At 65.1% G+C, this 57,671-nt stretch carries 44 protein-coding genes and 1 pseudogene (2 of these 45 only partly in view); 25 read left to right on the top strand and 20 right to left on the bottom strand.

Annotated elements, in window-relative coordinates; genetic code table 11:
* Positions 1 to 918 carry the 3' portion of an oxalyl-CoA decarboxylase gene (oxc, locus tag CI41S_RS19230; protein WP_139861075.1) on the top strand. Its footprint begins 813 nt before the window's first position, so 918 of the gene's 1,731 nt are visible here — the last part of the coding sequence; its start codon lies beyond the left edge, outside the window; its stop codon occupies positions 916 to 918.
* A 67-nt stretch (positions 919 to 985) separates the two neighbouring features.
* Positions 986 to 2,263: a formyl-CoA transferase gene (gene frc / locus CI41S_RS19225; RefSeq protein ID WP_139482430.1), complete on the top strand. Its 1,278-nt coding sequence runs from the start codon at positions 986 to 988 to the stop codon at positions 2,261 to 2,263.
* 115 nt (positions 2,264 to 2,378) lie between these two features.
* On the opposite strand, the gene CI41S_RS19220 is transcribed toward frc, so the two are convergent.
* Positions 2,379 to 3,581 (bottom strand): GNAT family N-acetyltransferase, encoded by a 1,203-nt coding sequence (locus CI41S_RS19220; protein WP_347339257.1) that lies wholly within the window; start codon positions 3,579 to 3,581, stop codon positions 2,379 to 2,381.
* Positions 3,582 to 3,727: 146 nt separating this feature from the next.
* Here CI41S_RS19220 and CI41S_RS19215 point away from each other — a divergent pair, with 146 nt between their 5' ends.
* Positions 3,728 to 4,540, top strand: coding sequence for an aminoglycoside phosphotransferase family protein (locus tag CI41S_RS19215; RefSeq protein WP_139861074.1), 813 nt, complete (start codon positions 3,728 to 3,730; stop codon positions 4,538 to 4,540).
* 55 nt (positions 4,541 to 4,595) lie between these two features.
* Here the strand turns inward: CI41S_RS19215 and CI41S_RS19210 are convergent, their stop codons facing one another.
* A complete protein-coding gene (locus tag CI41S_RS19210) occupies positions 4,596 to 6,797 on the bottom strand; it encodes an Ig-like domain-containing protein (protein ID WP_139861073.1) in 2,202 nt (733 codons plus the stop codon).
* Positions 6,798 to 7,271: 474 nt separating this feature from the next.
* On the opposite strand from CI41S_RS19210, the gene CI41S_RS45370 reads away from it, so the two are divergent.
* The 10 genes and pseudogenes from CI41S_RS45370 to CI41S_RS19165 all read left to right on the top strand — a co-directional run bounded on the left by CI41S_RS45370 (position 7,272) and on the right by CI41S_RS19165 (position 15,795).
* On the top strand, positions 7,272 to 7,550 hold the full coding sequence (locus CI41S_RS45370; protein ID WP_430650032.1) for an autotransporter outer membrane beta-barrel domain-containing protein: 279 nt from the start codon (positions 7,272 to 7,274) through the stop codon (positions 7,548 to 7,550).
* Positions 7,541 to 7,603, top strand: a pseudogene (locus CI41S_RS45365) (hypothetical protein); the annotation flags it as partial. The gene CI41S_RS45370 and the pseudogene CI41S_RS45365, both read left to right, overlap by 10 nt.
* Before the next feature lie 382 nt (positions 7,604 to 7,985).
* Positions 7,986 to 8,123: a hypothetical protein gene (locus CI41S_RS43575; RefSeq protein WP_172628105.1), complete on the top strand. Its 138-nt coding sequence runs from the start codon at positions 7,986 to 7,988 to the stop codon at positions 8,121 to 8,123.
* A 333-nt stretch (positions 8,124 to 8,456) separates the two neighbouring features.
* Complete coding sequence (oxlT, locus tag CI41S_RS19195) at positions 8,457 to 9,758, top strand: oxalate/formate MFS antiporter (protein WP_139861072.1); 1,302 nt, start codon at positions 8,457 to 8,459, stop codon at positions 9,756 to 9,758.
* Between the two features lie 243 nt (positions 9,759 to 10,001).
* Entirely contained in the window at positions 10,002 to 11,324 is a 1,323-nt protein-coding gene (gene oxlT, locus CI41S_RS19190) for an oxalate/formate MFS antiporter (RefSeq protein ID WP_139861071.1), read from the top strand.
* Positions 11,325 to 11,588: 264 nt separating this feature from the next.
* Positions 11,589 to 12,020, top strand: a complete 432-nt coding sequence (locus tag CI41S_RS19185) for a CBS domain-containing protein (protein WP_139861070.1) — start codon at positions 11,589 to 11,591, stop codon at positions 12,018 to 12,020.
* Positions 12,021 to 12,260: 240 nt separating this feature from the next.
* Positions 12,261 to 13,256: an NAD(P)H-dependent flavin oxidoreductase gene (locus CI41S_RS19180; protein ID WP_139861069.1), complete on the top strand. Its 996-nt coding sequence runs from the start codon at positions 12,261 to 12,263 to the stop codon at positions 13,254 to 13,256.
* A 339-nt stretch (positions 13,257 to 13,595) separates the two neighbouring features.
* Complete coding sequence (locus tag CI41S_RS19175; RefSeq protein ID WP_139861068.1) at positions 13,596 to 14,564, top strand: zinc-binding dehydrogenase; 969 nt, start codon at positions 13,596 to 13,598, stop codon at positions 14,562 to 14,564.
* A gap of 71 nt (positions 14,565 to 14,635) precedes the next feature.
* Positions 14,636 to 14,902 carry a DUF6719 family protein gene (locus CI41S_RS19170; protein ID WP_139861067.1) on the top strand — a complete coding sequence of 89 codons (267 nt, stop codon included), beginning with the start codon at positions 14,636 to 14,638 and terminating at the stop codon, positions 14,900 to 14,902.
* Positions 14,903 to 14,943: 41 nt separating this feature from the next.
* On the top strand, positions 14,944 to 15,795 hold the full coding sequence (locus CI41S_RS19165) for a c-type cytochrome (protein ID WP_244626596.1): 852 nt from the start codon (positions 14,944 to 14,946) through the stop codon (positions 15,793 to 15,795).
* A 91-nt stretch (positions 15,796 to 15,886) separates the two neighbouring features.
* Here CI41S_RS19165 and CI41S_RS19160 read toward each other — a convergent pair whose 3' ends face one another.
* From CI41S_RS19160 to CI41S_RS19150, 3 genes are all read right to left on the bottom strand, one after another.
* Entirely contained in the window at positions 15,887 to 16,885 is a 999-nt protein-coding gene (locus CI41S_RS19160) for an aldo/keto reductase (RefSeq protein ID WP_139861066.1), read from the bottom strand.
* Positions 16,886 to 16,948: 63 nt separating this feature from the next.
* On the bottom strand, positions 16,949 to 17,743 hold the full coding sequence (locus tag CI41S_RS19155; RefSeq protein WP_139861065.1) for an adenylate/guanylate cyclase domain-containing protein: 795 nt from the start codon (positions 17,741 to 17,743) through the stop codon (positions 16,949 to 16,951).
* Positions 17,744 to 17,890: 147 nt separating this feature from the next.
* Entirely contained in the window at positions 17,891 to 19,495 is a 1,605-nt protein-coding gene (locus tag CI41S_RS19150; protein WP_139861064.1) for an MASE4 domain-containing protein, read from the bottom strand.
* Between the two features lie 1,150 nt (positions 19,496 to 20,645).
* On the opposite strand from CI41S_RS19150, the gene CI41S_RS19145 reads away from it, so the two are divergent.
* Both CI41S_RS19145 and CI41S_RS19140 read left to right on the top strand, forming a co-directional pair.
* Positions 20,646 to 22,034: a cation diffusion facilitator family transporter gene (locus CI41S_RS19145; RefSeq protein WP_139861063.1), complete on the top strand. Its 1,389-nt coding sequence runs from the start codon at positions 20,646 to 20,648 to the stop codon at positions 22,032 to 22,034.
* 252 nt (positions 22,035 to 22,286) lie between these two features.
* A complete protein-coding gene (locus CI41S_RS19140; RefSeq protein WP_139861062.1) occupies positions 22,287 to 24,605 on the top strand; it encodes a PAS domain-containing sensor histidine kinase in 2,319 nt (772 codons plus the stop codon).
* A 6-nt stretch (positions 24,606 to 24,611) separates the two neighbouring features.
* Here the strand turns inward: CI41S_RS19140 and mdoH are convergent, their stop codons facing one another.
* The 3 genes from mdoH to CI41S_RS19125 form a co-directional block, all read right to left on the bottom strand.
* Positions 24,612 to 26,732, bottom strand: coding sequence for a glucans biosynthesis glucosyltransferase MdoH (mdoH, locus tag CI41S_RS19135; protein WP_139861061.1), 2,121 nt, complete (start codon positions 26,730 to 26,732; stop codon positions 24,612 to 24,614).
* Entirely contained in the window at positions 26,720 to 28,186 is a 1,467-nt protein-coding gene (locus CI41S_RS19130; RefSeq protein ID WP_139861101.1) for a glucan biosynthesis protein G, read from the bottom strand. Before CI41S_RS19130 ends, mdoH begins: the two co-directional genes overlap by 13 nt.
* A 258-nt stretch (positions 28,187 to 28,444) precedes the next feature.
* The gene (locus CI41S_RS19125) at positions 28,445 to 29,341 is read right to left on the bottom strand and encodes a LysR family transcriptional regulator (protein WP_139482415.1); all 897 of its coding nucleotides are present in this window, start codon (positions 29,339 to 29,341) and stop codon (positions 28,445 to 28,447) included.
* A gap of 246 nt (positions 29,342 to 29,587) precedes the next feature.
* On the opposite strand from CI41S_RS19125, the gene CI41S_RS19120 reads away from it, so the two are divergent.
* The 9 genes from CI41S_RS19120 (at position 29,588) to CI41S_RS44485 (ending at position 39,517) form a co-directional block, all read left to right on the top strand.
* Positions 29,588 to 30,064 carry a formate dehydrogenase subunit gamma gene (locus tag CI41S_RS19120; protein ID WP_139861060.1) on the top strand — a complete coding sequence of 159 codons (477 nt, stop codon included), beginning with the start codon at positions 29,588 to 29,590 and terminating at the stop codon, positions 30,062 to 30,064.
* Positions 30,061 to 31,617 (top strand): formate dehydrogenase beta subunit, encoded by a 1,557-nt coding sequence (locus tag CI41S_RS19115; RefSeq protein WP_139861059.1) that lies wholly within the window; start codon positions 30,061 to 30,063, stop codon positions 31,615 to 31,617. Before CI41S_RS19120 ends, CI41S_RS19115 begins: the two co-directional genes overlap by 4 nt.
* Before the next feature lie 11 nt (positions 31,618 to 31,628).
* On the top strand, positions 31,629 to 34,505 hold the full coding sequence (gene fdhF / locus CI41S_RS19110) for a formate dehydrogenase subunit alpha (RefSeq protein ID WP_139861058.1): 2,877 nt from the start codon (positions 31,629 to 31,631) through the stop codon (positions 34,503 to 34,505).
* 2 nt (positions 34,506 to 34,507) lie between these two features.
* Entirely contained in the window at positions 34,508 to 35,344 is an 837-nt protein-coding gene (fdhD, locus tag CI41S_RS19105) for a formate dehydrogenase accessory sulfurtransferase FdhD (RefSeq protein ID WP_139861057.1), read from the top strand.
* The gene (locus CI41S_RS19100; RefSeq protein ID WP_139482410.1) at positions 35,328 to 35,549 is read left to right on the top strand and encodes a formate dehydrogenase subunit delta; all 222 of its coding nucleotides are present in this window, start codon (positions 35,328 to 35,330) and stop codon (positions 35,547 to 35,549) included. The genes fdhD and CI41S_RS19100 overlap by 17 nt, the downstream gene beginning before the upstream one ends.
* A gap of 461 nt (positions 35,550 to 36,010) precedes the next feature.
* Positions 36,011 to 37,552: a glycoside hydrolase family 26 protein gene (locus CI41S_RS19095; protein ID WP_139861056.1), complete on the top strand. Its 1,542-nt coding sequence runs from the start codon at positions 36,011 to 36,013 to the stop codon at positions 37,550 to 37,552.
* Positions 37,553 to 37,656: 104 nt separating this feature from the next.
* Positions 37,657 to 38,523 (top strand): FkbM family methyltransferase, encoded by an 867-nt coding sequence (locus CI41S_RS19090; RefSeq protein ID WP_172628104.1) that lies wholly within the window; start codon positions 37,657 to 37,659, stop codon positions 38,521 to 38,523.
* Between the two features lie 305 nt (positions 38,524 to 38,828).
* Positions 38,829 to 39,089: a hypothetical protein gene (locus CI41S_RS19085; RefSeq protein WP_139861054.1), complete on the top strand. Its 261-nt coding sequence runs from the start codon at positions 38,829 to 38,831 to the stop codon at positions 39,087 to 39,089.
* Between the two features lie 281 nt (positions 39,090 to 39,370).
* A complete protein-coding gene (locus tag CI41S_RS44485; protein ID WP_244626595.1) occupies positions 39,371 to 39,517 on the top strand; it encodes a hypothetical protein in 147 nt (48 codons plus the stop codon).
* A gap of 175 nt (positions 39,518 to 39,692) precedes the next feature.
* Here the strand turns inward: CI41S_RS44485 and CI41S_RS19075 are convergent, their stop codons facing one another.
* The 11 genes from CI41S_RS19075 to CI41S_RS19025 all read right to left on the bottom strand — a co-directional run bounded on the left by CI41S_RS19075 (position 39,693) and on the right by CI41S_RS19025 (position 55,251).
* A complete protein-coding gene (locus CI41S_RS19075) occupies positions 39,693 to 42,650 on the bottom strand; it encodes a bifunctional [glutamine synthetase] adenylyltransferase/[glutamine synthetase]-adenylyl-L-tyrosine phosphorylase (protein WP_139861052.1) in 2,958 nt (985 codons plus the stop codon).
* Positions 42,647 to 44,098 carry a sensor histidine kinase gene (locus CI41S_RS19070; protein WP_139861051.1) on the bottom strand — a complete coding sequence of 484 codons (1,452 nt, stop codon included), beginning with the start codon at positions 44,096 to 44,098 and terminating at the stop codon, positions 42,647 to 42,649. Before CI41S_RS19070 ends, CI41S_RS19075 begins: the two co-directional genes overlap by 4 nt.
* A 3-nt stretch (positions 44,099 to 44,101) precedes the next feature.
* Complete coding sequence (locus tag CI41S_RS19065) at positions 44,102 to 44,782, bottom strand: response regulator transcription factor (RefSeq protein ID WP_029878846.1); 681 nt, start codon at positions 44,780 to 44,782, stop codon at positions 44,102 to 44,104.
* Positions 44,783 to 45,102: 320 nt separating this feature from the next.
* Complete coding sequence (locus tag CI41S_RS19060; protein WP_139861050.1) at positions 45,103 to 46,692, bottom strand: Do family serine endopeptidase; 1,590 nt, start codon at positions 46,690 to 46,692, stop codon at positions 45,103 to 45,105.
* 168 nt (positions 46,693 to 46,860) lie between these two features.
* Positions 46,861 to 47,370 (bottom strand): cytochrome c-type biogenesis protein, encoded by a 510-nt coding sequence (locus CI41S_RS19055; RefSeq protein WP_139482403.1) that lies wholly within the window; start codon positions 47,368 to 47,370, stop codon positions 46,861 to 46,863.
* Complete coding sequence (locus CI41S_RS19050) at positions 47,367 to 49,349, bottom strand: heme lyase CcmF/NrfE family subunit (protein ID WP_139861049.1); 1,983 nt, start codon at positions 49,347 to 49,349, stop codon at positions 47,367 to 47,369. Before CI41S_RS19050 ends, CI41S_RS19055 begins: the two co-directional genes overlap by 4 nt.
* Entirely contained in the window at positions 49,346 to 49,840 is a 495-nt protein-coding gene (ccmE, locus tag CI41S_RS19045) for a cytochrome c maturation protein CcmE (RefSeq protein ID WP_139861048.1), read from the bottom strand. The genes CI41S_RS19050 and ccmE overlap by 4 nt, the downstream gene beginning before the upstream one ends.
* 59 nt (positions 49,841 to 49,899) lie before the next feature.
* Positions 49,900 to 51,006, bottom strand: a complete 1,107-nt coding sequence (gene ccmI, locus CI41S_RS19040; protein ID WP_139861047.1) for a c-type cytochrome biogenesis protein CcmI — start codon at positions 51,004 to 51,006, stop codon at positions 49,900 to 49,902.
* 145 nt (positions 51,007 to 51,151) lie between these two features.
* Complete coding sequence (locus tag CI41S_RS19035) at positions 51,152 to 52,549, bottom strand: hypothetical protein (RefSeq protein ID WP_139861046.1); 1,398 nt, start codon at positions 52,547 to 52,549, stop codon at positions 51,152 to 51,154.
* A 320-nt stretch (positions 52,550 to 52,869) separates the two neighbouring features.
* Positions 52,870 to 54,255 carry an ISNCY family transposase gene (locus CI41S_RS19030; RefSeq protein WP_139861045.1) on the bottom strand — a complete coding sequence of 462 codons (1,386 nt, stop codon included), beginning with the start codon at positions 54,253 to 54,255 and terminating at the stop codon, positions 52,870 to 52,872.
* 780 nt (positions 54,256 to 55,035) lie between these two features.
* Positions 55,036 to 55,251, bottom strand: coding sequence for a hypothetical protein (locus tag CI41S_RS19025; RefSeq protein ID WP_139861044.1), 216 nt, complete (start codon positions 55,249 to 55,251; stop codon positions 55,036 to 55,038).
* A 488-nt stretch (positions 55,252 to 55,739) separates the two neighbouring features.
* Here CI41S_RS19025 and CI41S_RS19020 point away from each other — a divergent pair, with 488 nt between their 5' ends.
* Positions 55,740 to 56,903, top strand: coding sequence for a DUF2652 domain-containing protein (locus CI41S_RS19020; RefSeq protein ID WP_139861043.1), 1,164 nt, complete (start codon positions 55,740 to 55,742; stop codon positions 56,901 to 56,903).
* A gap of 335 nt (positions 56,904 to 57,238) precedes the next feature.
* Here CI41S_RS19020 and rlmB read toward each other — a convergent pair whose 3' ends face one another.
* Positions 57,239 to 57,671, bottom strand: the 3' portion of a protein-coding gene (gene rlmB, locus CI41S_RS19015; protein ID WP_139861042.1) for a 23S rRNA (guanosine(2251)-2'-O)-methyltransferase RlmB. 395 nt of this gene lie beyond the right edge of the window; only the last 433 of its 828 coding nucleotides appear in the window; its start codon lies beyond the right edge, outside the window; the stop codon is at positions 57,239 to 57,241.

The raw sequence follows: 57,671 nt of genomic DNA, 5'->3' as shown, positions 1-57,671 counted from the left end.
GCGGCGCGCTCGACCGTGCTGAAGGACGCCGACGTCGTGATGCTGATCGGCGCCCGCCTCAACTGGCTGCTGTCGCACGGCAAGGGCAAGACCTGGGGCGATGCTCCGAAGAAGTTCATCCAGGTCGACATCGAGCCGAAGGAAATGGATTCCAACGTCGAGATCGTGGCCCCCGTGGTCGGCGATATCGGCTCCTGCGTCACCGCCCTGCTCGACGCCATGGGCGCGAACTGGACCGCAGCGCCGAGCGACTGGCTCGCAACCGTCAGCAAGAAGCGTGACGACAACGTCGCCAAGATGGCTCCGAAGCTGATGAGCAACGCCTCGCCGATGGATTATCACGGTGCGCTCGGCGCGCTGCGCGCCATCGTCGCGGAGCGTCCCGAGACCATCTTCGTCAACGAAGGCGCCAACACGCTCGACCTCGCCCGCGGCGTCGTCGACATGCACAAGCCGCGCAAGCGGCTCGACGTCGGCACCTGGGGCGTGATGGGCATCGGCATGGGCTATTCGATCGCCGCCGCGATCGAGACCGGCCACCCGGTGCTCGCGGTCGAAGGCGACAGCGCCTTCGGTTTCTCAGGCATGGAGGTCGAGACCATCTGCCGCTACAAGCTGCCGGTCTGCGTCGTGATCTTCAACAATGACGGCATCTATCGCGGCACCGACGTCAACAATGTCAGCGAGGATCCGGCGACCACGGTGTTCGTCAAGGGCTCGCGCTACGACAAGATGATGGAGGCGTTCGGCGGCGTCGGCATCAACGCCACCTCGCCCGACGAGCTCAAGCGCGCGGTCAACGCCGCGCTGGATTCCGGCAAGCCGACCCTGATCAACGCCGTGATCGATCCGGCGGCGGGCTCGGAGAGCGGCCGCATCGGCAACCTCAATCCGCAGAGCGTTCTTAAGAAGAAGTAAGTCCCCCTTAAACCCAAACACTCCCTGCGGGTGCAGGGGCAGACAGACAGAGTACGGAGCAAACGATATGACCAAGGCGCTCAAGGGCGTTCGCATTCTCGATTTCACCCACGTCCAGTCGGGGCCGACGTGCACGCAATTGCTGGCCTGGTTCGGCGCCGACGTGATCAAGGTCGAGCGTCCCGGCGTCGGCGACATCACGCGCGGCCAGCTGCAGGACATCCCGAACGTGGACAGCCTGTATTTCACCATGCTGAACCACAACAAGCGCTCGATCACGCTCGACACCAAGAACCCGAAGGGCAAGGAGGTGCTGACCGCGCTGATCAAGAACTGCGACGTGCTGGTCGAGAATTTCGGCCCCGGCGTACTCGACCGCATGGGCTTCCCCTGGGAGAAGATCCACAGCCTCAACCCGAAGATGATCGTCGCCTCGATCAAGGGTTTCGGCCCCGGCCCGTATGAGGATTGCAAGGTTTACGAGAACGTCGCTCAGTGTACCGGCGGCGCCGCCTCCACCACCGGCTTCCGCGACGGTCTGCCGCTCGTCACCGGCGCCCAGATCGGCGACACTGGCACCGGCCTGCATCTCGCGATCGGTATCTTGGCCGCGCTCCACCAGCGCACCAGTACCGGCAAGGGCCAGAAGGTCACCGCCGCGATGCAGGACGGCGTGCTCAACCTCGCCCGCGTCAAGCTGCGCGACCAGCAGCGCCTCGCCCACGGTCCGCTCAAGGAATACAGCCAGTTCGGCGAAGGCATCCCGTTCGGCGACGCCGTGCCGCGCGCCGGCAACGATTCCGGCGGCGGCCAGCCCGGCCGCATCCTGAAGTGCAAGGGCTGGGAGACCGACCCGAACGCCTACATCTACTTCATCACCCAGGCGCAGGTTTGGGAGAAGATCTGCGACGTGATCGGCGAGCCGACCTGGAAGACCGATCCGAACTACGCCAAGCCGCCGGCCCGCCTGCCGCGCCTCAACGAGATCTTTGCCCGCATCGAACAGTGGACGATGACGAAGACCAAGTTCGAGGCGATGGAGATCCTCAACAAGGACGACATCCCCTGCGGCCCGATCCTGTCGATGAAGGAGATCGCCGAGGACCAGTCGCTGCGCGCCACCGGCACCGTGGTCGAGGTCGATCACCCGACCCGCGGCAAGTACATCTCGGTCGGCAACCCGATCAAGCTGTCGGACTCGCCGAGCGAGGTCACCCGCTCGCCGCTGCTCGGCGAGCACACCGACGAGATCCTGCGCCAGGTGCTCGGCTTCTCCGACCACCAGGTCGCCGAGATCCACGACTCCGGCGCGCTCGACCCGCCGCGGAAGCAGGCCGCCGAGTAACAGCCGAACTCAGACAAGACGCAAATGGCCGCGGGAAACCGCGGCCATTTTGTTTTGGAGGACAAGGCGCTTCAGATCATGTTTGCGGCGAACCGCCCCTCGCCGCGCACACCCGCTACCAGAGATCGCGATAATTCGCGAACCGTCGCAGCGTCTTGTCGTAGCGGGCCGGAACGATCCAGGGCAGCAGCAGCCTGAAGATCGCGTTCGGCAGCGGCGAGCGCAGCCGCACATAGAGGTCGAGCGGATCGAGATCGTGCCGCATCCGGAATTTCGGCTCATAGCTGAGGCCGGTGCTGCGCAGCCACTTGTAGCCGTTGGCGATCGCCCAGTTCATCATGTCGCGAATGGTGTAGTAGTAGAGATGCAGGTCGAGCGCGACGGCATAGTCCAGCCCGACATATTCCCAGAACAGGCTGTCGCCTTCGACCATGCAGAGGCTGAAGGCGACCACCTTGCCGCCGCGGCGCCAGATGAAGAACTGGATCTTGTCCTTCATGTCGCTGCCAAGCCGGCGGAAATAATCGGCGGACAGCTTCTCGAAGCGGAATTTCGAACGGTCGAACACCTGCAAATAGAGCGGATAGATGTCGTCGACGGCGTCCTTCGCGTCAGCGGTGACGGTAAGCGAAAGGCGTTCGCCGTCGGTTGCCTTGAACTTCTTGCGCAGCTGCCACCTCGCCGATCGCGGCAGCGCATTCTGCATGTAGGCGTCGAAATCGTCGTGCTCGATGTTGAGTGCCGTCATCGGCATGCTCGGCGCGCGGGCAAAGCCGCGCCGCACGAAGCAATCCAGCACCGGGCGGTAGCGCGCCGGGAATTCCTTGAGGACGATCAGCTGCGCGCGGCACGACCTTGCGAGATCGACGATCTCGCGGCAAAGAATTTTCGCCATCTCGCCTGACGGCACCGCGTCCGATCCGGCGAGGTGTCCCTCGCCGGCGAAGCATCCAACCATCAGGGTGCGGGTCTTGAAGAACCGCGGCGCGACGCGCCGGATGCGCGCAAGCCACGGCTGCCAAGTCTCGCCAAGTCCCTCGAGAATGTCCTGGTCGAGCAGGAAAAACGGCTGCACGGCCTGGATGCAGCCGGCGCGGTCGACGATCGCGAAGTACCGGTACTCGACGCCGTCGCCGAGCGTATCCTCGAGAATTTCGTAGTAGCGGCGATCCTTGCGCAGGTCGGCGAAGCTGGCCGCCCAGGCGGGGCAACCGGCGATGTCGCCGCGCGTCATGATCTTCACGCAAAACCGCGCAGGAGCGGCGGCCGCGTCGGCTGCACTTGGAGTGTCAGTCAGGCTGACGACGTCTGAAGTCACGCATTGCCCCCACTGCGATGCTTAACTTTCCAAGTCCGGCTCGAATGTAGTTGATTTGGCCGGGGGACTCTGTGCCATCCTCGCAACAAGGGAACTTTTTAGGCGGCGTGCGCCGACGTTAGCTGTTCGGGGCGGGAGGACGGACGATGCGGGGGTCCCTGGGGGAGAAGCTCGGCGAAGGCGCCTTTGCGGACATCCACGCCTGGGCGCCCGCTCAGGTCGTCAAACTGCTCAAGACCGGGGTATCGAAGCAGTCGTGCCGATGGGAGGCGCGGATGACCCGCGCCGCCTTCGCCGCCGGCTGTGCGGCACCGGAGGTGCTTGGCGAGGTGACTGTGGAGGGGCGTTTCGGCATCGTGCTCACCCGCCTCGACGGCCCCACTTTGCTGCAGCAAACCCGCAGCGGCGCGATCAGCCTCGGGCAAGCGGGCGCGATCCTCGCCTCGCTCTGCCGGGCCGTGCACGACACGCCCCCGCCGCCGGACATCCTGTCGCTGCGCGACCTGATGGACGGCATGTTGCGGCTCTCCGACGACGCCGTTCCACAACGCATCGCCGCGGGCATTCTTGCCCTGATCGACCGGCTGCGGCCGGGCGACGGACTGTGCCATTCCGACGTCCACCCCGGCAACGTGATCATGACGGCGGATGGTCCGAGGCTCATCGACTGGGGCAGCGTGGTCCGCGCACCCGCCGCCTTCGAGCTTGCCAGATGCCACGTGTCGCTGTCCGAGGTCGCGCCTGAAGTCGTCGACAATCCGGCGCGGCCGCGCGCCGTCAATGCCGCCGCGCAGTCCGAGTACGCGCGGCTGACCGGCATGTCCGAAGCGGCGCTGGCGGCGGCGATCGAGCCCTATCTGCCGATTGCCCGCGCCTTTGTCCTGTTCAGCGACGCAATGCCCGCCCTGCGCGACAAACTGATCCCGCGGATCGAGGCGGCGCTCGATCCGCAGGATTGAATCTCGATGCGCGCGGCTGTCGCCCCGGTCGGGTGACAGCCGCACTAGGCAACGGCTACGCGGAGAACAGATAGTCCTGCGAGTTGAAGTCCAGTCCGAACGTGTTGGTATAGATCGGAATTTCCCCGACGGGGAAATCGCCGCCGAGGCTGACCAGCGTTCCCACCGGGTCCGGGAATTTCAGCAGATCGAGCGACGCGCCGACATTGAATCCAATTCCCGTGTTGTTGGTCAGTTGAGCGTTCGGCGTCAGCAGCAAGTCCATGCCGATCAATCCGTCATGATTGGTGTCATGGCTCGAGGCGTTGTGGATGACGTCCAGCGGCGTGCCGAACGTCACCGGAATGATGGTGTTGTCTTCCAGCTTCAGCGAGGCGTCGAGACCGAGCGAGGTGAGATCGAAGTGCTGGGTCATGTTGACGCCGCCGTCGACCGTCAGGCTGAGCAGGTCGACGAACCCGAGGTCGAGCGGGTTCGGGCTGATGCCAAGCGCAGCCAGCGCCAGCGCGACCATGTCGACATTGAGGTTGACGATGTCGGCGCTGGCCCCGTCCGAGTGCAGGCTGTTCGGCCCGTTCTGGGACCCGACCGTATCCACCTGCGGCCACTGCAGCGTGAGCGTCGCCACCGGGTTGAGCGGCGGGATATCGATGGTGTCGCTGAAGGTCGCGCTGTCGATGCCGAAGATGTTGAAGCCGAGATCCAGCGGCCCGACGGTCGCACTGCCCCCGATCAGGCCGAGCACATCGACATGCGCCGACAACAATGCATGGAAGATGAAGTCGAGGCTGTACGAGCCGCCGGGACCGGTCGTGTTGAACGTCCCGCCCGCCGCCAGGGCGTCGTTGGGCGTAATCAGCAGCGAGTCGGTCGTTCTGTTGTAGGCGGTGTCGATCGTGATGTCGTAGGGCAGCGTTGCGTCGATATCGCCCAGCGTGGCGTGCAGGGTCGACTGGAAGCCGACTCTCAGCTCGTAATGACCGCCGGCCGAGCCCAGCGGATCGAGGTCGATGCCCGGATCGCCGGAGACGTCGATGCCGAGGAAGCGGCTGTCGTCGATGCCGCCCGGAAGGCTGGGGTCCCAGATGCTCTGGTTGATCGCGTTGAATGTCTCCTGCGTCGCATTATGCGCGACATCCAGCTGAATATGCTGCGACGCCGAGACCGAGGCCGTGTCGGGATCGCCGTTGCCGTTCTCGTCGGCCGTCGCCGTCACCGCGAAATCGAAATTGCTCGAGTGATCGGTCGGCAGGAACAGCTGAACGTCCTCGGAGGCCGAATCGCGCACGCCGTCGACCAGCGCGTGGGTGATGGCTCCGGCGTTGATGGTCACGCCGGCCGGCAAGGTGCCGAAGACGAGACTGCTGAGCAACTCGGAGCCGTCGATGTCGGCGGTCGTGGCGGTGACATGAAGCCGGATCTCGTTGACGGGGTCGCCGTCCTGCGGCGCCAGCACCTCGAAGCTGATCTGCGGCTGGTCGGCGACCGGAATGATGTGCATGTTGACGGTGGCGTGGTCCTCGCCGCCGTTCGCGTCGGTGACGCAGTAGACGAATGAATCGTCGATACTGTTGGGATCGGTATTGAGCCCGGCGAAATCGTGGTTCGGCGTGTAGAACAGGCTCTTGCCGTCGGCGGCGATCGTCACCGTGCCGTGGGCGCCGGGATCCTGATGGATTTCGGTGATCTTCAGCGAGCTCGTGCCGTCCGCATCGGTATCATTGCCGAGCACGAACAGCTGGATCGCCGTGTCCTCATGCGTGGTGCGGTTGTCGTCATGCGCGTCGGGCGCGGCAGGCGCAAACGCAGTGATCTTGTCGCCGACGCTGGTCAGCCGCGCGCCGAATTGCAGATGCGCAATGTCGTCGAGCGTAATGTCCTGCGTCGCATCGAGCGTGAAGTGCACCGGGCCGGTGATGAGATCATGCCCCTTGCCGGGCGTGCCGAAAGCAATACCGACGTCGAACGGCGACGCGGCGCCGTTCATGTTGACGCCGCCTCCGAGGTTGCTCACGCCGTTTGCTTTGATCTGCTCGTCCGTAACGACGCCGTCGTGGTCGATGATCTGCATTCCGGGAAGATCGAGCTCGTTAAAGTGAAAAAACAAACCGCGAAGGTCGGCCGTCTTGCTCGGCGAGCCCAGCACTTCAACGGAGAAGTCGATATTGCCTGCATTTTCGGTCGCCGTGATGTCGACGACGATGCCTTGCTTTGCAAATAGCTTGAAGTGAATGCTGCGTGGACAGAACTCGGCCATGGAAAATCCTCCGATGTTGGCGGTTGGGGGCACGCGATTTCGAAGAGGACTGAGAGGCGTGGATTCGAAAAAATAACTTCAAATTGCTTATATTTACGACACAACCTAGCCTAGTCGACGCATCCGGCGCCTGCAATCGTTTCCCGATATTCCTGGAATTGGGACAGCCCTGCTATCCGATGCCGCAGATCTGCGCGCGCACCGAGAACTGTCTGTTCGACGCGCAGCGTTGCGCGCGCCGCGGCGTCTGCATCAGGCGGTCGCGCGTCGATGAGAGGCGCGGTTGCATCTCGATCCGTCCCGCACACGAGCGACGGCGCGGGTGATGCCGGGCGCGGTCATCGAGCCCCCTCGCCGCATCAGTTCCATCAGCCGACAATTTGATTCGATTTTGCGGTTGCCGACGGCGGTTGTGCGACCGACCTGCGCAGCGGTGCGGCGGCGAGCTTCAGCACGTTCGACACCAGCCGCTCGATCATCTTCCCGGGCTTCTTCGACACCGCCCGCGCCCGCTACGATGCCACCACCGCGCAGGTGTTCGGCGAGATCGGCTATGGGCTGTCGCTCGGCCGCGTCGCGCTCGAGCCGTTCGCCGGCCTCGCCTGGGCGCGTCTCGACACCGGCCGCTTTGGCGAAACCGCGGCAGCGGCGCCGCGGCGCTGGTCGGCATCAGCAACAACCAGGATGTCGGCTACTCCACGCTCGGCGGCCGCATCGCCACCAGCTTTGCCGTGTTCAACGACATGCAGCTGACGCCGCTGGCCTCGGTCGCCTGGCAATACGCCTTCGGCGATGTCACGCCGACGGCGGCGCTCGCGTTCCAGAGCATCGGAACCGGCTTCACGGTGGCCGGCGTTCCGCTCGCCCCGCAGCACGGCGCTGGTCGAAGGCGGGCTCGACCTGGGCTTGACGCCGCAGGCCAGCGTGGGGATCGCCTATGTCGGGCAGCTCGGCGACCGGGTCTAGGACCACTCGGTGAAGGCCAGTTTCAACTGGAAGTTCTGAGAAACGGGCTCCGGCCACGCCCCACGATTGGCTTCCGGACCATTAACCACGCCTTTTGCTGCGCTGCAAACGATGCCATGCTGCTATGCAAACAAGTTCGTTGTATCTGGTATCTGGTATACGTAGATTGTCCCCAGATGACGCGCCGGCCCGTTGCCGGCCACCAGGAAAAGGGGACACCCCATGTCAAAGACCTCCGCTATCGCGCTCGCGCCGTCCGCCTCGGTGCTCAGCCGCCTGCTCGCCACGATCGACCGCCTGCTGATGAAGAGCGCGGAAATCTCCAACCGCAATGGCGACCTGCCGCGCTTCGGCCTGTAAGCGCTCGGGTGATTCCGGCTGCCTAAAGCGCGATCACGCTTTGGCTTTTCGCCGGAGCATGATGTTTTCGGAAGACCGGCTCGCCGTTTTCCGGACTAGGCTCCAGCGCCGGACCCGCCGTTTCGTCGCGAAACCCGACCGACATTGAACCTTCGACCAATGGCCCCGTTTTTCGGGGCCATTTTCGTGTCCGTTGAACTAATCTTGTTGTGCGCGCCGCTGCGGCATAAGCGCACGCCAGCCATGCGACAGCTTGATCCTTGGCATATCAAATACCAAGATGGCCGGTGCGCGCGAGAAGCAGAATGACGACAAACGCGCATGGGAGGATCTATGTCGGACATGGTTCAGGCAACTGCGGCCCCCACAGCCGCGCGGGTCAGCGACACCTATCGCTGGACGCAACTTGTGATCGGCGTCGCCGCGATGGTGATGATCGCAAACTACCAATACGGGTGGACATTCTTCGTCCCCGACATCCAGAAGAAATTTGGATGGGATCGTGCATCGATCCAGTGGGCCTTCACGCTCTTCGTCTTGTTCGAGACCTGGCTGGTGCCGGTCGAGGGCTGGTTCGTCGACAAATACGGTCCGCGCATCGTGGTGCTGATCGGCGGCATCCTTTGCGCGCTCGGCTGGGTGATCAACGCCCAGGCCACCACGCTCAACGGCTACTATCTCGGCATGATCATCGCGGGCATCGGCGCCGGTGGCGTCTACGGCACCTGCGTCGGCAACGCGCTGAAATGGTTCCCTGACAAGCGCGGCCTTGCCGCCGGCATCACCGCCGCAGGTTTCGGCGCCGGCTCCGCGCTCACGGTGGCGCCGATCCAGGCGATGATCAAGGACTCCGGCTTCCAGACCACCTTCCTCTATTTCGGTCTCGGCCAGGGCATCATCATCGTACTGCTCGCCTTCTTCCTGCTCTCGCCGAAGCCCGGCCAGGTGCCGCAGGTGGTGGCGAACGCCAATCTGCTGCAGACCCGCCGCAACTATCAGCCGACGGAAGTGCTGCGCCAGCCGATCTTCTGGCTGATGTACTTCATGTTCGTGATCGTCGGCGCCGGTGGCCTGATGGTGACGGCAAACCTGAAGCCGATCGCGGCCGACTGGAAGATCGACAACGTGCCGGTCACGCTGATGGCGGTGACGATGACCGCGGTGACCTTCGCGGCGACCATCGACCGCGTCCTCAACGGCCTGACGCGTCCGTTCTTCGGCTGGATCTCCGACATGATCGGTCGCGAGAACACGATGTTCATCGCCTTCGGCATGGAAGGCCTCGGCATCTACGCGCTCTATCTGTTCGGTCACGATCCGGTCTGGTTCGTGCTGCTGTCGGGCTTCGTGTTCTTCGCCTGGGGTGAGATCTACTCACTGTTCCCCTCGACTTGCACCGACACATTCGGCGCCAAGTTCGCGACCACCAATGCGGGTCTGCTCTACACCGCAAAGGGCACCGCGGCGCTGCTGGTGCCGCTCGCCAACTACATGCAGCAGACGTCGGGCCATTGGGACACGGTGTTCCTCATCGCCGCCGGCGCCAACATCCTGGCATCGCTGCTCGCGATCCTGTTGCTCAAGCCGTGGCGCAAGGTCGTGGTCTCCAAATCGACTGCGCAAGTCGCCGCATAAGCAAAACCCGACTGCTGACGAGGAAACGCCCGGCGAAATGCCGGGCGTTTTCGTTTCTGGGGGCGCTTCCGCGTCCGCCGAAGGCCCATGCGCGGGCGCGTCATTATTGCTGCGCCGCAACAGAAGATCGAGCTTGCAATCTGGAATATGGTATACCAACATCCGCCGACCGCTTGCGACGATACGCCACAACAATTGCGACACTGGGTCACAACTGAGACCCGCGCGTTCGGGGAGGACTTGATGGTTTCCAGCACTACCGCCGCCACGCCGGCGCAACCTTCGTCCAGCGGCTTCCGCTGGCTCCAGCTCGCCATGGGCATCGTCTGCATGGCGATGATTGCCAACCTGCAATATGGCTGGACACTGTTCGTCGACCCGATCGACGGCGCCCACCATTGGGGTCGCGCGGCGATCCAGTTCGCCTTCACGATCTTCGTGGTGACCGAGACCTGGCTGGTGCCGGTCGAGGCCTGGTTCGTCGACAAATACGGTCCGCGGATCGTCATCATGTTCGGCGGCGTCATGATCGCGCTGGCCTGGGTGCTGAACTCCTACGCCGACTCGCTGACCCTGCTCTACACCGCCGCGGTGTTCGGCGGCATCGGTGCCGGCGCGGTGTACGGCACCTGCGTCGGTAATGCGCTGAAATGGTTTCCCGACCGCCGCGGTCTCGCCGCGGGTGCGACCGCTGCGGGCTTCGGCGCCGGCGCGGCGCTGACCATCGTGCCGATCGCCAGCATGATCGCCTCGAGTGGCTACCAGGCCGCGTTCTTCGATTTCGGCATCGGCCAGGGCCTGATCGTGTTCGTGCTCGCCTTCTTCATCCGCAAGCCCGACGTCTCGATCCCGCCGCGGAAGAAGCAGCTCAATCTGCCGCAGACCAGGATCGACTTCACCCCGCCGCAGGTGCTGCGCTCGCCGATCTTCTGGGTGATGTATCTGGTGTTCGTGATGGTCGCCGCCGGCGGCTTGATGACCGCGGCGCAGATCGCCCCGATCGCGCACGACTACAAGATCGCCAACACGCCGGTGACGCTCGCCGGCTTCCAGATGGCGGCGCTGACCTTTGCGATCTCGCTCGACCGCATCTTCGACGGTTTTGGCCGGCCGTTCTTCGGCTGGGTGTCGGATACGATCGGCCGCGAGCACACCATGTTCATCGCGTTCGGCACCGCGGCGCTGATGCTGCTGACGCTGTCGACCTGGGGCCACAACCCGCTGGTGTTCGTGCTGGCGACCGCGGTCTATTTCGGCGTGTTCGGCGAGATCTACTCGCTGTTCCCGGCGACCTGCGGCGACACCTTCGGCTCCAAGTTCGCGACCACCAATAACGGCATGCTTTACACCGCGAAGGGCACCGCCTCGCTGCTGGTGCCGGCCGCCAGCATCATCGCCACCACCTATGGCTGGCAGGCGGTGTTCGTGGTCGCGGTCGCGCTCAACGCCACCGCTGCGCTGATGGCGCTGTTCGTAATCAAGCCGCTGCGGCGCGCCTTCATCCTCGGCAGCGAGGCCGCCGCCGAGGCTGCGACGGTAACCAAGACCAGCGCCGAGACCGCTTAATCCCTGGTCCCGATACTCTCCTCCGGGACGAACTCGAGGCGCACTTCGGTGCGCCTCTTTTCTTTGAGCCAAACAGGGATGCCAGATACCAGACCGGCGGCAGGCTCCCCCAACCCACCCTTTCACTTTCACACGAGATCAGCCGAAATGTCAGTAACGCTGCCTATTTCAGCTGTTTCTTGGTGGTAGATTCCGCCAGCCGCGCCATTGACAATTGGTATTTTGTATACCAGACTCCAACCATCATAAACAAGGGAGGTTGCCATGCAAGTCGGAGATATCCTGCGCAAGAAGACCGCTCGCGTCGCGACGGTTCGCATGAACGAGACCGTGGCGATCGCCGCCCAGCTGATGCGCGCCAGCAATATCAGCGCGCTCGTGGTCAAGGATGTCGTCCGCACCGAAGGCAACACCGCTGTCGGCATGTTCACCGAGCGCGACGTGGTGCGCGCGATCGCCGAGCACGGCGCGGCCGGCGCCAATATGCGGGTCTCGCAATTCGTCTCGGTGCAGCAGCTCGTCTCCTGCACCTCGACCGACACGCTCGAGCACATCCGGCATCTGATGACCAAGCACCACATCCGTCATGTACCCGTGATCGATAATTACAGCCTGATCGGCGTCGTCAGCATGCGCGATATCGCGGCGGCGTTCGACGAGGAAGCCACTGCGGCGAAGCAGGCCGTGCCGGCCTGAGCGCAGCGTTCCGCCTATGCTAGAGGCGCCGCGTGCGAAATCACCGGCGCTTGAGCTGATGAACCGAAACGTCAGCCCACCCCTCGCCTCGCCATCGTGAGCCCTCCATTTCCGCATGGGCGCGCCGCCCGCGCGGGATAGACTTTTGCCGGATCGGACTGCATCCTTCCGCTCGAAAACTCAAAAACCGCGCGCGGCTTGTCCGCAGCACGGAAAATTCGAGCGGAAACCGAGGGCAGGATGATCAAGACACGCTTCACCGAAATGTTCGGCGTCGACCACCCGATCGTGCAGGGCGGCATGCAATGGGTCGGGCGCGCCGAGCTGGTCGCAGCCGTCGCCAATGCCGGCGCGCTCGGCATGATCACGGCGCTGACCCAGCCGACGCCGGACGATCTGCGCAAGGAGATCGCGCGCTGCCGCGAGCTGACCGACAAGCCGTTCGGCGTCAACCTCACCATCCTGCCGGCGATCAAGCCGCCGCCCTACGCCGAGTATCGCCAGGCCATCATCGAGAGCGGCATCAGGATCGTCGAGACCGCCGGCAACAAGCCGCAGGAGCATGTCGACGAGTTCAGGAAGCACGGCATCAAGGTGCTGCACAAATGCACCAGCGTGCGCCACGCGCTGTCCGCCGAGCGCATGGGCGTCGACGCGATCTCGATCGACGGCTTCGAATGCGCCGGCCATCCCGGCGAGGACGACACGCCCGGCCTGATCCTGATTCCCGCCGCCGCCGACAAGGTCAAGATCCCGATGATTGCCTCCGGCGGTTTCGGCGACGCCCGCGGCCTGGTCGCCGCGCTGGCGCTCGGCGCCGACGGCATCAACATGGGCACGCGCTTCATGTGCACCAAGGAAAGCCCGATCCATCAGCTGGTGAAGGAGCGCATCGTCGCCAATGACGAGCGCGAGACCGAATTGATCTTCCGCACCATGCGCAACACCTCGCGCGTCGCCAAGAATGCGATCTCGACCAAGGTGGTGCAGATGGAGAAGGAAGGCGCCAAGTTCGAGGACGTCCGCGAGCTCGTCGCCGGCGCCCGCGGCAAGATGGTCTACGCGTCAGGCGATGCCGACGAGGGCATCTGGTCGGCCGGCCAGGTGCAGGGCCTGATCCACGACATCCCGTCCTGCGCCGAGCTGATCTCTCGCATCGTGCACGAGGCCGAGGCGATCATCGCCGCGCGGCTCGGCGGCATGATGTCCGGCGCCAAGCGCCAGGCCGCGGAGTAAGACGAAGCGTTACCCGTCACCCTGAGAGAATATGAAGCTTTGCCCTCATCTACCGTTGTCATCGCCCGGCTTGACCGGGCGATCCAGTACGCCGCGGCCTCTCGCTTCTATCACCGGCGTCTCTGGAATACTGGATCACCCGGTCAAGCCGGGTGATGACACCGAGCAAGCTGAGCAAACCATCCCCGTCATCCTGAGGTGCGAGCTCTTGCGAGCCTCGAAGGATCGACGGCCACCGGCCGGGCCGTTCATCCTTCGAGGGCCGCTGAAGAAGCGGCCACCTCAGGATGACGGGACTAAAATTAATTCGCGTTAGACGACACAAACGAGAACACGCCCATGAAAGCCTATGTGTACGGCGCCAACGGCCCCGAAATATCAGACGTCGCAAAGCCCACGCCGAAGGGCACGCAGGTGCTGGTCAAGGTTCATGCCTGCGGGCTGAACCGCGCCGATCTCGGCATGACCAAGGGCCACGTCCATGGCGCCGCCGGCGGCGTCGGCACGGTGCTCGGCATGGAGTGGGCCGGCGAGGTCGCCGAGCTCGGGCCCGACGCCAAGGGCGTCAAGGTCGGCGACCGGATCATGGGCTCGGGCGGCGCGGCGTTTGCCGAATACACGCTGGCCGATCACGGCCGCCTGTTCCGCGCGCCCTCGAACATGAATTTCGACGAGGCCGCCACCCTGCCCGTCGCGCTGGCGACGATGCACAATGCGGTCGTCACCAACGGCGCGCTGCAGGCGGGCCAGAGCGTGCTGATCCAGGGCGCGAGCTCCGGCGTCGGGCTGATGGCGATGCAGATCGCAAAGCTGAAGGGCGCAAAGCTCGTGATCGGCTCGTCGACCGATGCGATGCGCCGCGGCCGGCTGAAGGAATTCGGCGCCGACCTCGCGGTGGACTCGAAGGATCCCGGCTGGGTCGATCAGGTGCTGCAGGCGACCGGCGGCGAAGGCGTCGACCTGATCGTCGACCAGGTGTCGGGCCCGGTCGCCAACCAGAATCTGGAGGCCACCAGGGTCAAGGGCCGCATCGTCAATGTCGGCCGGCTCGGCGGCACCCATGGCGACTTCAACTTCGACCTGCACGCGGCGCGCCGCATCCAGTATATCGGCGTCACCTTCCGCACCCGCTCGATCGAGGAGATCCGTGAGATCTTTGACGAGGTGCGCAAGGACATCTGGCCGGCGGTGGAGGCGCGCAAGCTGCAGCTGCCGATCGACAAGGTCTACAAATTCGCCGACATCGGCGCGGCATTCGCCCACATGGAGGCGAACCAGCACCTCGGCAAGATCGTGGTGACGCTGTAGCGGATTTGGCGGTGGCAAGCCGCCGCGCCGGTGCAGTATGGGCGCGAAAAACTCCGCCCGGTAGGTGGACCATGGCAAGGCGCGCGGCTGCAATCCTCGTTCTCGGTGCTTCACTCCTCGCCGGCGGCGCCTGCTGGGCGCAAACCGCCGGCTTCCCGAACAGCGCGCCAATCGTCCTCGAGGAGCCTCCCGAAGGCCAGATGGCGCCTGGAATGGTCCTGCTGGTTGACGACGGCAGCTGCGGCAAAGGCAAGGTCAAGCAGGTGACCGGCGGCGAGATCGCCGGCTTCAACGCCAGACCGCGGACCAGAAAGTGCGTCGCGAGGCCCGCGCGGTGATTGCACTCACCTGGCGGCCTCTGGTTCAATCAACGGCCCTGATGCTGGCGCCGTTGCTGGGGCTGCTGTGCAGCGCTATGGCGGCCTCCGCCGCCGGCCTGCAATCCGAGCTGGTCGCGCGCGGCGACTATCTGGTCAACGGCATCCTGATCTGCGGCAACTGCCATACGCGCCGAGGGCCGTCCGGAGAAATCCTGGCGCCGCAAGAGGTCCGCGACACGGCGCTTTCCGGCGGACAGACCTGGGACGAGGCGGCCTTCAAGGTCACCGCGCCGAACATCACCCAGGACAAGGACACCGGCATCGGCGATTACACCGACGCCGAGCTCAGGCAGGTGCTGCGCAAGGGCATCAAGCGCAACGGCGCGCGGGTTGCCGTGATGCCGAGCGGCTTCTACGAGATCATGACCGAGCACGACCTCGATGCTGTGATCGCCTATCTGCGCACGCTGAAACCGGTCAGCCATGCGGTGCCGGCGCCGATCTACAAGAGGGCGCAGCAGCACGAGATTCCGCCGGGCGGCGAGACGCCGTACAGCGACGCGATGCTGAACGACAAGATCGCGCGAGGCTTCTATCTCGCGACCGTCGGGCTGTGCATGGAGTGCCACACGCCGTGGCAGTCGCAAGCGTTTGCCGACCGGCTTGGCGCCGGCGGCAACGAATTTCACGGCCCGTGGGGCGTCTCGGTGTCGCGAAACATCACGGCGAGCAACAGCAAGGGCATCGGGGACTGGACCGATGACGAGATCAAACGCGCCATCACGCAAGGGATCGCCAGGAACGGCAGCAAGCTGAAGCCGCCGATGAGCTTTCAATACTATGCCAACGTGTCGGCCGCCGATCTCGACGCCATCGTCGCCTACTTGCGGACCGTGCCGCCGCGCGATTAGCGGCGGACGCTTCACCTCTCCCCGTCGGGGAGAGGTGAACTTTCAATGCCGCTCCGGCCAAAATCTGATCTCATCATGCAGCCCGCAGCCATCACCGCGCTTCGCCCGCAAATCCCTGGCGCAATTCCGACAGCCGGTCGAGCGCGGCCTGCGGCAGCGGCCCCTTCCCGGCCGCGGCCAGCGCGTCGTCGAACTGCTGCGGCGTTGCCATGCCGACCAGGATGGTGCCGACCGCCGGATGCGACAGCGCGAACCGCGTCGCGGCTTCGGTGAGGCTCGTCGCAAAGCCTTCCTTGACCAGCGGCATCAGGCGCCTTGCCCGCGCGATATCGGCATCGTAGCTCATCGCCGAACCGATCGGGTCGGGCGCCGGCCCCGCAATCGGATGCCGCTCGGCCGAGGCAGACAATGCGCCGCCGGCCAGCACGCGGATGCCCACGACACCGACGCCGGCAGCCTTCGTGTGATCGAACAATCGCCCGTAATCCTGCGCCGGATAGTTTTGCGGCAATTCGACGGCGGCGGATGGATTGAGCATGTTGTAGACCACCTGCGCGCCATCGAAGATACCGGCATCGATCACCTCTCGCAGCGCCGCCGTCTCGCCGATCGCGGTCATCCCGAGGAAGCCGAGCTTGCCCTGCCGGCGCAGCCGCTCGAATGCCGGCACCACCTCGTCCAGCACCTGCCTGACGCCCAGCGCCCCTGCGCCGCCATCAGCGGTGACCGGATTGTGCAGATAGAAGATGTCCACCCGGTCACGCCGCAAGCGCGAGAGGCTGCCTTCGAGCGATTGCGTGACAGTGTCCGCGACGCTGCCGACGCCATCGGACGGTAAGCGCACCTTGGTGCCAACGACAACGTTGGCCGGCTTCAGCGTGTGCAGGACGCGGCCGAGGTTCTTTTCGGATTCGCCATTGCCGTACTGCACTGCGGTGTCGAAGTAGTTGACGCCGGCGCCAATCGCGCGTGCGACGGTGCGCTCCTGATCGGCGGCATCGCCGCGCACCATCAATCCGCCCACCGCGCCGCAGCCGAACCCGAGCACCGAAAGCAGCAGTCCGCTTCGTCCAAAAACTCGCATCTGCATTGCCGTTCCTCCGAGGGAGTGCGGAGCCTGTGAGGTCGAGCGGTTGTGCGACCCTGACGCACCTCAATGCTCGACCCGGTACAGGCGCCATCGCTCGGGCACGCCCTTGAGCTGGTGAATGCCGCGATCCTTGAAGCGGATCTCGGATTGCGCCATCAGATCCTTGACCGCACTCGAGACCAAAATTTCGCCGGCGCGCGCTTTCGCGGCGACGCGTGCGCCGATGTGGAACGCGAGACCGAACACCTCCGCCCCGCTCACCCGGTATTCGCCGGCGTGCAGCCCCACCCTGATCTCGAGCCCCAAGGTGCACACCGCCTCGCGGATCGCGGTTGCGCAACTGACCCCGGCCGCCGGCGCGCGGAACGTCGCCAGCAGCCCGTCCCCCGTCGTCACGACTTCCTTGCCGCGCAAGGTCTTCAGCTCCCTGCGGACCGCCGCGTAACAGTGATTCATCACCTGGGCCCAGCGCGAGTCGCCGAGCCGCGCGGCTTTTTCGGTGGACCGGACGATATCGACAAACAGGATGGTGGCGAGCGCTTGCTTGAGCTCGGCGTCACGATCCGCGGTGCGGCGCCGGTTCGCGATATTTCCAGCCAGCGGTTCATAGCGGTGGCTGCGCCGCCGCGCGATTGCGGATTTTACATAGTCCTGGGCACGCTCCACCGTGCCGCAACGAATTGTCTTGTCCCTCGGTGGGAGCGCCCAATAGACCTTTCGCCCGGCTCCGGCGCCATGGACCTCCACCGCACCCCACTTCAGGAAAACCGTCGAGCCAACCCGTCGAACGCACCATGCCTTCGACGTGTATCCGGAAACGTTCGACTGATGGATTCCGATGCGAAGGAATTTGGGCATGAACGTGCTGCCGACCGCAAGACCATGTGGGCCTACCTGGGCAAAGCGTAGTCAGACATTTTTGCGTTGGCAACAGTAGTTGCAATCAAAACGCCGGACTCCGTTGTCGGCTGGGTCACGCATTTCGCCATCGCGGTCCGCCGCGCTTTAGCATGCGCTTCCCGAAGCTATCGGCACCGTGAAATGAAACATCGCGCCGCGGCCATGATTTGGGGTCACCCACAATCGCCCATGATGCGCCTCGATGATCGACCGGCAGATCGACAGCCCCATGCCCATGCCGTCCGGCTTGGTCGTGAACATCGGGTTGAATATTCGATCCACAGCATCGGTCGCGATGCCATTCCCGGTGTCTTCCACCGACACCATCACATATCCGGAGTCACGCACTTCGGAGCTGATGAAGAGCACCCGCTCGCCATTCGTCATGGCCATTGCGTCGATCGCGTTCGTCATCAAATTCACCAGCACTTGTTGGAGCTGAATCCGTTCGCCTGTTATCCGCGGCAGCAGTCCGTGAAGATCGGCGCGAACGGCGACCCGATGTATCCGTAACCTGTCGCGAACGGCGGCCAGCGCTCCCTGAATAACATCGTCGATATCGAGCGACGCGTGGGTCCGCGCACCCACCTTGAAATGCGCCCGGATATTTTCGATGACGGCGTCCGCACTCTGTCCGGCGGCCTCGACGCGCCGCAATGCGTCTCTGGCACGATCGACGTTAGGGTCGGGATCGACACGGTCAAGCCAATTCAATCCGGCCTTCGCACTGGCTGCAATCGCCGTCAGCGGCTGCTTGATTTCGTGCGCAATTGAAGCCGAGACCGTGTCGCCGGTTAACAGTCGCGCCTCGCGCTCGCGACGATGCGCCAGGACCGCGCGCAGCAGTTGCGTGTAAAGCGTGGTTATTTCATGCAGCAGGACGGAGAGCACCAGGATGCTGGACACGAACCCGAAGATTCGGGCGGCGATCCAGGCAGCGCTGAATCGCGCCGGACCGACAAACGCGCTCAAGTAGATCTCGATTGCATACGCGCAAAGGGCCACCATCAGCCACAGATCGAGCACCGACAGCCGGCGGAACCAGAGCAAGGTGATTGCAACCGCGCACCACACGATGAGGCAACTGGCAAGATAACGCCAGAAGGTGGAAAAATGCACCCGATCGATTGCGATCGCAGGCAAATACGCATCACTCGCGATCACCAGAACGGTCGCGATGCACACGATAGCCGTGGACATCGCGACGTGCGAGAGGATGGTCGCGCCCACCGAGCCCTCCCACGATCCCCTGGGCGGATCGGCATCCTTGAGAAGCGCGTATCCGATGATGAAGGCAGGAAAACCGAAGTACCGCAGCACCGAGAGCCAAGCCGTGCTCTGTAGTCCCGCGCCCAGCAGGCCGCCCGGGGCGAACACCCCCGGAAAGGTCAGCAGCCACGGGATGACCATAAGTCCTGCGAAGAGATACGCACTCGCGACGGCGAGGGTGGCCCGCGAACGCGAGATGGCGGACTGGTTGAGCAGCAGCACCGCGGTGATCAGGTCATTTACGACAATCGCTGTGCCATAGCACGGGACGAAGGCATCGATCCGCGGAAGCTGGAAGGTCGAGAGCGGCCCGGCCACGATGGAGAACGCAATCAGCGAGGCGAGCACGACACCAAGGGCAAGCCGTCTCTGCGTGCGGCTGGGCGGTAAAGTCACAAGGGTGAGAGGCCGCTCCTCCGGGACAGCAGAGACTGCACGCATCGCCGCAACCTCATCAGCTGAAATGCTCTTGACCGCCCCCGCGTTCGAGATGGCCCATCGTACCCCCCGAGGATGCTGAACCGGAAGCGATAAGGTGCGCCTGCGGGCACATGCCGGCCAAGGCTCAAGTCAAAACCCCTCGGCAATGTCCGTTTGCGTCAGGCTAAAGCTGCGTAGCTCCGCTACTGAAGCGTGTCGTTTCGACCCGTCGGGGTGCTGTCATGTCGTCATTGTCCGACGGCCTGCTAGACGCAGCCGTCGCCCGAAGTGTTGCGCATTCGACACGACGGGCAAGTCACCGGCAAATCCGTCAAGCCCTCATCGCAAAAATATTTCGGTTTACACGAATGGAAAATTATCCTATTGTGCGCCCGTCTCATCCGATCGAGGGGCGCTTCGCGATCGTCACGGACGTTGCGGTGAGATGCGGTGGCCGCTGCGGCGCACGAGACGAACGTGCCGCAGCGGACGGTGAAATCGTGCAGGCCTGACGCCCTAGTGGCAGGTGTCCTCTCGCAAAACGCGCGAGCGTTTTTGCGAAGGCGGTGACAACAAAGCCCAGTCTCGCCGGGGTGAGCACGTATAGGCCGTAAATCCATCGCGCAGGGAATGCCGGAGAGCCTCCGCTGAACCTGTATGCTCGTGTGCGTCACTTTCTACCCATTGGCACACGAGACCGCGGGTGCAGCGCGCCCCCGGCATTCCCTGCGCCCTCTGTTTTCAGAGAGCGGAACGACAGATAAAGCTCGGGCAATTCATGTCGCGAGAATGTGGAGCCGCGTCCCCACCCACACCTGTCATCGCCGGCTCCGACCGGGCGATCCAGTACGCCGCGGCCTCTCGGCTCAATCACCGCCGTCTCTGGAATACTGCATCGCCCGGTCAAGCCGGGCGATGACAGCGGTGAGTGAGGACAAAGCTTCGCACCCTCTCAGATGACGGGACTGATGGCCGAGTTCATTGAGTAGAATAATCCCAGCGTCGTCCGTCCCGGCGCTGGGACGACAGCGTGGTGTTGGCGCGGCTGAACCCGCACAAAACCGCTTCTGGCTCGGAATAGTTCGCAACACGGAGGCTGTTGCAAGTGAGTTGCGATAGCGTGTCGTTGACGATACTTGAAGTTCACCGACTCCCTGCTAGACAGCCGCGTATGAACTCCACCAACACCAGCGCATCCAGCAGCAAGACGTCCGTCGCCGCCATCTCGATCCTCGCCAGCGGCAGCATGGCGGCCGCCAAATTCGTCGTCGGCGTCGCGATCGGCTCGCTGGCGCTGATCTCCGAGGCGTTGCACTCGACGATCGACCTGGTCGCCACCATCATCACCTGGGCGGTGGTGCGGGTATCGGACCAGCCGGCGGATGCCGAGCATCATTACGGCCACGGCAAATTCGAGAGCGTCTCGGCGCTGTTCATCATCGCCCTGCTCTACGTGCTGGCCGGCGGCATCCTGGTGCAGGCCTACAGCCATCTGCGCGAGGGATCGCCGCCGCCGTCGATATCAGCCGCTCCATTCGTCGTGCTCGTGCTCGACATCGCCGTCAATCTATGGCGCGCCCGCGCGCTGCACCGCGCGGCGCGCGACACCAAGAGCCAGGCGCTCGCCGCCGACGCGCTGCATTTTGCCTCCGACGTGATGGGATCCGCGGCCGTCATCGTCGGCCTCGTGCTGGCCGCGTTCGGCTTCTGGTGGGGCGATGCGGCGGCTGCGATCGCGGTCGCGGTGATGATCGCCCTGCTCGGCCTGCGCATGGCGCGCGAGACGGTCGAGACCCTGCTCGACCGCGCCCCGGAGGGCGCGCAGGAAAAGGCCACCGCCGCGATCAAGGCGGTATCAGGCGTGGTCGGCGTCGATCGCCTGCGCGTCCGCATGGTCGGTGCGACCCATTTCATCGATGCGATCGCCACCGTGCCGCGCACCTACCCGATCGACCGCGTCGAGGAGATCAAGCGCAGGGCGCAGCAGGCGGTGTCGAGGGCGCTCGGCGATGCCGACCTCACCTTCACCGCGGTTCCGGTCGCGCGCGACAATGAGAGCGTGCGCGAGCGCATCATGGTGATCGCGCGCAACTCCGGCCTCGCCATCCACCATGTCACCGTGCACGATCTCGGCGGCAAGCTGACCGTCAGCATCGACCTCGAGGTCGACGGCGAGATGGAACTGGAGGCCGCGCATGCCATCGCCCACGATCTGGAGCGCGCGATCCGCGAGGATTTCGGCGAGGATGTCGAGGTCGACACCCATATCGAGCCGCTCGAGCCGGAGTTGCCGCTCGGAACCGACGCCGCGCCCGAGCGCGTCGAGGCCATCAAGGCGGCGTTGACCGGCTTCGCCGCCGGCGGCGCCATCCATGACATCCATAATGTGCGGGTCCGCGACACCGAGGCCGGCGAGATCGTCAACTTCCACTGCCGCGCAATACCGTCGATGAGTGTGATCAAGGTGCACGACGGCGTCGACGAGATCGAACGCGCGTTGCGCCGCGCCTTCCCGACCATCAAGCGCGTGATCAGCCACGCCGAACCGGCACGAGCATGATCCGGTAAAGTGCGAGGCGGTTTTCCGAAGAGATCATGCTCAAACAAAGACGTCTGTAATTTTACGGAGTCGTTCTTGGTTCGGACTCAATTAGCGGCTACCGATTCTGTATTGAGCAAGAATTTTTTCGCATTAACGAATCGTTGACTCTCGACAGCCTGCGAAATCTGGATTCAAATCATCATGATTCGGATGCAGCGTGGGGAGCATCCGGACCGGGTAAAACAGCAGCTTAGAGTGGGGGTCTAAGGCATGGCGCGCGCGCATGCAGCGAACGCGTGCGTCCAATCCGATTCGATCAAGGGATTGGCGCAGTCGATCGCGAAACCGGCCTATCACAGGCTCTTGACGGCCGAGCCTGCATTGCGCCGCGCCGTTCCTACGCTGATCATCGCGTTCCTGATCACGATCTGCCTCGGCGCCTTCGTGCAGGTGGTCGACCAGACCCGGCAGAAGCGCGGCTCGATGAAGCGCGACCTCGCCGCGCTGTCCGACATTCTCGCCGAACGTCTCGACCGCCTGACCTCGGTGCGCCGCGACCGGCTGGCCAATATCGAGCGCATGCAGGAACTGCTGCCCGATCTCATTCCCTCCTGGGGCATCGCCTACGGCCGCCACGTCATCATCACCAGCGCCGATCATCGCGTGCTGGCCCGCGTGCCGATCGACGGCCTCGGCGAGAACGATCGCATCCTCGATATCGTCTCCACCGCGCAGCTGATGGTCGCGCCCGGCCAGCAGGGCGTGGTCAGCGACATGACGCTGCCCAATGGCTCGAGCGCGCTGGCGATCTCGCGGCTGGTGAAGTCGCTGCCCGGCCAGGTCGTGGTGATCCAGGAGATGAACGAGCCGATCTGGGGATCGGATGCCGCGCTCTCGATCACGCTGTCGGCGACCACGAGCTTCGTGGTGCTGATCCTCGGCTTCGCCTTCCACTGGCAGTCGACCCGCGCCCGCGAGGGCGATCTGATCAACGACGCCGTGCGCGGCCGGATCGACACCGCGCTCAACCGCGGCCGCTGCGGGCTGTGGGACTGGGACCTGTCGCGCGGCCGCATCTTCTGGTCGCAGTCGATGTTCACCCTGCTCGGGCTCGACAGCCGCAACGACCTGCTCACCTTCGGCGAGGTCAACGCGCTGGTGAATTCCGACGACATCAACCTGTTCGACATCGCCGACCAGCTGATCTCCGGCAAGATCGACCACATCGACCAGAGCTTCCGCATGCAGCATGTCGGCGGCCACTGGATCTGGCTGCGCGTGCGCTGCGAGCTCAGCCACGCCGCGGCCGACGGCGGCCTGCACCTGATCGGGATCGCCGTCGACGTCACCGAGCAGAAGAGCCTCGCCGAGAAGTCGGTCGAAGCCGATCTGCGCCTGCGCGACGCGATCGAGACCATTCCGGAGGCCTTCGTGCTGTGGGATGCCGACGACCGCCTGGTGCTCTGCAACTCTCACTTCCAGCGGCTGCACAAGCTGCCCGATTCCGCGGTGATCCCCGGCACCTCCTACGAGACCGTGATCGAGGTCGGCAGCATGCCGGAGGTGCGCACGAAGTTGCACGAGAGCGGCGTGCCGGCGCCCGGCGCGCGCACCTTCGAGGCCCAGCTCGACGACGGCAGCTGGCTGCACATCTCTGAGCGCCGCACCAAGGACGGCGGCTACGTCTCGGTCGGCACCGACATCACCCGCATCAAGGCGCACGAGCAGAAGCTGGTCGACAACGATCTGCGGCTGCGCGCCTCGGTGACCGACCTGAAGCGCTCGCAAGCCGAGCTGGAGCGGCAGGCCGCCGAGCTGGTCGACCTCGCCGAGAAATACTCCCAGGAGAAGACCCGCGCCGAGGTCGCCAACGCCGCGAAGTCGAAATTCCTCGCCAATATGAGCCACGAGCTGCGCACGCCGCTCAACGCCATCATCGGCTTCTCCGAGATCATGGGCTCTGGCCTGTTCGGCCAGCTCGGCTCGGACAAGTACCAGGAATATTGCCACGACATCCTGACCTCGGGAAAATACCTGCTCGATGTGATCAACGACATCCTCGACATGTCGAAGATCGAGGCCGGCCGCATGAAGTTCGACATGGAGCCGCTCGACCTCTCCGGCATCCTCGCCGAGTCGCTCCGGGTGGTGTCCGGCCGCGCCGAGCACAAGGGGCTGTCGCTGGAGTCGGATATCGAAAGCACGATCTCGGTGGTCGCCGACCGCCGCGCGGTCAAGCAGATCATCGTCAATTTGCTGTCCAACGCGGTGAAATTCACGCCCGACAACGGCCGCGTGCTGGTGCGCGGCCAGATGCTCGACGACTCGATCGTGCTGTTGATCGCCGACAGCGGCATCGGCATCGCGCCGGACTCGCTGCGGCGGCTCGGCAAGCCGTTCGAGCAGGTCGAAAGCCAGCTCACCAAATCCTACCAGGGCTCCGGCCTCGGGCTGGCGATCGCGCGCTCGCTGACCAACCTGCACGGCGGCACCATGCGGCTGCGCTCAAAACTCGGCGTCGGCACCGTGGTCCGCATTACCCTGCCGCGCGACCCGCGCACGCAGGCCAAGCTGTCCCGGGCGGCGTAAACCAAACTACTTCGCCAGCACCTCCTCCAGCAGCGCCGGATCGCCGAGGATCGCGAGCGTCTCGCGCGGCGTCAGATGGTCGACCGCCTCGTCAAAGCTCTCGCTGGCCTCGATCCGGGCGCGCGCCAGCGCAAGGTGAAGATCGATCTGGCCGGGGCCACAGCGCCGCGCTGGCGGCAGCGCCGAGAGATGACGATGCCGCAATCCGGCATCCTGCCGCAACGTCGCGAGCGCCGGCGCGGGCGCGTGTGCAGGCGATGACGCGAGCTCGTTGGCGCGCACCAGCACGGCCGGCGGCTTCACTTCCTCCGGCGTCACGAACAGCGCCCGCAGCGCCGGCTTCGCCGTCCAGGCCCCGATCGGGATCGCAAACAGCAGGCCGACAATCACCGGCGACATCCACAGCAGCAGCGGCAACGACACCGCGTATGCGGCTGCCGCCATCGCGACGCCGCACGCGGTCGGGACGCCGTATTTGCGGTACAGCTCGCGCCGCTCGACCTCGCCATCGTCGCGCCGCTGGGTCTGCCAGCCGGCGTCGCGGCCGAGCAGGATCTCGACGACGGCGATCGACTGGAACACCATCATGACGGGTGCGATCATCGCCGAGATCACGAGCTCGGCAATCACACCTGAAAGCGCCCGAAACCCCCCGCCGAATTGCCTGCGCGTATCCCGCCTGGTCAGCAGCAAAACAAAACCGAGCAGCTTCGGCACGATCAGCAGCGCCATCGTCAGACCGAACACCCAGGCGGCGAGCACGGGGTCCTGTGCCGGCCAGTTGGGAAACAGCGCAAAGCCCTTCGGAAAATACTCCGGAAGAATGAAGCGCGCCTGCAACGAGATCAGGATCCCGAGCAGCAAGAACGAGAGCCAGAGCGGCGCGGTGATGTAGGAGCCGATCCCGGTCATGAAATGCAGCCGCGAAATCCAGTGCAAATGCCGCGTGCGCAGCACGGCGAGATGCTGCAGATTGCCCTGGCACCAGCGCCGGTCGCGCGCGGCGAAATCGAGCAGCGACGGCGGCACTTCCTCAAAACTGCCGCCGAGCGTCGGCGCCATGTAGATGCCCCAGCCGGCGCGCCGCATCAGCGCCGCCTCGACGAAATCATGGCTCAGGATGTGGCCGCCGAACGGCTTGCGTCCGGACAGTTCAGGCAGGCCCGCCTGCTCGGCGAAGGCCGCAATCCTGATGATGGCATTGTGGCCCCAGTAGTTGCCTTCGGAGCCGTGCCACCACGCGACGCCGGCGGCGATCATCGGCCCGTACAGCCGGCCGGCAAACTGCTGCAGCCGGCTGAACAGGCTGCGCGCATTGATGATCACCGGCAGCGTCTGGATCAGCGCCGCCTGCGGATGCTGCTCCATGGCATGAACCATCCGCACCATGGTGTCGCCCGACATCAAACTGTCGGCGTCGAGCACGATCATGTGCTGGTAGGCGCCGCCGAACCGCGTGATCCACTCGCCGATATTGCCGGACTTCCGCGCCACGTTGTCGGCGCGGTGCCGGTAGTAGAGCCGGCCGCCGCCGCAGGCCTCACACAGCGCGAGGAACGCCTGCTCCTCGGCGATCCAGATATCGGGGTCGCGCGTGTCGCTCAGCACGAACCAGTCGAAGCGTTCGGCCTGCCCGGTCGCCGCGATCGACTCGTAAATGGCGCGCAGCCGTGCCATCAGTTGATGCGGGTCCTCATTGTAGGTCGGCAGCAGCACCGCGGTTCGGCTCGCAACCTCCGGCAACGGGCCGTCGTCGCGGATCGGCAAGGCGTTGCCCTGGCGCCGCAGCAGAACGAAAAACCCGGCGAGCGCCGAAGCAAACGAGAAGGCGATCCAGGCGAGCAGCGCGACGAACAGCACGAGCACCATGCCTTCCATGATCGTCACGCCGCCGACCTGGACCACCATGTACATCTCGTAGGCCCCCGCGCCGGTCAGCGCCGCCGTCAGCACCAGGACGGAAGCGCGGCGCATCGTCATGCCGCTGCCCACCGACACCGGCTTGCCCACCGCGCGCGGCGGCCGGCCCAGATCGGCCGCGGACATCGCAAGCGGGCTCTCGCGCGGCAGAAAACCGTCGGCCGCGCGCGCGACAACGGCGTCAGGCGACGTGACTATGGCGCCCATCGATAGACCCAGATCTCCGAAAGCGGCTTGTCGTCCCGGGCCAGATGCGCCCGCAGCTCGATCGGCTCCTTCTTGACGGCACACTGGAAGCTGAGCCGCCACCCGCCGGTATTCGGATTTGGCTGGGTGACGATGTTGGTGATCTCGGATTTATCGGCGGTCACGATGCCCTTGACGCTGTCGGGATCGATGCCCTTCAGATTGTCGCCGAACAGGTCGAGCACGAACAGCTTGCCGCCTTCGCCACGCGCACCGATCCCGGTGCGCGTGAAGCGCGCCAGCGAATGCGGCTTCGGCGCGTCCGGCCCCCAATGCAGGCGATAGGTGAGATTGGTCTCGCTCTTGGCCTTCAGCGGCGCCTTCGGCCGCCAGAACGCGGCGATATTGTCGTGGATCTCCTCCTTGGTCGGGATCTCGAACAGGATGACCGCGCCCTCACCCCAGTCGCCGATCGGCTCGACCCACAGGCTCGGGCGCATCTCGAAGCGGGATTCGATGTCCTGATAGGCGAAGAAATTCTTCTCCCGCTGCATCAGACCAAAACCGTGCGGATTGACGTCCTGGAACGTCGAGATCTGCAGATCGCGCGGGTTGCTCAGCGGGCGCCACAGGCTCTCGCCCTTGCCGTTGTAGATCGCAAGCCCGTCGGAATCATGCACGGACGGTCGGAAATCATCGACATCGTTGCGGTCGTTGGGCCCGAAAAAGAACATGCTGGTCATCGGCGCAAGCCCGGCGTGCTCGAGATCGGCGCGCGGATAGAGCGATGCCTCGACGTCGAAGACGGTGGTCTTGCCCGGCCGGATGGTGAAACGATAGCTCGCCGCGCAGCTCTTGCTGTCGAGCAAGGCATGAATGACGAGCGCGGTCGCGTTGGGCACCGGCCGCTCGAGCCAGAACGCCTTGAAGAACGGAAACTCCTCGCCCTTGGCCTCGCCGGTGTCGATCGACAGACCGCGCGCCGACAGGCCGTAGGTCTCGCCGGCGGCGACGGCGCGGAAATAGCTCGCCCCCAGGAAGACGCAGACCTCGTCCTGATAGTCCGGCTTGTTGATCGGCGCGTGGATGCGAAATCCGGCAAAGCCGAGATCCCCGTCGGTGAACGCAGGCACGTTCGGCCCGAACGAAAAATTGTCCTTGTTGTAGCGGATCGCGTTGGCCTTGCCGTCGGCGACCTCGAAGATGGTGACCTTGTTTCTGTAGAAGAAGCCGCGATGGAAGAACTGCACCTCGAACGGCAGCTTCGCATCGCGCCACAGCGCGCGCTCCGGCGAGAAGCGGATCGAGCGGTATTGATCGTATGTCAGATCCTTCAGGCCGGCGGGCAGCGTCTCGTCCGGCGCCTCGAACGACTTGCTGGCGAGATTGCGGGCAAGTTCCCGCACCATGGATGGATTGAACGGCGTGTCCAAGGTATCAGCCGCGGCTGCGGCGTTGCGCCACGGTGAAAGCATCAGTGCCGGCAAAACGGCCGATCCATGGAGGAGTTGACGACGATTCAAGGCAGCTCCTGCTCGCTGATCGGGACGCCGCAATGAAACCGCCGAGTCGTCGGGGAGTTCCATTATTACCGCGTGCGCGAGAGGATTGACCGCACCAAGCGGCGCGATGCTTCTAAAGCAGGCAACAAAGCGGCAAACGCGCGGCGCGACTGGTCTGGCGATCGTCTCGGGAGGGAACCGTGAAGAAAGAGCGTCGGCCGATGGCGCGGGCTACGCCGTCTCCAGCGTCGGCGCGACTTCGCGCGCGACCTGCACCAATGCGGCGATCAGCGGCGTCATCGGATCGCGTTGCGGGATCACCATGCCGATGCTGTAGTTCACCAGGGGGTCCACGATTGGAATGCTGCGGACGGCGTTGGCGAGCCCGAGCGTCTCGGCAAGCTTGGCCGGCATCACGCTCGCCCAGCGGCCGGTCTTCACATGGGTGTAGAGCACGAGCAGCGAGTTCGAGGTCAGCGTCGGCGTCACCTCGGCGCCGACCGAGGTCAGCGCGCGATCGATGATGCGGCGGTTCTGCATGTCGGGCGTGAGCAGGCAGAGCGGCACGGTGCCGACCTCCTTCCACGTCACCTCCTTGCGGTCGCCGAACTTCGCGTCGGGCGCCGTCAGCAGACGGTAGCTCTCATTGTAGAGCGGGATGGTGCGAACCTTGCCGATCGGCTCGTTCTCGATATAGGTCAGCCCGGCATCGACCTCGAGATTTTCCAGCAGGCCGAGCACATCCGCCGAGGTGCAGGACTGGATGCGGAAGCGCACGTCGGGATGACGTGCCCGGAACGGCGTGGTCAGCGACGCCACCATGCCGAGCACGGTCGGGATCGCGGCGATCCGGATCTCGCCCGACAGCTTGTCCTTGAGGCTGTTGATCTCCTGCCGCATCGCCCGGGCATCGCCGACAATGCGCCGCGCCCAATCAAGGGTCCGTTCACCTTCCGGCGTGAATCCCTGGAAGCGGGAGCCGCGTTGCACCAGCATGACGCCGAGGATCTCCTCGAGCTGCTTGAGGCTGGTCGACATGGTCGGCTGTGTGACGCCGCAGGCCTCCGCGGCCCGACCAAAATGACGCTCCTTGGCCAGCGCCAGCAGAAGTTCAAGCTTGTCGATCAAGGTATCAAACCCCATCAGAAAAACGGTGTCCCGATGCAGTCACAAGTAGCACGATCGCTGGGCGATCCGTAATCCCAAAGCGCGCCCGAAGTCCGTGATTTCCCATCATTATTGCGATCACAAATCAACCGATCGCACAACGCTATTAATCGCCTTTCGCAATCGCCGCATGAGACAGCTTTATTGATGTTTCGAGCGATTCCAACTCTATGGAGGAAGCAAAAAATCTGATCGTGAGAATCGCGAATGACATCGGGATACGAACCCTGGGACGAGGCGCGCGGCGCTGAAATCATCGCCGAACATGCCGCCCTGGAGGGCGCCACGCTGGTGATCCTGCACGCGCTGCAGGAGGCCTTCGGCTACGTGCCGGAGCCGGCGATCCCGATGGTCGCGCAGGCCCTCAATTTGTCGCGCGCCGAGGTGCACGGCGTGTTCACCTTCTACCACGACTTCCGCAAGCAGCCGGCCGGGCGCCACGTCCTGAAGCTGTGCCGCGCCGAGGCGTGTCAGGCCGCCGGCGGCGATGCGCTGGCCGCGCGCGCGGAGGCGAAACTCGGCGTTGCCCTCGGCAACACCACGGCGGACGAGCGCGTGACGCTGGAGCCGATCTACTGCCTCGGCCTGTGCGCCACCGCGCCCTCGGCGATGCTGGACGGCCGCGTGGTCGGCCGGCTCGACGAGGCGCGGATCGACGCGCTGGTTGCGGAGGCACAGCGATGACGATGCGGATCTTCATCTCCCGCGATGCCGGCGCGGTTGCCGTCGGCGCCGACGATGTCGCGCTGGCGTTCGAGCAGGCCGCGGCCAACCGCGGCGTTGCGGTCGAGATCGTGCGCACCGGCTCGCGCGGGCTCTACTGGCTGGAGCCGATGGTCGAACTGGCGACCGCGCAGGGCCGCGTCGCGTTCGGCCCGGTGACCGTCGCCGACGTCGTGTCGCTGCTCGATGCGATGGCCGGCAACGGCCGGCATGGCCTGCGGCTTGGCGTCACGGACGAGATCCCCTGGCTGAAGCGGCAGACCCGCCTCACCTTCGCGCGCTGCGGCGTGATCGATCCGCGCTCGGTCGACGACTACCGCGCCCATGGCGGCTACAAGGGCCTGGAGCGGGCGCTGACGCTGACCTCCGACCAGATCCTCGCCGACGTCACCACCTCGGGCCTGCGCGGCCGCGGCGGCGCCGGCTTCCCGACCGGCATCAAGTGGAAGACCGTGGCGCAGGCCAGCGCCGACCGCAAATACATCGTCTGCAACGCCGACGAGGGCGACAGCGGCACCTTCGCCGACCGCATGATCATGGAAGGCGACCCCTTCGTCGTGATCGAGGGCATGACGATCGCCGGCATCACGGTCGGCGCCACCAAGGGCTACATCTACATCCGCTCGGAATATCCGCACGCGGTCGAAGCGATGAACGCGGCGATCGCGGCGGCCCGGCGCGCCGGCTACCTCGGCAAGCGCATCGGCGGCTCGGCACATGAGTTCGATCTCGAGGTCCGCGTCGGCGCCGGCGCCTATGTCTGCGGCGAGGAGACCTCGCTGCTGGAGAGCCTCGAGGGCCGCCGCGGCATCGTGCGGGCCAAGCCGCCGCTGCCGGCGCACAAGGGCCTGTTCGGCCGCCCGAGCGTCATCAACAACGTGCTGTCGTTTGCGGCGATCCCCTTCATCCTCGACAACGGTGCCAAGGTCTATGCCGATTTCGGCATGGGCCGTTCGCGCGGCACGATGCCGATCCAGCTCGCCGGCAACATCCGCTATGGCGGGCTGTTCGAGACCGCGTTCGGCGTCACGCTCGGCGAGCTCGTCGACGAGATCGGCGGCGGCACCTTCACCGGACGCCCGGTGCGCGCGGTGCAGGTCGGTGGTCCGCTCGGAGCGTATTTCCCCCGCGCGCTGTTCGATACGCCGTTCGACTATGAAGCTTTCGCCGCGCGCGACGGCCTGATCGGCCATGGCGGCGTCGTCGTGTTCGACGACAGCGTCGACATGGCGAAGCAGGCGCGCTTTGCGATGGAGTTCTGCGCCGTCGAGTCCTGCGGCAAGTGCACGCCGTGCCGGATCGGCTCGACCCGCGGCGTCGAGACCATCAGCAAGATCATCAACGGCGAACGCGTCGCGGAAAACCTAGCGGTGGTCGAAGACCTCTGCAACACCATGAAGTTCGGCTCGCTGTGCGCGCTCGGCGGCTTCACGCCCTACCCCGTGCTGAGCGCATTGAAACACTTCCGGGAAGATTTTGGTCCCGCACCGGCCCGTCTGCAGGCCGCGGAATAGAGGAGATCACGATGTCGCTGATCCAGGAAACCGATTTCGGCACACCAAAATCCAAATCCGAGACGATGGTCACGCTGACCATCGACGGCAATCAGATCACCGTGCCCGAAGGCACTTCGATCATGCGCGCGGCGATGGAAGCCGGCACACAGATCCCAAAGCTGTGCGCGACCGACATGGTCGATGCGTTCGGCTCCTGCCGGCTCTGCCTGGTCGAGATCGAGGGCCGCGCCGGCACGCCGGCGTCGTGCACCACGCCTGTCATGAACGGCCTCGTGGTCCACACCCAGACCGAGCGGCTGAAGCAGCTGCGCAAGGGCGTAATGGAGCTCTACATCTCCGACCATCCGCTGGACTGCCTGACTTGCGCGGCGAACGGCGACTGCGAATTGCAGGACATGGCGGGCGCGGTCGGCCTGCGCGACGTGCGCTACGGCTATGAGGGCGACAACCACGTGTTCGCCAAGTCGCACGGCTGCGACAACGACAACTGGATGCCGAAGGACGAATCCAATCCGTACTTCACCTACGATCCCTCCAAGTGCATCGTCTGCTCGCGCTGCGTCCGCGCCTGCGAGGAGGTGCAAGGCACCTTCGCCCTGACGATCTCCGGCCGCGGCTTCGACAGCCGCGTCTCGCCCGGCATGAGCGAGAGTTTTCTCGGCTCCGAATGCGTGTCCTGCGGCGCCTGCGTGCAGGCCTGCCCGACCGCGACGCTGACCGAAAAGTCGGTGATCGAGATCGGCCAGCCCGAGCACTCCGTCGTCACCACCTGCGCCTATTGCGGTGTCGGCTGCGCCTTCAAGGCCGAGATGCGCGGCGAGGAAGTGGTGCGCATGGTGCCGTGGAAGGACGGCAAGGCCAATCGCGGCCATTCCTGCGTCAAGGGCCGCTTCGCCTGGGGCTACACCACGCACAAGGAGCGCATCCTGAAGCCGATGATCCGCGAGCGGATCGAGGATCCCTGGCAGGAAGTGTCGTGGGACGAGGCGTTCAACTTCGCCGCTGCGAAGTTCAAGGGCATTCAGGCCAAGTACGGGCGCGATGCGGTCGGCGGCATCACGTCGTCGCGCTGCACCAATGAAGAAACCTATCTGGTGCAAAAACTGATCCGCGGCGGCTTCGGCAACAACAATGTCGACACCTGCGCCCGCGTCTGCCACTCGCCGACCGGCTACGGCCTGTCGCAGACCTTCGGCACCTCGGCCGGCACCCAGGATTTCGACTCGGTGGAAGACACCGACGTCGTGATGATCATCGGCGCCAACCCGGCCTCGGCCCATCCGGTGTTCGCCTCGCGGCTGAAGAAGCGGCTGCGCCAGGGCGCCAAGCTGATCGTGCTCGATCCGCGGCGCACCGAGATGGTGGAATCGGCGCATGTGAAGGCGCTGCATCTGCCGCTGATGCCCGGCACCAACGTTGCCGTCGTCACCGCGCTCGCCCACGTCATCGTCACCGAAAGGCTCGTCAACGAAGCCTTCGTCCGCGAGCGCTGCGACTGGAGCGAGTTCGAGGAATGGGTGGCCTTCGTCGCCCAGGACAAGTACAGCCCGGAAGCGACCGCGATCATGACCGGGGTCGATCCGAAGGTGCTGCGCGAGGCGGCGCGGATCTACGCCACCGGCGGCAACGGCGCGATCTATTACGGGCTCGGCGTCACCGAGCACAGCCAGGGCTCGACCACGGTGATCGCGATCGCCAACCTCGCGATGGCGACCGGCAATATCGGCCGTCCCGGCGTCGGCGTGAACCCGCTGCGTGGCCAGAACAACGTGCAGGGCTCCTGCGACATGGGCTCGTTCCCGCACGAGCTGCCCGGCTATCGCCACATCTCGGGCGATGCGGTGCGCGAGCAGTTCGAGGCGATGTGGAACGTCAAGCTCAACAAGGAGCCGGGCCTGCGCATCCCCAACATGTTCGACGCCGCGATCGAAGGCACCTTCATGGGCCTCTACGTCCAGGGCGAGGACATCCTGCAGTCCGACCCCAACACCAAGCACGTCGTGGCGGCGCTGTCTTCGATGGAATGCGTGATCGTCCACGACCTGTTCCTGAACGAGACCGCGAACTACGCCCACGTCTTCCTGCCCGGCTCGAGCTTCCTGGAGAAGGACGGCACCTTCACCAATGCCGAGCGCCGCATCCAGCGTGTCCGCAAGGTGATGACGCCGCGCAACGGCTATGCCGACTGGGAGGTGACGATCCTGCTCGCCAAAGCGATGGGCTTCGAGATGCACTACAACCATCCGTCCGAGATCATGGACGAGATCGCGGCGCTGACGCCGACCTTCACCGGCGTCTCCTATGCCAAGCTCGACGAGCTCGGCTCGGTGCAGTGGCCCTGCAACGAGAAGGCGCCGGAAGGCACGCCGGTGATGCATATCGGCGGCTTCGTGCGCGGCAAGGGCAAGTTCATCGTCACCGAATATGTCGCGACCGACGAGCGCACCGGCCCGCGCTATCCGCTGCTCCTCACCACCGGCCGCATCCTCAGCCAATACAATGTCGGCGCGCAGACCCGCCGCACCGAGAACGCGGTCTGGCATTCCGAGGACCGGCTCGAGATCCATCCGCACGACGCCGAGCAGCGCGGCGTGCGCGACGGCGACTGGGTGCGGCTGGCGAGCCGCGCCGGCGAGACCACGCTGCGCGCGGAGATCACCGACCGCGTGTCACCGGGTGTGGTCTACACCACGTTCCACCACCCGGACACCCAGGCCAACGTCATCACTACCGACTTCTCCGACTGGGCGACCAACTGTCCGGAGTACAAGGTCACCGCGGTGCAGATCTCGCCGTCGAACGGTCCGTCCGACTGGCAGAAGGCCTATGACGAGCAGGCGCGGCACTCCCGCCGCATCGCGCCCGTCGTGGAGGCCGCGGAGTAGCGATGCGCGAACCCGTCCACCAGGCGCAGCGGAAAGTCTGGCGCAACGGCGCCCTCAGTGACGGCGCGCGCCTGATCCCGGAGGAGACGGCGCTGGCGCTGACCTATAATGGCGGCACCTACGCGGTGATGATGGGCACGCCCGAGGATCTCGGCGATTTCGCGGTCGGCTTCAGCCTGAGCGAAGGCGTGGTGCAGTCGGCCGAGGAAATCGAGACGCTCGACATCGTCGAGCTCGACGACGGCATCGAACTGCGGATGTGGCTGAAGTCCGAGAAAGCGGAGCGGCTCGCCGAGCGCCGGCGGCACATTGCCGGCCCCACCGGCTGCGGCCTCTGCGGGATCGATTCCATCGCCGAGGCGGTGCGGCCGGCAGCCATCGTGCCGGCGGGCCGCGCCTTCACGCCGCGCGAGATCATGGCCGCGGTCGCGACGGTGCCGCCGCTGCAGGAAATCAACCACCAGACCCGCGCCGTGCATGCCGCCGCGTTCTGGACCAAGACAGGCGGCATCGTCGCGCTGCGCGAGGATGTCGGCCGTCACAACGCGCTCGACAAGCTCGCGGGCGCTTTGGCGCGCGACAAGGTCGCGACCAGCGAGGGCATGGTGCTGTTGACCAGCCGCGTCTCGGTCGAGATGGTGCAGAAGACCGCCGCGATCGGCGCGCCTCTGCTGGTCGCGGTATCCGCGCCGACCGCGCTTGCGGTCAAGATGGCCGATGCCGCCGGCATCACGCTCGCCGCGATCGCGCGGTCGGACGGATTTGAAATCTTCACGCATCCGGAACGCGTCGCAGGCGCGTTGGCCGGCAAGGAGCCCGCTTATGTCGTCGTCGCCTGACAAACTGGTCTACATGGCGAACCAGATCGGAAAGTTCTTCCAGAGCCAGGGCCACGACCGCGCGGTGCAGGGCATTTCCGAGCACATCTGGAAGTTCTGGGACCCGCGGATGCGCAAGCAGATCTTCGCCCATCTCGACGCCGGCGGCGCCGGCCTCGAGCCCAACGTCCGCGACGCCCTGCAGAAGCTGAGGCTGCAGGCGTAGCTACCGGAAGCTGCAGAGCGGGAGAAGACACCCGTATCTCCGTACGATTGGTCCCGGTACGGCATCGTCAAGCCATAGAAGTTCAGGTCTTCAATGCTGCGACAGCAAGACTGTCGCAAGCCGGCCTCTCGTCACCATGACGCAGCATCCCGACCTGTTGTGGCCCGGCACCACTGCGCTCGGGGCATGATGATGAGATCGAGTTCACGCACGCGGTGCAGGCGCGCCCGTGCATCGGACGAACGCTGTTCCCGGCTCACACCCGAAGGCGACGTTTTGGTTTCGCCGATGTATCGCCGAGGACCTTTTCTGCATCGGCATCCTCGCAGCTCCAGGCCATGATTGAGTCGCCGGATGCGTGGCAGATTCGCGGCGGTCAGGTGTCGAGTGACGACACGATTAGTTCGCAATGACCACCTAGACCATCGCTGAAGCAAAAAACAGAGCGAGAGCACGACGCGATGAGTGATAGCACGGGCGCAACGCCGTTCCCCCTCGGAGTCTTTGTCGGGAACCCAAACTATTTTGATTCAAATGAGGAGGCAAGTTTCGAGACAAGCTTCAACGCTTTCTCGACCCTCATGAAAACCAAGCCGCAATTCCTCGATCAGTATGGTGACGAGCGCCTGCCGATCTCGGATTGGGTTGGTCAATCAAGCTGGAATGCGGCCTCGATGGCGCAGTCGCCCGTACTCGATGGGGTCACGCCGGTGATCGGGCTGCCGATGAGTTCGACGGCATCGGGCGCGGGAACCCCCGATCAGTTCTACAAGAACTTCGCGTCCGGCGCGTACGATTCGGTGCTGACTAACATGGTCAAGGCCTGGGCCGACAATGGCTTCACAACACAGATCTGGCGGCCTGGCTGGGAGATGAATATTGATACCATGCCCTCCTACGCTGGCGACGACGCCGCGACGCGCGCCGATTGGGTGAAGGCGTTCCAGCACATCTACACCGTCTTGCACGCCGCGGGCGCAGCGGCGGGCGTGAACATCCAGGTGGCGTGGAATCCGAGCGTGACGAACTACAGCCACGCCGGCAACGTCATCGAGACTGCCTACCCCGGAGACCAGTATGTCGATATCATCGCCGCCGATGTCTACGGCGATGTGTTTCCATACGGCTCGCCGACCCACTTGTATGACTGGGACAAGAGCGGGCAAGTCCTCGACTCGTCCAAGCCGGTCTACGACTCCAGCGTTCAGCAGTGGGCGTCAGATCCGGTGAACCTCCAACATTACTATACCTACCCGGCTTCCAACCAATGGTCGCTCGACGGCAGCGACGGCCATGCGACGACGCTTCAGCAACTGATCGATCTCGCCAAATCGGCAGGAAAGCCGTTTGCCATTGCTGAGACGGGTGCAGGCAATACGCATGACGGCGCGGGTCTCACAGACAATCCGACATTCGTGAACTGGCTTTCGAACACGCTGGTTCAGTCGGGGGTCAAGGTCAGCTTCGTGAACATCTGGGATTCGAACTCCGGCGGATCATACGGCTTCACGAGTTCCACCGACGACAAGCCGCTCGAGGCTGCGGCGTGGGCGAAGTATTTTGGCGACCCACCCGTATCCGGATCGGCCTCAACCGTGGCGTCGAGCTCGTTGGACAGCCACGCGGCCGGCGACAGCTCCGCGAGCGTCAACCAACCGGCCGCCGCTGAAGCCGCCGCGGCCCAAAGCACCGCGGCAGTCGAGACGACGAGGGATACATTTCATTTCAACTTCGCGCCGACCGTAGCCAATCCGACCACCCTCGCGCACATGGATGGCATTGCTGACAACGGCTCTGCTCTCCAGGCCCATGCTGACGCAAATTCCGCGAGCATGGGCAGCTTCACAGCAGACGGGGACGCGGCGCACGGCAGCTTGACCGCGCTCGCGAACGACGCCCGCATGGCCGCAGGGCACGACGCAGCCCTCGGCCATTCGGGGGACGCAAGTCCCGCAAGCGCTCACGATGCGGGATTGCACTCCGGCCACTTCTTCACGTTCTAGTTTCAGGACCTGCCACACTACCGTCGACGGCGTCTGCTTGGCTCCGAAACGGACGCAAGAGCAGACGCGTCGATATCGACGCGATGGGGCGCGAAGGACCAGCCATGGACAAGACTCTGATCTACGACGTGGGCGCCCACAAGGGTGAGGACACCGAATTCTATCTGAAAAAAGGATTTCGCGTCGTCGCCATAGAGGCGATGCCGGAATTCTGCGAGTCCATCAGCAAGCGATTTTCGGAGCACGTCAGCTCGGGCGCTCTAACCGTGATCAACGTTGCGGTTTCGAATTCGCCCGGAAACGTCAAGTTCTATGTCGACGATCGCGTTTCGGAGTGGGGAACAACCAATCCTGACTGGTCCGAACGCAACAAGAACTTTGGCGCAGGTAAGGGACGGACGTTGACGATACCCGCCGCCAAACTAGCGGACATTCTGAACGAGCACGGCGTCCCGAGATATTGCAAGATCGATATTGAAGGCAATGACCTCGAAGCGTTGGCGTCGCTTGAGGGCCTTCGTGAACTGCCAGAATTCGTATCCATCGAATCTGACAAGACGAGTTGGAAGAAGCTTATCGAAGAGTTCGAGACCTTTGAAAAACTGGGATACCGGAAATACAAGATACTGGATCAGTCACTCGTCTCCATGCAGAAATGTCCAGCAGCTCCGAAGGAAGGAAACTTTGTTGATTGGCGGTTCAAGACCGGAAGCAGCGGTCTTTTCGGAGATGAATTGCCGGGTAGATGGCTCAGCGCACTCGAAGCCATCGAAGCCTACAAGAGCATATTTCGCGGATATGCGATCAATGGAGACCTCGGACTATTCGGTGGTGGCCCCAAAAGCATGTTCAATATGGTCGGCAAGATTCAAGAGAAGGTGTTTCGCCTCAAGGGCTCCAAACATTACTTGAATCCGGCCATGCAATTCCCGCCGCCCGGTTGGTACGATACCCACGCGGCGAGAGAGTGATCGCCCCTAATCCTGAAGACAGAGCCCGCTCCGGCAAGCCGGAGCGGCAGAACAATGTTTCCCTGCGCTCCCCGCCGAGCCGCGGGCACGACATCACACGCTCAGGCGGAGAAACGAAAATAGAGTATCAAATTACCTCTTGACGCCCCTGCCCTACCCAGGTCGCGCTTGCGCCGGCCCGCCCCCGCCCCAACGGCGACCCGAGCCAGTACTTTACCGGAATTGAACGCTTTGGCATCATGTTGGCATGTGCCCCGGATCGCCGGGGCCTCCGCTCCGATCGAAAGGACGTTAAGGGAAGCGCCATGTTGTGGATCGTTCTGGCGAGTGGCATTTGCGGATTGCTGCTGGGGCGCTACTTCAGGGTCTATGTATGCCTCCCCGCGATCCTCCTCCTCGTTCCGGTGGCCTACGTCGTCGGACACACCGACGGTTTGGCGGCATGGATGGTCGCGTTTATTTCCAGCGCGGTCGCGCTGCAAGGATGCTTCCTGATCGGTGCGATGATCCGCATTTTCATTGAAAACTTCGAGCCGCGGCGGGCGCCGTCGGAAGATTTCATTTAACCGATCGGCGTGGGCAGCGGACGGCACTCGACGGCAAGGTGGCCGAGCGAGCGGTAGAGCACGAGCGATCCACCCGATGATCGTCAGCAAACTAGTTCTCCCCGAGGAGGTACATTCGCTTAGGGAGTTTCGTCAGCGAGAACTGCCTGGATTCGCGACGGTCAACATCGCGCTTCAGGCATTCGAGTTCAAGGCCTTGTTCCCCTGGCATCTCTCCGTTCTCATCCGCTACGTTTCTCGCTCGCGTTACCCACGATTGCTTCAGGGAGATCATCTGGCGTGTGCGCGATCCTGATGCGGTCGATGCAGTCCTGCGTCAGATCCTGAGCAACAAGGACTATCGGCGCGAGTTTGATTATCGAATCGATGACGATCCCGAATGGGAGAAGGCCGCGTGGCACTTGGGTAGCCGCCCAACAGCGCACTGATCCGCCTCGCGCAGGGTTCTCACCGTCACCCTGAGGAGCGCGCTCTTGCGCGCGTCTCGAAGGGTCGACGGCCCGGCTGGTGGCCGTGCATCCTTCCAAGCTCGCAAGAGCTCGCACCTCCAGCCACAATGGCGAAGCCATTGCGCGGGGATGACGGGTCCAACACCATTTGGCCCTAGCCCACGATCGCGGTGAACACCCGCCGCACTTCGCTCTGGGTCTCGCGCAGGCGGGCTTCCAGCGAGGAAAAATCCGGCGTGTCGCCGGCGCGGGCCATCACGCGACGCAAATCCTCGCCGGCGGATTCCGGGTTGAACTTGCCGGTGACGCAAAGCCGCAGGATCTGCGTCAGATCGTGATAGAGCCGCGCGGCCGAGCGCAGGATCTCGGCTTCGGACTGGCCAAGCAGGCCGAGCCTGGCGGCATTGTCGAGCACCTGCAGCGTCGACACGCTGAGGATCTCGGGCTTCGCCGCAGCGTGCGCGAGCTGCAGATACTGCGCGATGAAATCGATGTCGACCAGTCCGCCGGCAGCGAGCTTGAGGTCCCAGACATCGTCCTCGCCCTTCTCCAGCGCGATCGCGCGCCGCATGTCGGCGACGTCGGCTGCTGTCGACGCGGCGTCGCGGGGCCGCGTCAGCACGCCGCGGATGATCGCCTCGATCCGCTCGCGAAACTCAGGTGATGCCGAGATCACCCGGGCGCGGGTCAGCGCCATGTGCTCCCAGGTCCAGGCCTCGCGCTCCTGGTAGTCGGCGAAGGCGTCGATCCGCGAGGCGACCGGGCCGGCGCGCCCCGACGGGCGCAGCCGCATGTCGACCTCATAGAGCACGCCGTAATTGGTCCGCGTCGTGAACGCGCTGATCAGGCGCTGGGTGAAGCGGGCAAAATACTGCGCGCCGTGCAGCGAGCGCTCGCCGTCGGAATCCGGCGCCTCGCCGTCATAGTCGTAGAGCAGGATCAGGTCGAGGTCGGAGGATGCCGTCATCTCGCGGCTGCCGAGCCGGCCCATCGCGATGATCGCGGTCTCCTGGCCCTTGATGCGGCCGTACTGCGCAGCGAACTGGTCGGTGACGAGGCCGTGCACGGTGTGCACGATGCCCTCGGCGACGTCGGCAAAGGCCGTGCTGGCGTGCTGCGCCGACACCGTGCCTGACAGGATTCTGGTGCCGATCAGGAACAGGCTCTCCTGGCCGAACAGCCGCAGGCGATCGAGAAAGTCCTCGTAGGACGAGGCATCCTGCAGCGTCGCGGCCAGCCGCTCCGACAGCTCCTTCTTGTCCGGCATGGCGCCGAAGAAGCGCGGATCGATCAGGCCGTCCATGATCTGCGGCTGCCGCGCCAGCATGTCGCCGAGCCGTGGTGCCGCACCAAGGATTAACGCCACCAGCGCGACGAAGTCGCGGTTCTGGCTGAGCAGCGAAATCAGCCGCCCGCCCCGCTGCAGCGCGCCAAGGAAACGGTCGAACGCCGCCACCGCGTCGTCAGGTTCCTCGGCGTGGGCAAGGCCGTCGATCAGGCCGGGAATGAATTCGAGGAATGCCGCGCGGGTCGCCTCGACGCGCAGCGCGCGGTAGTCGCCCGCGATCCACTGCTGCACGGTGCCGGCGACCGCGACCGGCTTCTTGAAGCCGAGATTGGCGAGATGCTCGATCAGGCGGGCGTCCTCCGGCCCAGCGCCGTAATTGATATCCGGCAGCCTTGCGGTGCCGGTCGGATCGTCGCCCTCGAACAGCTTGCTGTAATGGTTCTGCACGATCTTGAGCTGGCCGAGCAGATCGCTGGCGAAGGCTTCGCGGCTCGCGTAGCCGAAGAAATGCGCGAAACGCTCGACCGCTTCCGGCTCCTCGGGCAGCGCATGGGTCTGCTCGTCGGCGATCATCTGCAGCCGGTGCTCGACCCGGCGCAGGAATTCGTAGGCCGTGGTCAGCTCGTCGCGCGCCTCGTGCGTGATCCAGTTGCTGGCGGCGAGCACGTCCAGCGCCTCCAGCGTCGGCCGCACCCGCAAGTCCGGATGCCGGCCGCCGGCGATCAGCTGCTGGGTCTGGGCGAAGAACTCGATCTCGCGGATGCCGCCGCGGCCGACCTTGACGTTGTGGCCCTCGACCGAGACCTCGCTCTGGCCGCGATAGGTCTGCATCTGCCGCTTCATGTCGTGGACGTCGGCGAGCGCGGCGAAATCCAGATGCTTGCGCCAGACGAACGGCGCCAGCTCGGCGATCAGCGCGTCGCCGGCCTTGGGGTCGCCGGCGCAGGGCCGCGCCTTGATCATCGCGGCGCGCTCCCAGGTCCGGCCCTCGCGCTCGTAATAATGCAGCGCTGCGTCGGTGGAGATCGCGACCTGGGTCGAGGCCGGGTCCGGGCGCAGCCGGAGATCGACCCGGAAGACGTAGCCCTCGCCGGAGCGCTGCTGCAGCATCCGCGCCATCGCCTGGGTGACGCGGACGAAGAACGGCTGCGGCTCGATGTCCTCGGCGAGCGAGGTGGCGCTGCGATCGAAGAACACGATCAGGTCGATGTCGCTGGAATAGTTCAGCTCGCCGGCGCCCATCTTGCCCATCGCAAGCACGATCAGGCCGGAGCCGAGTTCCGGATGTTCGGGATCGGGAGCCGTCATCCGGCCGCGCGCGACCTCCTGCCGGAGCAGATAGCGCAGCGCCGATTGCACCGAGGTCACGGCGATGTCGGTCAGCGCCGCGGTCACCTGCATCACCGGCCAGACGCCGCCGATGTCGCACAGCGCGATCATCAACGCGGCCTCCGCCTTCATGCGGCGGAGCAGCTGCATCACGTCGGCCTCGCTGGCAGCGGCGGCCACCTCGCGCGAGGTGGTCTCGATCAGGTCGCCCAGATGCGACTCCGGGTCGCATGACAGGATCCGGATCAGCCGTGCCGCGTCGGCGCGCGCCAGCTCGAACAGATATGGCGAGAATTCGGCGATGCCGCGCAGGATGTCGCGGGCGAACGGATGGGCCAGCAGCGCCTCGAGCGCGCCCGATTGCGCCGGCTCGAGCTCGGCGAACCAGTCGGTCAGGCGTTGTTCGGCGGATGCGGAAGCGGCGACGTGCGGTCCGTCCGCAAAGCGCGCGGCCAGAGCCTGTCGATCCGCGTTTCCCGGCGCGGCGGCATTCATGCCGCCTTCTGTGGCACATCCTGCGTTTGAGCCGCAAGCCTGTCACTGCTGCCCACCCGCGCCGGCAGCACGAGGGTCGCAACCAGCCCGGGGTGGGCATCGCCGAGCCGCAGCTCGCCGCCATGCAGCGTGGCGACCGCCGAGGCCAGGCTGAGGCCGAGCCCGGAACCGGGCAAGGTGCGGCTCGCCTCGAGCCGGACGAAGCGCTCGACGGCGTGCTTACGGTCGCCCTCGGGAATGCCGGGACCGTGGTCGGTGACGCTGAGCAGGACCTGGTCGCCGTCGCGGCGCGCCTCGATCAGGATCTCCCTGGCGTCCGCGCCGAGCGGCTGCGCGCCCGCGGGCTTGCCGTATTTGATGGCGTTCTCGACCAGGTTGGCGAGCGCCTGGCTGATCAATTCGCGGTTGCCGTGGACCGGCGCCGGCGTGGTCTTCACCTTGAGCATCATGCCGTCGTCCTCGGCGAGTGGCTCGTACAATTCGTGGATGCCGTTGGCGACGTCGGCGCCGTCGAAATCGTCCATGTTGCCGCGCGCCTGCCCGGACTCGGCGCGCGCAATCATCAACAGCGCGTTGAAGGTGCGGATCAGGCCGTCGGACTCCTCGATCGTCCGCTCCAGCGCCGCACGGTAGTCGGCCTCGCAACCGGACTTCGCCAGCGCCTCCTCGGCACGGTTGCGCAGCCGCGTCAGCGGCGTCTTGAGATCGTGGGCGATGTTGTCGGAGACCTCCTTGAGGCCGGTCATCAGCGCCTCGATGCGCTCCAGCATGGCGTTGAGGTTTTCCGCCAGACGGTCGAGTTCATCGCCGCTGCGGCCGACCGGCAGCCGGCCGGACAGGTCGCCGGCCATGATGCGCTTCGTGGTGCCGGTCATGGCGTCGATCCGGTGCAGCACGCGGCGGGCGACGAAGATGCCGCCGCCGATGCCGAGCACGACGACCACCAGGATCGACCATTGCGCGGCCTTGGCGACGATGCCGAACAGCCGCCGCCGCTCCTCGAGATCGCGCCCCACCAGCAGGCGGAAGCCGTTGTCCATCTCGGTGACCCGTACCAGCGCGCGATGATCGGTCTTGTCCTGATCGTCGAACCGGCGATAGGCGGTCTCGCTCCAGCCCGGGACGCTCATTACGCCCGGTGCCAGCGAGCCGACATTGCCGGCCAGCGCCTGCCCGTTCGGCGCGGTCAAGAGATAGAGGTTGGCGCCCGGGCGCAGCGCGCGATTGCCCATCGTAGTATACAGCCCGTGCAGGCCGCGGCGGTTATAGATGCTGGTGATCTCGCCGACCTCGACATTGACCGTCGTGGTGATCTGCTCGGTGATCAGCCGCCGCGTGTTCCAGGCGAAATACGCCAGCAGCGACGCAGCAAACAGCGCGAACAGGAACAGGTAGACCAGCGTCAGCCGAAACGCCGTGGTGCGGATCAGTTTGCCGAAGGCGGTCACGATCTACCTGATGCCGTCGCGGATCATGTAGCCCGCGCCGCGGATCGTGTGCAGCAGCGGCCGCTCAAAACCCTTGTCGATCTTGGAGCGCAGCCGCGAAATGTGCACGTCGATCACGTTGGTCTGCGGATCGAAATGATAGTCCCAGACGTTCTCCAGCAGCATCGTGCGCGTCACCACCTGCCCGGCGTGCTTCATCAGATATTCGAGCAGGCGGAACTCGCGCGGCTGCAGGGTCAGCTCATCCTTGCCGCGGGCGACGCGATGCGACAGACGGTCGAGCTCGAGATCGCCGACCTTGTAGGTGGTCTCCTCGGCCGGCCCGACATTGCGCCGCGACAGCACCTCGACGCGGGCGAGCAGCTCGGCGAAGGAATAGGGCTTTGGCAGATAGTCGTCGCCGCCGGCGCGCAGGCCCTTGATGCGGTCGTCGACCTGGCCGAGCGCCGAGAGGATCAGCACCGGGGTGCGGTTGCCCTTGTCGCGCAGCGATCCGATCAGCGACAGGCCGTCCCGCTTCGGCAGCATGCGGTCGACAACCAGCACGTCGTAATCGCCGGTCTCGGCCATCGACAGCCCCTCCTCGCCATCCGACGCAAGATCGGCGATGTAGCCGACTTCGCGGAATGCCTTGACCAGATAGTCGGCGGACTCGCGGTCGTCTTCGATGATCAGGATGCGCATTTGCGGAGCGGTTGCGGTCACGGGAATTGGCCTTTCTCAGCATGGCGCGGCCGGCCTGCACATGCAAGCCGACCGCGCATCGTCGCAAATAATTGCTGACGCGCGATCCGGCCGGAAAACCGGCTTCCGCTATTCGGGATCAGGCGGCGGGGAAAAAAGCGGGCGGCGAGGCTGGGGGACCTCACCGCCCTTAGACCTTCCGACAGAGGGGGGCATGTTCCATCGAAAGGACCTGTGGGAGCGAGCAAAGGGCCCGCCCCCCGGAAAGCGCCGTCGGCGGGGGCGACTGATGCCGGCGACACTTCCCTACTCATAGATAGTTATCCCTTGGCCAAAGGCACTGCCACGAAGCGCGACGAACCGCCGCTCTTCACGCGCATGAGAACGCTGTTCTTGTTGTCGCTGCGGGCCGAGGTGATGGCATCGCGGACCTCGCCGGCGGTGCCGACGGTCTTGCCGCCCACTTCCAGGATCACGTCGCCTTCCTTGAAGCCCCGCTCGGCGGCAGCACTCTTGGGATCGACTTCGGTCACGACCACGCCTTCCTTGCCAGCGCCGGCCACGCTGTTGGCGGGAGCCACCGTCAGGCCGAGCTTCGGCACGTCGGTGCCGCGGTTCGGGCTGCCCTTGTCGCTGTTGTCGGTGTCGGCCTTGGCCTCGAGATTGTTCGGCAGCTGGCCGAGCGTGAGGTTGACGGTCTTGTCCTGACCCTTGTGCAGCACGTTGAGCTTCACCGAATTGCCGGGAGGCAGGCCGCCGATGGTGCGGGCGAGCTCGCGCGCATCCTTCACCGGCTCGCCGTTGACGGCGGTGATGACGTCACCGGACTCGATGCCGGCCTTGGCCGCGGGGCCGTTGGCCTGCGGTTCGGCAACCAGCGCGCCTTCCGCCTTCTTCATGCCGAGGCTGTCGGCGATGTCGGAGGTGACAGGCTGAATCTGGACGCCGATCCAGCCGCGGCTGACCGTGCCCTTGTCCTTGAGCTGGGCGACGACGCTCTTCACGGTCTGAGCGGGGATCGAGAACGCGATGCCGACGCTGCCGCCGGACGGCGAGTAGATCGCGGTGTTGACGCCCATCACCTCGCCCGACACGTCGAACGCCGGACCACCCGAGTTGCCCTTGTTCACGGGCGCGTCGATCTGGATGAAGTCGTCATACGGGCCGTTGCCGATGTCGCGGCCGGAGGCGGACACGATGCCTGCGGTCACGGTGCCGCCGAGACCGAAGGGATTGCCGACCGCCAGCACCCAGTCGCCGATCCGCGGCTTGCTGTCGGAGAGTTTTGCGAACTGGAAGTTGGAACCGCCCTCGACCTTGATCAGCGCGAGGTCGGTGCGCGGATCGGTGCCGATCACCTTGGCCGTGTAGGTCTTGCCGTCATCGGTCGTGACTTCGACCTTGTCGGCGCCGTCGACGACGTGGTTGTTGGTCACGGCATAGCCGTCGGCCGAGATGAAGAAGCCGGAGCCCTGGCCGGTGATCGCACGGCCGCCGCCACGCGGTCCGCCGCGCAGACCCGGGGGCAATCCGTCCGGACCGCCGAAGCGGCGGAAGAAGCGCTCCATCGGCGAACCCGGCTGGAACGGCGAGTCCTCGCTGTTGCCGCTGTCGTCCTTGGAAAGTTTCTCGTTGATGTTGACCTTGACCGAGATCACCGACGGCTTCACGCGCTCGACGATGTCGGCGAAGCCGACCGGCTGCTGAACCTTGCGGACCTCGTTGTTGACCTGGGCGTGCGCCGGGGTCGTGAACAGATCAGCGGGATTGTGCGAGGGGCTGAAACCATAAGTGGCGGCACCGAGGCCGGCGACGACCGTCGCCATCAGCGCGAGTTTGCGGGCAGAGAACAGCGAGCGCTTCGGCGCCTTGTAGGATGGAAGGGACGAGAGGTCGGGACGGTCGGTCATTCTTGAAATCTCCAAGGCCAGAATCAGTTTGTTTGGGGCAGGACCTGATGGGCCTGAACATGGGGTCATCAGCCTTACAGCGCGCTGGCTGCGGAATTAAACTTTGGTAATCAAGCTGCGCGCCGATGCGGCAGAATAGCGCAGGCAAATGAATGGCTTACGGGGGAACTAAATCGGCTTGTCCGGCGCGGATTGCGCGGCCAGAAGCCGTTCCAGCCGGGCCTTTTCGTCGGCCGTCAGCGCCGGGTCAGCGGAGGCGTCGCCATTGGTCTTGTTTGGCCGGCGCCGGCTGAAATGCCACAGCGCAAAACCGCCCGCCAAAAGCGCGAATGGCGGGGTCAGCCAGAGCAGCAGGGTGTGCTCGTTGACCCGCGGCTTGAGCAGCACGAATTCGCCGTAGCGGGCGACCAGGAAATCGATCACCTGGCGGTCGCTGTCGCCGGCGGCAAGCCGCTCGCGCACCAACAGACGGAGGTCGCGCGCCAGCGGCGCCTCCGAATCGTCGATCGATTGGTTCTGGCAGACCATGCAGCGCAGCTCCCTGGAGAGCTCGCGGGCCCGCGCCTCCTTCGCCGGGTCCGTCATGATCTCGTCGGGCAGCACGGCACGCGCCGGCATCGCGCCGAGCGCGAAGGTCATGGCAAGCATGCCGGCAGCGAGGGTGCGCGACCACATCATTCGGCAGCCTGCAAGGCACGCGCCGCCTTGGCGGGCTTCGGCGCACCGACCCGCAAGCGGCGGTCCGACAGCGACAGCAGGCCGCCAAAGGCCATCAGCACCGGTCCCCACCAGATCATCAACACCAGCGGCTTGTGATAGATCCGCACCGCGATCGCGCCGTCGGCGGAGGTGTCGCCCAGCGAGATATAGAGCTGGCTCGCGCCGCAGGTCAGCAGCGCGGCCTCGGTCGTCGAGGCCCCGCGGGTGGTGAAATTGCGCTTCGACGGCGTCATCACGCTGACATCTTGTCCATCGCGCCTGACGGTGAACTGGGCGAGCATCTCGCGGAAATTCGGCCCCTGCCGCGGCGTCAGGCCGTCGAGCCGCAGCTCGTAGCCGGCAACCTTGGCGACGTCATTGGGCTTCATCGCGCCGATATATTCGCTGTTCCAGGTGGTCTCGCAGACGATCCCGATCAGGGCGACACCAAGCCCGGCATGGGCGAAGATCGTGCCCCAGGTCGCACGCGGCAGGCCGCGCGCCCGGCGCAGCGAGATCGACAGCGGGATCCGGAACAGCCCGACGCGCTCGGCGAGATCGCACAGCGCGCCCATGATCACGAACACCGCAAGCCCGATCGCGAGCGGCGCCAATGTCGCGCCGCCATAGGTCCACGCCCAGACCAGCGCGATCGCAACCAGCGCGGCGATGCCGGCCGCCAGCAGCCGCTGCGCCGCGCCGAGCAGGTCGCCGCGCTTCCAGGCCAGCAGCGGCCCGAACGGCACCGCGATCAAGAGCGGCACGAACAGCGGCGCGAAGGTGAAGTTGAAGAACGGCGCGCCGACCGAGATCTTCTCGCCGGTCAAAACCTCGAGCGCCAGCGGATAGAGCGTGCCGATGAACACGGTCGCGCAGGCCACGGTAAGCAGCAGGTTGTTGAGCACCAGCGCGCCTTCGCGCGAGATCGGCGCGAACAGCCCGCCCTGCTTCAGCGCCGGCGCGCGCCAGGCATAGAGCGACAGGCTGCCGCCGATGAACACGAACAGGATCAGCAGGATGAACACGCCGCGCGTCGGATCGGTGGCGAAGGCGTGCACCGAGGTCAGCACGCCGGAGCGCACCAGGAAGGTGCCGAGCAGCGACAGCGAGAAGGTCAGGATCGACAGCAGCACGGTCCAGACCTTGAGCGCGTTGCGCTTCTCCATCACCAGCGCCGAATGCAACAGCGCGGTGCCGGCCAGCCACGGCATCAGCGAGGCGTTTTCGACCGGATCCCAGAACCACCAGCCGCCCCAGCCGAGCTCGTAATAGGCCCAGTAGGAGCCCATTGCGATGCCGAGCGTCAGGAAGATCCACGCCATCAGCGTCCACGGCCGCACCCAGCGCGCCCAGGCGGCGTCGATCCGCCCTTCGAGCAGCGCGGCGACTGCAAAGGAGAACGAGATCGAGAAGCCGACATAGCCGAGATAGAGCATCGGCGGATGCACGGCGAGGCCGATGTCCTGCAGCACCGGATTGAGGTCGCGGCCCTCGATCGGCGGATTGGCGATGCGCAGGAACGGATTCGAGGTGATCAGGATGAAGAGGTAGAACGCGCTGGCGACCCAGGCCTGCACCGCCAGCACATGCGCGCGCAGCGACAGCGGCAGATTGTTGCCGAAGGCCGCGACGAGGCCGCCGAACAGCGCCAGGATCGACACCCACAGCAGCATCGATCCTTCATGGTTTCCCCACACGCCGGTGATCTTGTAGATCAGCGGCTTCAGCGAATGCGAATTCTCGTAGACGTTGACGACGGAGAAATCCGAGGTGACGTGCAGCGTCACCAGCGCGGCGAACGAGGCTGCGACGAACAGCAATTGCGCCAGTGCCGCCGAGCGCGCGACATTCATCAGCGCGGCGTCGCGCCAGCGCGCGCCGAGCAGCGGCACCACCGACTGGATCAGCGCCAGTCCGAGCGCGAGCACCAGGGCATAATGTCCGCTTTCAGCGATCATCGCATCGCTCCCCGGGTCGGCGCCGCCGAGGCGCTCGGCTTCTCGCCCGGCTTGCCGTAATCGTCCTTCCAGTGGCCCTGCTTCTTCAGGGCATCGGCGACGTCCTTCGGCATGTAGGTCTCGTCATGCTTGGCCAGCACCGTGTCGGCGCGGAACACGCCGGCTGCATCGAGCGCGCCCTCGGCGACGACGCCCTGCCCTTCGCGGAACAGGTCCGGCAGAATGCCCTTGTAGGCGACCGGCAGCGTCGCGCCGCCATCGCCGACGGTAAAACTCACCGCCAGATTGTCGCCGCGCTTGAGCGAGCCTGGCTCGACCAGCCCGCCGAGGCGGAAGCGTTTGCCGGGACCGAGATGCTTCTCGGCGACCATCGAGGGCGTCGAGAAGAACACGATGGAATCGCGCAGCGCATTCAGCACCAGGCCCGCAGCGATCGCGAGCACCGCGAGCGCGCAGCCGATCAGGGTCAAACGCCGTTGCTTCCTGGTCATAATCCATCCTTGCGCATGATGGTCTCCGAAATCCGCTGCACGTGTTTCGGCGTCATGCGCTATCCATCCAGCCCGAGAGTCTTCAGCCCCTCATTGAGCTGACGCAACCGCTCCGCATCGTTGGCGACCGCCTGGCGGGCATCGGCGCGCGCGCTGATCGCCTTGTCACGCTCGCCCATCACGAGGTAGGCGCGGACCAGCCGCAGCCAGCCCTCGACATCGTCGCCGTTCTGCTTCAGCCGCGTCGCCAGCCGATCGACCATGCCCTGGATCATCGAGCCGCGATCGGCCTCGCTCATGTCCTTGGCCACGGCCACCGCGCCGTCGGGCAGCGCCGGCGCCGAGACGCCCCCGACCCGCACCAGCGCGGCTTGCACCAGCGGCCGCCACGGCGCGTCGGCCGGTGCCTTCGCCAGCATCTTCTGCCAGATCGCGGCGGCATCGGGCTTGCGGCCGTCCTGCTCGGCGGCGAGGCCGAGGAAATAGTTGGCCTTGGCGTCGTCGGCGTTGAGCGCCACCGCGCGCTCGAACTCCGCCTTGGCTTCCGCAGTGACGACGCCGCCGGACGTCCCCAGCAGCGCCTCGCCGAGATCGGCGCGGCGGTCGGCGCTGTCGCCGGCATAGGTAATGGCATTGCGATAGGCGCGGACCGCATCATCGTAGCGGCCGAGCCGCGACAGCACCGGCGCCAGCACGGTCCAACCGCGGCCGTCGGTCGGGTTCTTCTCCAGATGCGCCTCGACCTGCGCCACCAGATTGGTCAGCGGCTGGTTGGCGTCGGCGACCCGGCTGCGCTCGGAGAGCGGGAAATCGCCGAGCTGCGGCGAGCCGAGGATGAGATAGAAGCTTGCGGCAATCACCGGCAATCCGACCAGCGCCAGCGTCGCGGCGGCGCGTCGCAGCCCGAGACTGCCCTTCGGCGGCCCCTCACGCCCGCTCTGGTCGGCGGCCGCCAGCAGCCGGCGGCTGATCTCGATCCGCGCGGCGTCCGCCTCGGCGGCGCCAATGATGCCGCCAGCCATGTCGCGGTCGATTTCGGTGAGCTGGTCGCGGTAGACCACGACCTCGCTGCCGCCGCCGTCCGTGCGCCCGCTTCGGCTGAGCGGCCACAACACGGCGAAGATCGCCGCGACCGTCATCAGCGCGAACACAAACCACAGCGTCATCAAGCGGTTCCCGGATGGAACGGCGGCTTCCGGCAAGCCGCCTTAGAATCGCTTTACACTACCGGCGGCGAGGGCGGCAATTGACAATTACTGGATCGATCAACCCGGAAATCGCACGGTTTTCGCGATCTTGCGGCGGTATTCGCTAGCTGGCGCGGGAGGACTTCCGTTCGCCGGTCAGGGCGTTCTCGGCCGCCCGGTTCATCAGCGAGGCATAGTCGTGGCCGAACAGCACCTCGCAGAAGCGGATCGCGGCCTTGACCTGCTGCTGCCGGAAGGCACGCACCCGCGCGTCGCCGCCGCGCAGCGACTGCACCAGCCCCTCGGTCGACTGCTCGACATAGTGCTGCAGGTCGGAGAAGGTCCGCAGCGTCACCTCGTTGATGGCGAGTTCGCCGGCATAGGTGCGGCACACCGCGACGAAATCGATCAAGGCTGCGGCGTCCTCGACCTCGGACATGTCGATCTTGGCGCCGGCGGAGATGTCCTTGTCGGCGCGCTGGCGCAGGATGCGGCGGACCCGGCCCGGCACGCTGTCGATCTCCGACTGCAGCGCGTTGGAGGTATCGGCGCGGACCGAGGTGAGCTGGCGGCCCCAGGTCGAGTCGTTGCGCAGGTCGAGCTCGGTGCGCAGGCCGCGGACGCCGTCATGCAAGGTCTTGAGCTGCTCGCCGACATATTCGAAGCGGCCGCGCCGGATGTCGGTGCGCAGGCAAGCCGCGACGAACGACAAATCGTGCAGCGCGATGGTGACGGCGATCCCGTAGGGCGTGGACGCAACCCGCAACTCGTCGTCGGAGGCCGCCATCTTGACGGCGAGGCGGATGATCTGCCAGGGCGCGGCCAGCCGCTGCGCGATCAAGGACAGCGCAAACGGCAGCAGTTGCGGGGTCTGCAGCGACGGCACCTTGAGCGCATCGGTGGCGGAGGCGATCTGGGCGTCGGCAAACACCCGGATCTGGCTTGGCAGCCGGTTGCCCAGCGTCTCCAGCGCCTCGCGCGCCTGCAGAACGACGCCGATCGGCAGCAAATCCTCGACCACGCTGGGCGGCCCGACGCGGGCCAGCGCGCGCTGGCGATCGTCGCTCTGCACCGGTGTTGCGATCTTGAGAATGGCATCCGCAGCCACGAGCTGGAATTTGCGCGCAGCGGCCTCCATCGGACCGTTATCCGATGCGGCGGCGAGCGCCGCCTCGAACGCACGGGCGGCGTCAGGAGCGCCCTCGCGGGCCAGCCACTGCCAGACCGGCAGCAGCGAGGCGCGCCGGATCTGGCCCGGCCGGGTCGGAAAATTGGTCTCGGCGAGGAACGGCTCGAGCGGCCGGAACAGCAGTCGCGCCGGGTCGTCGGTGCGCGGCGGAATCGCCTCGTCCGCCTCGGCGCCGCGGACGATCTTGCGGAGCTGCTCCAGCACCAGATTGGCGACGGAAATGTCCTCGCCGCGCTCGACCGCGCGCTCGAGCTCGCGCATCAGCAGCGCCTGCGACTGCGGCGGAAGCTGCGCAAGATAGTCCCTCAGCCGCTCGGTCGATGTCTGGCTCATGCGCCCGGTGATGAAAGCTTGGTGCCCCGCGGACTGCCGTACCCCGCGTCCGACTGCCCATCATAAAGGCGGCCGCGTTAAGAACCCGTTTAGGAATAATGACCGCCCCGGCGGGGCCGTCGCAGGGGCGCGCTGCCAATATGGCGAAAACAACCCCATGCAAAGTAGCCGGCGGCGGCCGGTGCTCGACCAGGCCAGTGCTCGACCAGGCCACTGTCCGTAGCGGGTGAAGATGTCGTGTTTTTGTAGCTCGTGATCTGTCGCCTTCGTTTTGGAGTTTTGGGCGCCCCCGGAAGGCGTGGACGGGAGCGCCGGGTTTGTCATGCCATGGATGGAGCGGTCTGGTCAGCCCTGCGGGCGGGTTTCTTTGTTCGATTTGAAGCCCGTTTCTCCGTCCCGACCCGCGCTTTCTCGACGGCGGCGCGCGCAGGAGCGGTCAAGGACGCGCGCTTGCGCGCCCGCCAGGGCTTGTCCTTGACGGCTCCGAGCACGCTGCCAGGCTGAGATGCGTCGGGGCTGATCTGCTGTCCGTTGGCGCTAAACCTCGCCAATCGATGCGGGCCGAGGAACACGCTGACGGTGCCATCGGGATACTCATGCACCCGCACCAGGGCCCTGACGAAGTGAGGCCTCAGCCGGCTCTCCGGCAACTGCAGCCGGCGACCTTTCCATGCGACGGTATTGTCGTTGGCGACGGTTCGCTCCTCGATCACGCACAGCGCCTCGCGCCAGGCCTCGTGGCGGTCGGCAACGAAGGCGGTGCTTTGCTGTTCGGCCTTGATCGCAAATGCGGCGTTGTGTTCGGCGATGTAATGCGCCTTCAACCACGCATTGGCGGCTTCGACCGTCTTGATCCCGGCGAGCCGCAGCTCCTTTGGCAGGCGGTCCTGCAGCGTGCCAAACAGCCGCTCGGAGCGCCCCCGCGCCTGCGGCGAATAGGCTGCGATATGCTCGATCCCAAGATGCGACAAAGCCCGTCCCACCTGGGTTTGTTGCGTCTTCGAGACCTTCTCGCCAGCCTTCGGGGTAAGGAAATAATGGCTGCCGCGATCGGTGTAGAGCGCACAGAACAAGCCACGCTCGCCAATCACCTCGCCCAGGGCCAGGAACGTCGAGGCCGTGCCTTCTTCCTCGACCAGCAGCATCGAGTAGACCTCGCTGGTCGCATCGTCCATCGTCACGATCAGGTCCATCGCCGGCAGACCCTCGATCCAGACGTGGCGCGACCCATCCTGGTGCAGCAGCATCCCCGGCAGCGGCCGGCGTGGGCGCTTCTTACGGTGCGCCGAACGCTTCGGCGCCTTCCGTACCAGGCCCGCCGCCTGCAGGGCGAGCTTCGTCACCGTATAGCCCAGCACATAGTCATGCCGCTTTTGCAACTGCTCGTGGAAGTGCTTCACCGTGAAGTCCGCGTATTTGTCGCGGAACAGTCCCAGCATCCGCTCCAGCTCTGCCTCCGGCGCCCGCCGTGGCGATCGCCGTCCCATGCGTCGGTCGACCAGCCCGTCATCGCCCTCCGCCTCATAACGCTCCGCCCAGCGTTGGAAGGTCCGAACACTGACCCCGAGGAGCTCCGCAGCGCCCTCCTGCGTCAGTTCCCTCGCCTCCGTCCGTTCCAGCAAATCTGAAAACCGCATCCGTCGTACCCCCTCGTGAATGGATGCCGTGCCCATCGTGCCCCCTTTGTCCCGGGGCACCAAAAACACGACACTTCACGAGCTACAAACAGGCGACAGATCACGAGCTACTGACACGTTCGACATTGCCACTTGACACGTCGGGCAACTCAGCGGTACTCTTCCATTATTCCGAAATATGCGAGCGTCCCGGGGCTGGTCGCACGGAGGCTGCGGTCAGCATGCGATTAGCGATCATTCGGAAGCGGATCACCACGGAGCGGTTGCGGCGGGGTAATCCGTGATCGTCATCGGAGTTGCCACATTTTCGCAGTAACGTGCATTGCGCTCTCGGCATGGAGCGCGAGTGAGGACGGCTCCGATGCATCAGCTAGCCCCGAACACCGGGGCCGTTCTTTCGATCGAGACCCTGTCTCATGTTCAAGTTCGATCACATGGACGGCGTCGAGTGGGGCCTTGCAGGTTTGGCGCTCATCATCATCGCTGCCGGCGTAGTGGCTTTTCTTCTGATCGATTGAAGTTTGCAGAGGGGAATTAGAACGCCCCGCTGGTTCCGCTATGCGGAACACCGTGCTTTTACGGAATCCTCAAATACTGTGGAAAAGTGTAAATAAATCCTTGCCGGGGGCTAGGATTTCATCCCGCAAACGTTTTTCGAGAATTTTCCTCGGTCAGGGGCCGTTGCCGCGACGCGGCCCCTTTCTAATTCGGCGGCGTGGCGAACGGCTTCAGCATCGACCTCCAAGGGTGCTGGGGCCGTTTCCTTTTCCATTGATGCAGTTGCGTGCGCGCCACGCCGGCGATCAGGGCCACAAGCGACACTACCGTAGCGGGCGCCCCTCGGCGTCCCTACTCCCTGAGCTTCTTCTCGATATAGGAGTTGACCGCTTCAGCGAAGGTGCGCCGGTCTCCGATGACCGCGCTCAATTGAGCAAACACGTCCTGCTGGATGACCCGCAAGCCGCTCTTGCGCGCCCCGGGCAACGTCGCTTCCCAATACTCGTCAATGGCGCGCTCTGCCAACGGGACCTGGGTTGGATCACCCTTGGCGATCAGTCTGCGCAATATTCCCAGACAAGTGTCCAAGTGCGGCATGGCCGCGAATATGCATTCTGATTCTAGCGCTTGTCATTCAGGAACTCCGTTCACCCACGGAGAACACCGGACCGGCGCGATTGCTCCGAAGTGCGATTGCTGTGTTCAAGATGTCGAAAAACAACCCCATGCAAAGGAGCCAGCGGCGGCTGCCGGCGTTCGACATTGCCGCTGTCGACATTGCCGCTTGACACGTCGGGCAACTCAGCGGTACTCTTCCATTATTCCGAAATCGCGTCGGCTGCGCGTGGTGACCTCCCGCCGTAAGCGGAAGGTGAGCGCGCCTGTGGCGTCAGCTCACCCGAAAGCTGGGCGATACTATACTTGCCGTACCCAGTCAGGGGACGCTACCATGAGTAGCACCGGGGATCGTATGGCGCCCGGCTTGGGGGCCTATGGCGGTGTGACAAGCTGCGCACCCGCCCGATCTGAGCAAACCAATTGCGATGGAGGTCCCCATGCTTCCGAAGGCTGAAACGGCGTATTTCGCGATTGCCGATATCTCCGGTTACACGAGTTTCCTCGCGGCCGTCGAACTCGACCATGCGCAGGACATCATCGCGGATTTCATGGACACGGTGGTGAAAGGGCTGCGTCCGCCGTTTCGCCTTGCCAAGTTCGAGGGCGATGCCGCGTTCGTCTACACCACTGCCGGGAACGTCGACGGCTCGCTGCTGCAGGACGCGATCGAGGGCGCCTATTTCAAGTTCCGCCGGCGTCTGCGCAGCGTTCGCCAGGCCTCGACGTGCGAGTGCCAGGCCTGCGTCGCGATGGGCGATCTCGATTTCAAATTCGTGGTCCATCACGGCGAGATGGTGAAGCAGAAGATGGGCGGAAGAGAAGAGCTCGCCGGGCGCGACGTCATTCTGGTCCATCGGCTGCTCAAGAACACGGTCGCCGAGAAGGTCGGCGGGCGCGCCTACGTGCTGTACAGCGAGGCGGCGATGCGCGCCATGGGCGCCGACCCGGTGGCGCAAGGTCTCATCGCGCATCACGAAACCGTCGACGTCATCGGCGACGTGACGCTGTGGGCGCGCGATCTCGACGCGGCCTGGCGCGAGGAAGACGCGCAAGTTCGCAACGAGGTGACGCGCGGCGACGCATACGCCACGTTGGAGTTCGATATCGCCGCGCCACGGGAGACGGTGTGGGAGTATCTGTCGGTGCCCGGGCAATGGCGGAAATGGTGGGACGCCGACGACATCACCGAGGAGTCGGGCAAGGGGCGGCGCGGCGTCGGCACCAGGAATCACTGTGCGCACGGCAACCATACGAACATCGAGGAGACGCTCGATTGGCGCCCGGTCGATTACTATACGGTCGGTATCACGCTGCCGATTCCCGGCGCGCCGAAGATCGTGATGACCCGCGCCCTGCTGGACGGTCCGGACGGAACGACGCATTTGGAACTGCGGGTCGCCAAACCGAAGCCGAAGGACAAGGCTTTCGTCGACGGCGCCGCGGCCAAATTCGCCGAGCGGATGACTGCGGGGATCGCTCGCTTGCGGACCATGGTCGAAGGCAGGCAGTTTGCCTCAAGCACCGCGGTGGAAGAGCCGACGATGCAACCATCGACCGGGCGCTTCCTGACCGAGCCGGTCAAATCGGGCGCGCAGCGCTGAAGGCGACGGACGCTAAAGCGCGATGAGATCAGGTTGAACCATCATCGCGCTTTAGCTCTTTGTTTGAGCACGATCTTTTCGGAAAACCGCTTCACACTTTTCCGGATCATGCTCTAGTCCAGAGCATGATGAGATTAGGTTAGGTTGGAGGGAGCGGCAGCGAAGGTTCACCTCTCCCTTGGGAGAGGTCGGCGCGCAGCGCCGGGTGAGGGGTTGAGGCCTCTCGTTAGAGCTGCGGCCCCTCACCCGATTTGCTGCGCAAATCGACCTCTCCCCGTCGGGGAGAGGTGGAGCGAACCCGCGGTCAATCCGATTCAACCTAACTTCATCCCGCTCTACCCCATCAGCCCGAGCCGGCTGGCGCCGATATAGAGCGCGAGCACGGCGGCGTTGGAGACGTTGAGGCTCTTGATCTCGCCGGGCATGTCGAGCCGGGCGACGGTGCGGCAGGTCTCGCGGGTCAATTGCCGCAGGCCCTTGCCTTCGGCGCCGAGCACCAGCGCCAGCGGCTGCTGCAATTCGACCTTGCCGAGATCCTCCGCGCCCTCGCTGTCGAGGCCGACGGTCTGAAACCCGCGGTCGTTGAGCTCGGTCAGCGCGCGCGCCAGGTTCTGCACGGTGACAACAGGCACCAGCTCGAGCGCGCCGGAAGCGGATTTCGCCAGCACGCCGGTCGCCTCCGGGCTGTGGCGCGCGGTGGTGACGATCGCCTTCACGGCGAAGGCCGCGGCAGAGCGCAGGATGGCGCCGACATTGTGCGGGTCGGTG

Source organism: Bradyrhizobium ivorense, from assembly GCF_900696085.1.
Taxonomy (GTDB): domain Bacteria; phylum Pseudomonadota; class Alphaproteobacteria; order Rhizobiales; family Xanthobacteraceae; genus Bradyrhizobium; species Bradyrhizobium ivorense.
This window is presented reverse-complemented; position numbering and strand designations above follow the sequence as displayed.

Bases quoted from the DNA above. Each gene is read 5' to 3' on its own strand.
- frc (WP_139482430.1), top strand. From the start codon at position 986: ATGACCAAGGCGCTCAAGGGCGTTCGCATTCTCGATTTCACCCACGTC.
- CI41S_RS19215 (WP_139861074.1), top strand. From the start codon at position 3,728: ATGCGGGGGTCCCTGGGGGAGAAGCTCGGCGAAGGCGCCTTTGCGGAC.
- CI41S_RS19210 (WP_139861073.1), bottom strand. From the start codon at position 6,797: ATGGCCGAGTTCTGTCCACGCAGCATTCACTTCAAGCTATTTGCAAAG.
- CI41S_RS43575 (WP_172628105.1), top strand. From the start codon at position 7,986: ATGTCAAAGACCTCCGCTATCGCGCTCGCGCCGTCCGCCTCGGTGCTC.
- oxlT (WP_139861072.1), top strand. From the start codon at position 8,457: ATGTCGGACATGGTTCAGGCAACTGCGGCCCCCACAGCCGCGCGGGTC.
- oxlT (WP_139861071.1), top strand. From the start codon at position 10,002: ATGGTTTCCAGCACTACCGCCGCCACGCCGGCGCAACCTTCGTCCAGC.
- CI41S_RS19185 (WP_139861070.1), top strand. From the start codon at position 11,589: ATGCAAGTCGGAGATATCCTGCGCAAGAAGACCGCTCGCGTCGCGACG.
- CI41S_RS19180 (WP_139861069.1), top strand. From the start codon at position 12,261: ATGATCAAGACACGCTTCACCGAAATGTTCGGCGTCGACCACCCGATC.
- CI41S_RS19175 (WP_139861068.1), top strand. From the start codon at position 13,596: ATGAAAGCCTATGTGTACGGCGCCAACGGCCCCGAAATATCAGACGTC.
- CI41S_RS19170 (WP_139861067.1), top strand. From the start codon at position 14,636: ATGGCAAGGCGCGCGGCTGCAATCCTCGTTCTCGGTGCTTCACTCCTC.
- CI41S_RS19165 (WP_244626596.1), top strand. From the start codon at position 14,944: ATGCTGGCGCCGTTGCTGGGGCTGCTGTGCAGCGCTATGGCGGCCTCC.
- CI41S_RS19160 (WP_139861066.1), bottom strand. From the start codon at position 16,885: ATGCAGATGCGAGTTTTTGGACGAAGCGGACTGCTGCTTTCGGTGCTC.
- CI41S_RS19155 (WP_139861065.1), bottom strand. From the start codon at position 17,743: ATGCCCAAATTCCTTCGCATCGGAATCCATCAGTCGAACGTTTCCGGA.
- CI41S_RS19150 (WP_139861064.1), bottom strand. From the start codon at position 19,495: ATGCGTGCAGTCTCTGCTGTCCCGGAGGAGCGGCCTCTCACCCTTGTG.
- CI41S_RS19145 (WP_139861063.1), top strand. From the start codon at position 20,646: ATGAACTCCACCAACACCAGCGCATCCAGCAGCAAGACGTCCGTCGCC.
- CI41S_RS19140 (WP_139861062.1), top strand. From the start codon at position 22,287: ATGGCGCGCGCGCATGCAGCGAACGCGTGCGTCCAATCCGATTCGATC.
- mdoH (WP_139861061.1), bottom strand. From the start codon at position 26,732: ATGGGCGCCATAGTCACGTCGCCTGACGCCGTTGTCGCGCGCGCGGCC.
- CI41S_RS19130 (WP_139861101.1), bottom strand. From the start codon at position 28,186: ATGCTTTCACCGTGGCGCAACGCCGCAGCCGCGGCTGATACCTTGGAC.
- CI41S_RS19120 (WP_139861060.1), top strand. From the start codon at position 29,588: ATGACATCGGGATACGAACCCTGGGACGAGGCGCGCGGCGCTGAAATC.
- CI41S_RS19115 (WP_139861059.1), top strand. From the start codon at position 30,061: ATGACGATGCGGATCTTCATCTCCCGCGATGCCGGCGCGGTTGCCGTC.
- fdhF (WP_139861058.1), top strand. From the start codon at position 31,629: ATGTCGCTGATCCAGGAAACCGATTTCGGCACACCAAAATCCAAATCC.
- fdhD (WP_139861057.1), top strand. From the start codon at position 34,508: ATGCGCGAACCCGTCCACCAGGCGCAGCGGAAAGTCTGGCGCAACGGC.
- CI41S_RS19100 (WP_139482410.1), top strand. From the start codon at position 35,328: ATGTCGTCGTCGCCTGACAAACTGGTCTACATGGCGAACCAGATCGGA.
- CI41S_RS19095 (WP_139861056.1), top strand. From the start codon at position 36,011: ATGAGTGATAGCACGGGCGCAACGCCGTTCCCCCTCGGAGTCTTTGTC.
- CI41S_RS19090 (WP_172628104.1), top strand. From the start codon at position 37,657: ATGGACAAGACTCTGATCTACGACGTGGGCGCCCACAAGGGTGAGGAC.
- CI41S_RS19085 (WP_139861054.1), top strand. From the start codon at position 38,829: ATGTTGTGGATCGTTCTGGCGAGTGGCATTTGCGGATTGCTGCTGGGG.
- CI41S_RS19075 (WP_139861052.1), bottom strand. From the start codon at position 42,650: ATGAATGCCGCCGCGCCGGGAAACGCGGATCGACAGGCTCTGGCCGCG.
- CI41S_RS19065 (WP_029878846.1), bottom strand. From the start codon at position 44,782: ATGCGCATCCTGATCATCGAAGACGACCGCGAGTCCGCCGACTATCTG.
- CI41S_RS19060 (WP_139861050.1), bottom strand. From the start codon at position 46,692: ATGACCGACCGTCCCGACCTCTCGTCCCTTCCATCCTACAAGGCGCCG.
- CI41S_RS19055 (WP_139482403.1), bottom strand. From the start codon at position 47,370: ATGATGTGGTCGCGCACCCTCGCTGCCGGCATGCTTGCCATGACCTTC.
- CI41S_RS19050 (WP_139861049.1), bottom strand. From the start codon at position 49,349: ATGATCGCTGAAAGCGGACATTATGCCCTGGTGCTCGCGCTCGGACTG.
- ccmE (WP_139861048.1), bottom strand. From the start codon at position 49,840: ATGACCAGGAAGCAACGGCGTTTGACCCTGATCGGCTGCGCGCTCGCG.
- ccmI (WP_139861047.1), bottom strand. From the start codon at position 51,006: ATGACGCTGTGGTTTGTGTTCGCGCTGATGACGGTCGCGGCGATCTTC.
- CI41S_RS19035 (WP_139861046.1), bottom strand. From the start codon at position 52,549: ATGAGCCAGACATCGACCGAGCGGCTGAGGGACTATCTTGCGCAGCTT.
- CI41S_RS19020 (WP_139861043.1), top strand. From the start codon at position 55,740: ATGCTTCCGAAGGCTGAAACGGCGTATTTCGCGATTGCCGATATCTCC.